Raw genomic sequence first — 43,724 nt, 5'->3', positions numbered from 1 at the left:
TCTTTAGAATCAGTGTGTGGATGTGGTGCGTAAGGGGAAACCATTCAGTGGGCCTTTAAGGCCAAGGCCGGTAACAGAGGCTTCAAGCCGCAGAGCAAACCACCAGTTCACACTGGTGGTTTTGATTATGACTTGTATAACATTTAAGAATAGTAACCATGATCGTTCGGTACCTATCGAACATGCACATACTGCACATGATCATATTCCATCTTCTCCAATTATTATGCTAGATACATGGGGTCATTTAATTTGGCTCGGAACTTCTGCAAAGGAAACCGATGATCAACTAATCACTTTCCTTAGAAAGGTTAGTAACGAGTCCGAAAAAAAGTGAAAATATAGCATGAGTATATAGCTTGGAAAACGTCGAATGTGGATGCTACTATATTGTATAATCGAAATATAAACGTATTAAAGAAAATTTTAGGTGTATCTGTCCTGAACGGTTAGAAATTGACAAGAGTTAATAGAAACTTTTTTGGAGTGTGATTATGAAAAGAGGAGTTCTGTTTGTTATTTTGTTTCTGATCATCAGTCTCGTAGGATGTCAAAATAAGAATCTCGATTTAACTGAAGAGATAATGAGTATTGAAGTATATGTATGGAAGGATAATTCCTTCGTCACCACTATTGAGGATAAAGAGTGGATTGATGAACTAATAGAGGAGCTTAACAAGGCGATAACCCATTCCACTGCAGATATGGATTATCCATCACCAGATTATAAACTAATTTTTAAAAATGCCCAGGATGAGGATGTTTTTCAAATTGGGTATTTTATTGAGGTAGTAAAATTAGGGGTTAAAGGACGATATGTGGATGTATATGAAGATGTGATGTATAAGGTTGATCTTAAACTACCTTAGTGATAATTACATATCTTTATTTAATGGTTATTGATACAAATTTAGGTTTAAATTCTTATAGAGTAGTGATGGTGAGAGTTATGCAATGGAGTAAAACAAAAACAACCTTAGAACGTTTTTTATGTGACAAATTAAAAGGAAGAATCCAAATATATGCAACAATCTATCGGAAATCCCATGATGGACCAAGCAGGGTATGGATTACCTTTGATAAGAAAGAAATATTAAGTGCTTCTGACCTTACATATGTGGTAAAGCATGAGAAACTATACCAACAAATGAAAGAAGAAAAGCAGTTAGAAGAAATTCCTTATCATCCGGATTGGAACGACATGTTTAATTCCAAAGAACGACAAGAACTAATCAAGGCATCAGAAACTGCTGAACAAATCATGATTAATCAAAACATTTTTGGCAGTTATCACCTTTATGTTCCATTTATGGAATATGGATCTCTGTCTATTGAGCAAGCAATGAATTCAGATAATGTCATTATTAGGGCATATTCGATGTTGGATAGAAGATTAGGCAAACGAAGATTAGAAAAATTAAATTTCCCTACAGATACACATCCGTTAATTGTGCACTTTTACAACTTAAGATGTGATGTGGAGAGAATAACACGTTGTGAATGAGAATTATGGCAGACCATTTCTCTTTCGTATGAAACTAGCACAGTGAGTACTACATAATCACCGTGCTAGTTTTTATTTATTAAGTTAAGACTTCAGAAGTGCATTCTAATTTTTTAGATTTTTAAATAAATCAAATTATCCTATTAGAAAATTATGCTAATATAAAAAGAGGTTAATAGTTTAACTTAATAGAGTAACGTTGTATAACGGTAACGTAAAGCACAATTTTAATAAAAACAGGTGATTGCAATGGAAACTGGTAAAAAAATATTAATTATAGAAGATGATCAAGAAATTAGTATGTTGCTACGTGTCATTTTAAGGAAAGCCAATATCGAAACAGTTCAAGCATATTCCGGTACAGAAGGCTTGTTGCAGTTACAAAATAATACGTTTGATTTAATTTTGTTAGATTTGATGTTACCAGGGAAAAGTGGGGAAGAACTCATCCGCGAAGTGAGGGAGAAGAGTTCCATACCAATCATTGTAATATCTGCAAAAAGCGATATAGAGAATAAAGTCCAAGTATTAAAAATGGGTGCAGACGATTATATAACGAAACCATTCCACCAAGAGGAAGTATTGGCTAGAGTCGAAGTACAATTACGGAAAGCTAGTTTTCTCCCTACACAGCAAACAGAACTAGAGTGGCGTGGACTGAAGAATAATATTGAAGAACGATTAGTGACCTTAAATGGGCACGAGTTGCAGTTGACTAATGCTGAGTTTGATATGATTTCATTTTTCATGCAAAACCCTGAACGGGCACTGTCTAAAAAGGAAATATACGAAAGCATTTGGAAAGGTACATATTATGGTGATGATAATACGATTAGCGTTCACGTTTCTAATCTCCGGAAGAAGTTTTCTGAATTAACATCTGAAGAATATATTAAGACAATTTGGGGTGCTGGGTTCATGCTCGTGTGACTTCTTTATGAATTCTTTATGTTTTGCTTAAAGGATATTAAAATCTTGTAAGCTAAACTGTATGTATAAGAAGTTAAGTAAAGGAGTCAAAGAGATGGATAGTATTATACAGACATATCGACTTACGAAAAAGTTTAAAGACGTTGAAGTGATTAAACCACTTAATTTCTCCTTAAGAAAAGGGGAAATCTGTGCACTAATTGGAAAAAATGGTGCTGGAAAGTCAACTATGTTAAAACTACTTGCTGGTCAACTATTGCCAACAATGGGTGAGATTCAATTATTTGGTAAATCTGGTAAAGATCTAGATTATGCGAGAAAGAGAATGGGATTTATGATTGAAACACCTACATTTTTCCCGGATTTTACAGCAATTCAAAACTTGGAGTACTTTCGTATTCAACGTGGTATTGCTGACAAAAAACGTATATACACAGTGCTAGAAATTGTTGGGCTAGCAAACGAAAAGAGAAAAAAGTTTCAAGACTATTCTATGGGGATGAAGCAACGACTAGGCATTGCACTTTGTCTGTTAAGCAGTCCTGATTGTTTAGTTCTGGATGAGCCAATTAACGGCTTAGATGTAGAAGGAATAATGGAAATCCGCAAACTATTAATGAAACTTAATGAAGAAAATCAAATAACGATCTTAATTTCCAGTCACATATTAACGGAATTAAAATTACTAGCAAAACGGTTCGTATTCATTAAAAATGGCGTTATCGTAGAAGATTTAACGCGAGAATCACTGGAACAAAAGAGTAGAAAGCAGTTATTACTAACCGTTGATGATTCTGCAAAAGCAGCTCGTTTACTGGAACAAGCATATGCAGATATCCAATTTAAAGTTCTACCAAATAACCAAATCATTATTGAAAATCATGTGGAAAAAGGTGGAAGCATTAATCATATGTTAGTTGAACATGGTGTAATGGTGAAAGAATTCCGCATGGAAGCACTGAATCTAGAAGAATATTTCTTAGGATTAGTGGAGGGGAAAAATAATGATTAATTATATGAAAAGTGAATCCTATCGTCTTCTACGTAAAAAAGGCTTATATGTAACGACTATGATTTGTTTTGGGTTGATATCTGCGGCTGGTTGGATACTATACTATTTTGATAAGACGGACGCAAATTTCCCATATGGTACGAGTGAGTTTTTCAATTCCAATGTAATTGCTTCAGGAGTAGTCATTATCATCATTGGAGTACTGTATAATTCTGCTTTAACTGGGAAAGATTTGTCCCTACTGAAACAATCTATTTCTTTTGGAATATCACGAAATACTATTTTTTGGTCTAAGTTAATCTTAAGTTTAAGTTATTTTGTACTTGTCTGTGTTGTTGGGATTATATTAACCATTGTGCTCGGGGAAACGATGCTAACAAGTAATCAAGACTCCGTCCAAAATTTTCTTATTGCATGTATAAATATGGCTCCGATTGTGCTTAGTGGATTTGTTCTAACTCATTCATTAAAGATGCTTCATGTGGGAGATGTCCTTATGGTTATCATACTCGTGTTTATGTATGGATACTCTAGCAATTTGCTACGAGTCATTTTTCGTCCATTTTCAGGATTAGATGAGTTATATCAATATGCACCGAGCTTTCTATTAAGTGATAATTTATCAAACTATGTAGATAATGCCATGCAACTAGATTTAAAATATTGGCTAGTTGGTACGATGATAACCTTAATTGCATTACTAGTTGCGACAAATAGATTTTCAAAACAAAACATCGATTGATGTGAAGGGATGTATGGAAGTGGATAGCTGGTTGATTATAGGAATTTTGATTTTCTTACTTTTTGTAGCAGGTATGAGGATTCTATTACTCCAATGGGACATCCGGAAGATGACGAAACAAGTAAAGAACATCAATGAGAACTTCGGAACAAATGAATTAGTTCGTACAAATACACAAAATAAAAACTTAGCCCGGTTTGCTTCAGAAATCAATCAGCTTATTCAATCCTATAAACAAAATCAACAGTCGATCGAACGAAAAGAGAAGGAATTAAAACAAGAAATTACGAATATCTCTCATGATTTGCGTACACCAATCACATCCATTCAAGGATTTTCAGAGTTATTAACAGATCCTTCTATTTCGGAAGCGGAACGACAAGAGTATTTAACGATCATTCAAAAAAAGATAGATAATCTTACAATGATTGTTGATTTGTTTTATGAAATTTCTCAGCTTGACTCCTCCGATAAGAAGCTATTAATGGAAAAACAACTTTTAAATCAAGTAGTTGGCGAAACGATGTTATTATTCTATGATGAAATGGAGAAAAAGCACTTAGATGTGAATCTGGAAGAAGGGCAAATGTACCCAGTACTTGCGGATCATAAAGCACTCGTTCGGATAGTAACCAACATTGTTCAGAATGCTTTACACTATGCAAAGAGTTATTTAAAGATTAGCTTTATCGAGGAAGAAGAATATATTACGTTACGGGCAGTAAATGATGTGGGGGAGTTAAATGTTTCAGAACTTCACCATATTTTTAATCGAACATTTCGATTAGACCAAAGTAGAACCGGGAACCAGCTTGGATTAGGCCTTCATATTGTTCAACAATTGATTACGATACAAGGCGGAAAAGCAGTTGCTTATGTCCGTGACAATGAGTTTATTCTTGAGGTATCGTTTAGGAAGTGGGATTAGAGTGGTAGAGTTAGGTGATTAATACAATAGAGGAACAGGAAGGAAGGGAAAGTTATATTGCATGAACTTTCTTTTTTTGTTTTTATTTAGTGTGATTAGTCAAAGTCGTCATCAAACAATGTAGTATTCAATCGAACAATTATTGCATATGTATGGTTGGAGAGTGTGAAGAAGAAAATCATACGGATATTAGTGCATAACTGGGAAAATCAACTAACTAGTAATAGCTTTGGTTGGCAAACTGGGGAATTATACATTAATGCAAATAAAAAATAGACTTATAAAGATAGTGGCACTCACGGAGTATGAAAAGTATGACCTTCTCTTGACATGATAAATTGTCAGTGACCACCAAAGTACGACAAACGCTGGGAACATTGCCCATGGATCACCTGGTGCTAATAAGATATTTAACAGTCCATAGTAAAGAATGACTATAGCACTTACAAAGGATGCGGTGAACATATTATAGTTTTTTATACCAAGTATGGAAAGAATTGGCCATAAGATAATTGGTAGGGCGGCGTAAAAGGGACTAAAGGGCTAAACCCATAAGGAGGAATATCCTTTGCAAAAGCAAATAATGAACTGGAAAAATAAAGAGGGATTGATTGATGAATCTGCCTGGCTAACTCAAGGCATACAACTATATCGTAAATTATTACAGGAATATCCGGAAAATCCAACATACAAAATAGAACTTGCTAATTTATTAGTAAAAAGTGGAACGGATCAAAAGCTAGTGGATATGAACTTAATGAATGCAGAGAAGTTATTTAAAGAAGTGTTAGAGATTTTTCCAAACCATATTGAATCTCTTTATCGATTAGGACATATTCATTATGAATTAGGTCGTCATCAAAAGTCGGTACGTTATTTTGAAAAGATAAATAAGGAAGAATTATCGAATACGAAATTAATCCGAACACATTTGTCTTTGTCTAAAGCTTACTATTATTTAGCTGATGATGGAAAGGCATATGAAAATTTCGAACGAGCTAACCAATTGGATAAAGAAAATGATTTTTCGACTGAAATAAAAGAGGCAAAAGCACTGATTACGCAAAATGGGGAATTTCGTACAATAGCTCATTATCCAGATGGAACAAGTGAATTAATGACATTTGAAACTTCTCAAGACTTCAATAATGAAGTTGATTCTAATCAAGGGAAATTAGATCTTGTCGAATTTCGAGCAACTTTCACAGGACCTGCGGATACGCTAGTGTTTCCAAGAAGAGAAGCGGAGATTTTAAGATATATTTTAGAACGAAAAACCCCAGTTACAATAGATGATATTGCCAGAAAGGTGTGGGAAGAAAAAAAGAATAACCCGAATCCGAAAACGGTAAAATCATATATATCAAACATAAATCAAAAGTTGAGGCGTTGTATAGGAGTAGAAGAAAATCCAATAATCTCCAAACGAGGGCAAGGATATATTTGGAATTCTATTAATGTCATTGTAACAACACGAATTCAGTAAGGTTGGGTGAGTCCCAACCTTTCTTTTTTATACTTAGATTATCAAAGTAAAGGAGTTGGTAATATGTTGAAGGTTTTTGTTTATGGAACATTGCGCCGTGGAGAAAGAAATGATTACTTGTTGAAAGATGCTAAATGTCTCGCGGAACAAGCATGGACGAATGGAGTTTTATTTGATACAGGAATGAGTTACCCGGCTTTAGCACCTTCCAATAGTTCTATAGTGTACGGTGAACTTTATGAAGTGAGCGATACCGACCTAGCTAGACTGGATGAACTTGAGGGCTATCAAGAAGGTGGTGTCAATAATTTATACAATCGATTGGAGCAAATTATTTATACAGATAAAGGAAAATATCGTGCTTACGTATATGTTGCTCATCTGGATAGTCTATTGAAAAAGAAAATCTCTAATGGAGATTGGAAGGAATACAACTTGCTAAAGCAAAATGATTCGTTTCTTTATTTTGCATATGGTAGCTGTATGGATAGCCTTCGATTTAAAAAAGCAGGTGTAGAGAGATACTTTAAGGAGGTCGTTGGAGTTGGGGTACTGCCTAACTATTCCTTAAAATTTACACACCGTTCAACATTTGATGGCTTAGGTCGAGCTGATATTGTGGAAGATGGTGGAGTAGTTGAAGGTAAGATTTATAAGATTGATCGTGAGGCTTTAAATTATTTGTACGGAAGAGAAGGTGCACCACATGTCTATCGTCCAACTTTTGTTAGATTTCTTCTAGATGGTCTAGAAATAGAAGCATTAACATTTACAGTCAAAAGAAAACAAGAAGAAGTTGTGCCACCTATTGCTTATGAAATGGAAATTTTAAGAGGAGCCAAAGGTTACTTGTCTGAAGACTATGTATCTAGTCTTGTTAAGTATATCAATATATTAAAAAATACTAGCAAAATAGGAGGAATGTAGTATGGGTACGTTTACTGCACAAATTTTAGTTGGTCAGAAACATTCATATGATGGAGGCATTTTGAATATATCCCATGTATTATATCTTTCTGAAAATAATCGTCCAGCTTGGGTGTTAGTACCAATGGATATATTCAGTGAGCATAAAGAAATGGTAGAAAAACGTGTCACATGGATTCCAACAGTAGAAAATATGTTGGAAGATGCGCTAGTGATGGTTGGACTGTATGTGTTGAAAGATAACAAATTGCGAGAATTAACAAATCAGTATTTGGAAACAGAGAAGGATGATTTTGTTGAGTTGTATGATATCCCGCAACATAAAAGACAAGAATTATATAATTATGTGAAAACAATTGAAGGTAGTCATAAAATCATGCTTTCAGTGTTTAGAGGTTCGACAATTGCCAATCAACTTCCAGTTTTAGAAGAGTTTAAGAATGATATAGAAGTATGCACATCAGTTTACACGAAGGAATTCTCATTGTGGAGTAAGCAGTATGAAATATCTGGGCATTTGGACAGTAAGTAGGTTAGGAATGGGGGACAGTCCAAGAAAATAGGTACTGTCCCCAATTTATTTGGGATGAGTGCCCGTTGCGGTGGAAAATTCTGTTCAACCGTCACTCATCACCGTAATGACTGCCCGTTGCGGTGAAAATTTTGGACCAACCGTCACTCATCACCTTAATGAGTGCCCGTTATGGTGGAAAATTCGGACCAATCGTCACTGATCGCCTAAACGACTGCCTGTTACAGTAATAAATTCAAAACAACCATCACTCATCCCCAATGAACGCCCATTTCAGGAAAATTTCAGATCCACCACCACTAACTGCAAAAACAAAAGATAAAAAGCTGCATTCAGATGTAGTATAAATTGTAAGCATTTTCATGATAATTCAATTTAAATAAATTTTGAAAATATATTGACGATATAGAAAAAGGGTGCTAACATTACCTAACAAACGTTAGTTAGGGGGAGAAGATGACTAAGGAAAAATTAGTACAAGCTACTATTAAAAATGTCGCAAAATTCGGTTATCAAGGTGCTTCCATGCGGAAAATAGCAGAAGAAGTTGGAATTAAGCCAGCATCAATTTATCATTTTTTCCCAAACAAACAAGAGCTTGTAATCGAAGCAATGAGGATGATTTTGAATCATCATTTTTCAAGTATGAGGGCAGTCTTTGAAAAAGAGCAGCACACTTCTATAAACGTTGTATTTTCTGAATTATTCAACAGCTTGGTGTTTCATCATCGTTCTTATCAAGATGAAACACAGGCATATGTGTTGATGGTAAATTCGGAAATTCCGGAAATTAAAGTGGAAGTACAGAAGTATCTAGAAAATTATAATGAATGGCTAGTTGAACAGTTGACAGATGAGATACGAGTTAGATATCCACATCTACATTACAAAGAAGTAAAAGAAATTATAGATCACTTTATTTTTCTTGGGAATGGGTTATTTTGGGGTGTCGTTATCTACAACGACGAAGATGTGAAAAACAATCTCACGCACGCAACAAACTTAATGAATCAATACTTACAACTAAAAATAGGGAGTGTGCAAAATGGAGGAGAACAAAAAACTTATTGAAGACTATGAATTAACGGCAGTTCCTGAGGAAAAAAGACAAGGTTGGTTCAAACAAACGATGGTGTGGATTGCTGGAATTATCGCTCTATCCGCGACTGCTCTTGGTGGAGCATTAGGTAGTGGATTAAGTTTACAAGAGGCAATTATTGTTTCATTAATTGGTACTTTTCTTTTATCAATACTTAGTGCACTTTGTGTAATTGTCGGGGCTAAAACTGGTTTATCTACAGCATTAGTTTCTTCCTTTGCACTTGGAAGATATGGTTCAATTGCAGTTTCTGTCGTCATTGCTATTTCTTTATTTGGTTGGTTTGGGGTACAACTTGATTTATTTGGTTCCAGCTTAAATAAAGTTATAGTCGATGTGTTTGGTTTAGACGTATCACCGGCATTATTAATGATAATCGGTGGCGCGTTGATGACACTTACTGCTTGTATCGGATACGCGGCAATTGAAAAATTAAGTATTGTTGCAGTACCATTACTAGCTGTCTTATTAATCGGATCAACTTACATCGTTTCAAAAAGTTTTACTTTTGATGAATTAAATGGAATGGCTTTATCAGCAGATCCATTAACAATTGGGGTTGGTATTTCTACCGTTATCGGGTCACTTGCAGTTGGTGCAATAATTGGTCCTGATATTTCCAGATATGCAAAAACAGCAAAAGATGCAGTTATTTCATCGTTTCTAAGTTATTTTATCGGTTATAGTGTTGTCCTTATCATTGCCTCGATTCTTGCAAAGGCAACAAGTGAAGTCGATGTTGTTGCAATTATGATTGGAATTGGCTGGGGAACAGGTGGAATGCTTGTGTTAATTCTTGCGCAATGGACAACGAATAATACGAATATTTATTCTTCTTCTTTAGGCTTTTCAGTTATTTTCAAAAAAGTTCCGAAGTACATTATTACGATCATTGCTGGGATAATTGGAACTGCCTTAGCAGTGGCTGGAATTTACGATCATTTTATTCCATTCTTAAGTGTTCTAAGTGTGTTAATCCCACCAATTGGAGGAGTTTATACAGCAGACTTTATTTTAAGACATCGCGTGTATCATTACAACAATATCGATAAAATTGAAAACATTAGAGTTTACAGTATGTTAACTTGGGTTGTTGCAACAATTATTGCATTTATGACAACACCAAGTCCAACAGGGTTTGGCTTATTTAGTATAACTGGTTCATCTGGAATTGATGCATTTCTAGTAGCCTTTATTTTGCAACTAGTTATTGGATATTTTTTGAAAAATAAAACAGAAACCATCAAGGAGGATGCAGCATGAGATTAATTGGAAAAGAAGAAATTGAAAATATCGCTATCGGAGCAGCGTTATTAGGTACTGGTGGTGGAGGGGATCCATTTGTTGGAAAAATGATGGCCCTGCAAGCAATTGAAGAGCATGGTCCAGTACAATTATTAGATGTCGATGAAATTGCAGATGATGATGTTATTGTTCCTTCTGCAATGATGGGTGCACCTACTGTCATGATAGAAAAGATACCAAGTGGGGAAGAAGCACTTGTAGCTTTTAAAGCATTAGAAAAAGTGTTGAATAAAAAGATTAAAGCAACGATGCCGATTGAAGCGGGTGGGGTGAACTCACTATTACCACTTGCACTAGCGGCTTCCATTGGATTACCGGTTGTAGATGCAGACGGGATGGGACGAGCTTTCCCAGAATTACAAATGGTGACATTTTACTTAAATGGAGTGAGTACAACTCCAATGGTGTTAGCAGATGAAAAAGGAAATAACATGGTCTTAAATGCAATTGATGGGAAATGGGCTGAAAAAATTGCCCGCTCTGCAACGATGGTTATGGGCGGTTCCATCATGAATGCTATTTATCCAATGAATGGAAAGCAAGTAAAAGAATCAGCTATTTATCGTTCGTTAACATTGGAAGAAAACATTGGCCGTACGATAAAAGAAGCAAAATATAATAAGCAAAATCCAATCGAAGAAGTATTGAAATTATTAGGTGGTTTTACATTATTCACTGGTAAAGTAACGGATATTGAACGAAATACGGATGGTGGTTTTGTCCGTGGAACAGCAAAAATCGAAGGATTAGGCAACGACAAAGGTGAAAATTGTTACCTAGAATTCCAAAATGAGAACCTTATTGCAAAAACAGATGACCAAGTACTTTGCATCACACCGGATTTAATCTGTGTACTAGACACAGAAACCGCATTACCAGTTACAACAGAAGGGCTACGTTATGGAGCAAGGGTAACCGTAATTGGTATACCTGCTGATGAGAAATGGCGTACAGAAAAAGGAATTGAAGTAGCAGGTCCTCGTTATTTCGGATACGATCATGACTTTACACCTGTAGAAAATCTAATGAAAGCGAGGGGTAAATAATGAATTATCGCTTAGGTATTGATGTTGGTGGTACTAATACAGATGGTGTGCTTTTAGATGAGCAAATGAATGTCATACACTCTTTAAAAACACCGACAACTGAAGATGTTGAAACAGGTATTTATAATACGATTAACCAGTTAGTGAAAGAAGCAAACATTGATGGGGAAAAAATCAAATTTGCTATGCTCGGAACGACACAATGTACGAATGCTATAGTAGAAAGAAAGAAATTGAATCGTGTGGCGATTATTAGAATAGGTGCTCCAGCCGGAACTGCTATTAAACCACTTGCCGGTGTTCCAGATGATTTAAAAAATATCCTAGGTAACTATATGTATATCGTAGAGGGTGGCCATGAATTTAATGGTGACGAAATTTCGATTTTAAACGAGGATCATATTCGTACGATTGCTAAAGAATTAGAAGGTAACGTAGACTCTATAGCTGTAACATCCATTTTTTCACCTGTTAACAAAACGCATGAATTAAGAGCCGCAGAAATTTTACGGGATGTATTAGGGGAAGACGTATCTATTTCTCTATCTAGTGAAGTTGGAAGCATTGGTTTAATAGAAAGAGAAAATGCTACGATTCTTAATGCTTCTATTATTAATGTTGCTAGAATGACAGCAGAAGGTTTTGAAAAAGCATTAGGAAATAATGGAATTGATGCAAAAGTTTTCTTCTGTCAAAACGATGGAACGTTAATGTCAAAAGAATATACATTAAAATATCCGATTCTAACGGTTGCCTGTGGTCCAACGAATAGTTTACGTGGTGCGTCTTTCTTATCTGATAACAAAGATGCTATCATCGTTGATGTCGGTGGAACAACATCTGATGTTGGGGTGTTAGTAAAAGGATTCCCAAGACAATCATCAATTGCAGTTGAGTTAGGTGGGGTGCGTACGAACTTCCGTATGCCAGATATTAACTCAATTGGATTAGGTGGAGGGACTATTATCCGTGTAGATGGGGATTCCATTACAATTGGGCCAGACAGTGTTGGTCATAGACTTTTGGAGGAAGCAATTGTATTTGGAGGTTCCACACTTACAACAACAGATGTTGCTGTAGCTTTAGGGAAAATGAATCTCGGTAATCCGGATAGGGTAGCACATCTTGATAAAGAACTGTTAGAAGCGATTTACAATCAGATGGTTGAAATGGTAGAAGAAGCAATCGACAAAGTGAAAACAAGTGGGGACGATATTCCTGTTGTATTAGTTGGTGGAGGAAGTGTACTGTTCCCAGATAAATTAAAAGGTGCTTCGAAAGTTTACCAACCAGAAAATGGTGGCGTTGCAAATGCAATTGGCTCAGCAATTTCACAAATAAGTGGTGAAATAGAAAAAATCTTTTCTATTAGTAAAGAAAATAGAGAAGAGATTCTAAACAAAGCAAAACAGTTAGCTATTACGGAAACAATTAAAGCAGGAGCTGACAGTGAAAAAGTAGAAATTGTCGATATGGAAAATGTACCGCTTGCTTATTTACCAGGAAATGCTACAAGAGTGAAAGTAAAAGCAGCTGGGGATTTGGCGATTGATTAATAGATAATAAAGGCTCTAGTAATTCTTATTAATGAATTACTAGAGCCTTCTTTTGTAAAGGGGGAGAAGCTTGTTAATTAAAATTGTAGAAGTTCTGCAACTATACAATCACTCAATTAATCCTTCATCTTCCAGAAATTCTCGAGCTACTTCACTAGCACTTTTTCCTTCCACTGCAACTTGATAGTTCATTTCACGCATTTCATCATCGGTTATTTTGCCTGCGAGTTGATTTAAAATATCCTCTAGTTCAGGGAAGGATTCTAACGTTTCCTTCCTGAGTAAAGGTGCACCTTGGTATGGAGGGAATAGCTCCAGGTCATCTTGTAATACGGTTAAATTATATCTCCTCAATTCACTATCTGTAGAATAAGCATCAAGTAAATTAATATCCCCTTGTTCAATTGCGTTGTAACGTAGTTTAGGTTCCATCGTAACGAGATCAGGGAATACTAATCCATATAAATTTTGGATTCCGATATAGCCATCTTCACGATCCGTAAATTCTAACGTAAAACCAGCCTTTACATCTTCTTCGATACCACGCAAATCAGAAATAGTTTCCACTTGATGGATTTCTGCAAATTGTGAGGAAACGGCTAATGCATATGTGTTGTTAAATTGCATCGGTTGAAGGAAAACTAAATCAAATTGTTCTAATAAACCATCGTAAGCCTGCTGGTAAACTTCTTGTCTGTCATTACTTACTGCTGTTTCATTTAGAAATTGAGAGACAGCTGTTCCTGTAAATTCAGGATAAATATCAATACTACCTGACTGTAAAGCATTAAATAGGAAAGAGGTTTTTCCAAGACTAGGCTCCAATTCAACTATTAGATTCGTTTCATCCTCAATTAATATTTTATACATATTAATGAGAATTTCTGGTTCAGAACCTAGTTTTCCAGCAATAACAATGCGGTCCTCGTCATTTTTTAACCAACTAGGTATAACCATAATGCTAACGGTTAACACAACTATGATACCAATCGTAGCTAATGACTTTTTATAGCTTAGCTTTTGCATGCTTCGTAATAAGAAATCAAAAGCAATCGCTAGTAATGCTGCAGGTATAGCACCAAGGATAATTAATGAACTATTATTGCGGTCGATTCCGAGTAAAATAATATCTCCTAAGCCTCCCGCTCCAATTAGAGCAGCAAGTGTAGCAGTACCAACTATTAATACCATAGCTGTTCGGATTCCAGCCATAATAACTGGCATGGCTAGTGGTAATTCTACCTTTATTAATCGCTTCGTTGTGTTCATCCCCATAGCTTTCGCAGCTTCTATTAATGACGGGTCTACCTCTTTAATTCCTGTATACGTATTACGTAGAATAGGGAGGAGGGCATAAACAACAAGGGCGATGATGGCGGGAATCTTCCCAATTCCAAACATTGGAATCATTAATCCTAATAACGCTAGAGAAGGAATTGTCTGTAACACAGCGGTTATCCCAATTATACTCTCGGCCAATCGTACTTTTTTTGTTAAATAGATACCTATAGGTACTGCAATAACGACCGCAAAAAATAACGCAATAAAGGAAATCTGAATATGCTCTAATAATGCTTGTATCAATTCATCTTGTCGGCGTTGAAATACTTCTATTAAGTTAGTCATTCACATTTCCTCCATTCCCTAATTCACTGAAGAAATACTGAATGAGCGATTGTCTATTCACCGTACCAACTGCAATCCCATCTTTTTCTACCAGGATTTCTTCTTGTGTCGATAATTCTTTTAAAACTTCCTCTAAAGTCGCTGAAACTGGAATAGTTGGGGTCTGATTTTTATCTTCTACAGGTGTCAAAATATCTTCTAAAAGAAAACTAGATTGTAAGGAGGTTGATTTCCCGACGAAATTTTTCACAAATTTATTGTTGGGATGATGAATAATCTCCTCAGGCGTTCCAACCTGGACAATTTTCCCGTGATTCATTAAACAAATACGATCGGCTAACTTTAATGCTTCGTTCATATCGTGTGTCACAAATACAATGGTTTTCTTGATTGCTTTTTGTAGGTGAATAATATCTTCTTGCAATTTTTCTCGACTAATAGGATCAAGCGCACTAAATGGCTCATCCATTAAAATGATATCTGGGTCAGCAGCTAGGGCGCGAACGACACCAACTCGTTGTTGTTCTCCACCAGATAGTTCTTTCGGTTTTCGATTACGGTAAACCTCTGGTTCTAAACCAACCATCTGTAATAATTCAGTTACTCGTTTTCTTGTTTTGTCTTTTTGCCAGTTTTTCAATTCCGGTACAATGGCAATGTTTTCTTCAATCGTCATATGTGGAAAAAGGGCAATTTGTTGGAGCACATACCCAATATTCCAACGCAATTCATGAATGTTATAATCACTTATTTTTTTGCCATTGATATAAATAAATCCTTCTGTAAGGGGAATGAGCTTGTTCATCATTTTTAATGTAGTTGTCTTCCCACTACCACTGGGACCAATCAAAACAAAAAATTCTCCTTTTTGGACCGTAAAACTGATGGAATCAACCGCGGCTGTTCCATCTTGGTACTTCTTACTAACATTTTCAAATGAAATCATTAAAGTAACTCCTTTTTCATTTTTAGTTAGTTGTATTATTTCATAGTGTGCTTAGATTTGAAAATATCTGAATTCAGATGGAGAAAGTTTTATTTATAACTATGTTTTTGTCTAACTATGAAAGATTATTACCACTTAGGTATTTATTGAGTAAATTTGTTCATCTAATTGAATAATAAAAAGCCTAAGAAGTAGAATAAATTCCTACAAGTTAGGCTTTATTGAATAATTAAATCGTATCCTCGTTGGAAGGGTGGGGTTATAGAAGTACTTCTTTTCTTAGCAAAATAATCCCCTTCTCTTTAAACCAATCTGTAATGACGGAAAGTAAGAGTAGCAAAACACCAAGTTCAATGGCGTGGTCAGCTATATTCAGAACACCACCTGAACGAATGATAACATCTGTCATTTCACCATACAACAGTCTATCCACGCCATCCCACTATTTTCAATATGAGTAAATTCAATACCCCATAGAGTGAATCTTTCGTTGATGTCGACGTAAAGACGAACAATATGTTTAGTCGCTTGATCCAGTATAAAGCCAAGAATGGCCAATATGTAAAACACCATATATAGTCCTCCATCTCACAGAGTCAAAATAAAAAATTGGTTTCTTTTTAAAATCTATCAATCCCTATGTTCTAAAGGTGAGTCCATATTTACTTCATACAAATCTCTAGTAAAAGTAGATTAAAAAAGAATGAAAAAGCTAGGTCATTTGACTCGAACAGAGTAATGAAGCCTAGCACAGAAGTTATAATTAACTTATTTTAGTTTGAATTTGTTCATGGTCATTCCTTATTAAAAACTCATAAACCATCTGATTAACTGTATCTTTATCCTCACCTAAACATAGTAAATGCTTGGAGCGGTCTAGTAATACGAGTTCCTTTTGCTTGGATTTAATTTCTTCATCAAAGTAATAAGCTGTTTTATAAGGAACTAATCCATCCTGAAGTCCTTGGGCGATTAAAACCGGTACTTCCACTTCTTTTAAATAGGGACGTGTATAATTCACTAGTTTCATAAATTCGAAGCTTGATTTAAAAGGTACTTGAGGTAGCTTATTTTTATAATGGTTGAAAAGTTTATTATGTTGCAAGTCACCTTTCAATCGTTCTTTGATAAACCCATGGATATCTTTATGAATCTGTTTGAAATCGAGGTATTTACCGGCTGCGGCGAGTAAGACCAATTTTTTAACATTATACTTTGCTGCTAAATAGGCAGCAATCATACCTCCCATGGAAAAACCAATGAGATATATTTGATCATACTTTGACGTTAGCTGTATTAACGATTTCTCTGCAGAATCTATCCAATCTTTATATGTCGTATCCTCCAATTGAAGCTCCGTCCCGTGACCAGCTAGAGTTGGCACTACGATATGCCAATCTGTATGCTTATCCAAATAATCTGCAAGTGGACCTAATTCATATGGACCACCTGTATACCCGTGAATTAGCAAACATGCAATCATGCAAATCTCCTCTCTCACTTGTAACTATTTCTACTATTATTATCTTATATTTTATGATTTTTTGCTTGGTTTTGCTCCGTGGGAAACACAATTAGTAATTGTTCCATTAAAAGCGTGAAACAACATTGGATAAATTCATGTATGTTAGAATAAAATTAGAACATACAACGAGTAAAGTGAGGAATCCTATGTTTAAAAAAATTATTAAACAGCTTAAATATATGGCAGGAAGTAGTAGCCGGAGACATAGACACTATTATAAGGGTAGCAGTAGTCGTAGGTTTGGCCGTTATTATGGCGGGAGTAGCAGTCGAGGGCATAAGCACAACCCTTTCAGTGGAAGTAAACGTTACAAGCGTAGACGCTGGTTTAGTTAAATTTCTGCTACTCATTTGCCTTCATTGCTTTATCAAAGTCAATCCCAATGTCTTCTATAGTAGTATAGGGTGAAGTAATTTGTAATAAACGCTTCAATAAATAGACCGTTTCTTGTTGTAAGGAAAGTTCTTCTGTCCATGGAAGGGCTTTTTTCTTTTTTGCAGGATATGTTGTATAAAGTAAGTACAATAAAATATCCCCAAAGTCATAAAAGTCCTGGAGCTTCATTTCTTTTGCTACTTCATGATCGATTACTTCTTTTGCTAGCCCAAAATCTATTACATATGGCTCGTTCTTCTGAATGATGATATTTGGAATCCTTAAATCTAGATGATATATGTTTCTTTGATGAAGGTATTCAACTAATGAAAGTAATTTAGAAACGAATTGTAAAGCTTCTTGTTCATGAAAGCTTATTTGTTTGGAAAAGATTGCCTCATCAAGATTATCACCCTCGATAAAGCTCATTACAAAGAATAGATTTCCATTTTCAGTAAAGTCTTCGTAGAACTTTGGCATATGGGGATGATCAAGTTTTTGAATAAGGCTTTTTTCCTTTTCGAATAGCTGAAGCTCTTTCTTCATTTTACGCTTACTAGGTCGAAGTTGTTTAACCACTTTGCAGTCCTGAGTCTGTAAGTCTTCACATAGATACACGATACCATAGCTACCAGCCCCAAGTAGCTCCTTTATAAGATAACGTTGGTGTATGCATTGACCATCCTTAATGGGGTGATCCATAACAAATTGGTAAGCTCTCCGAATTGGACGTAGCATAAGATCATCCTTCTGAAGGGCAAGATGTGGTAACTTGCCGATATTTGATATGATAATGGTAAATGATTAAGAATAATGTTGGCAATTATTTGCTCAGGAAGTTACTGATTGGGAGTTAAGGGAGTATAGGTTATACTAAAGAATAGTCAATTCATCTTAGACATCAATTAAGGGAGACAAATCGATGCCAGGAACTAATAGAAATAATATAACAATAGGATTAAGCGTAAAAGTTGTAAAAAAACAAGACCAACGGACAGGCAAGTTAACGAGCGGTGTCGTATCAAAAATATTAACGAATTCCAGGACACATCCACACGGAATAAAGGTCATGTTGGAAGACGGCATAGTAGGAAGAGTGAAGGAGATAGATAGCAATGAATAATTATAAATTAACGATTCAGTACGACGGTGCCAGATATAAAGGGTGGCAACGGCTTGGAAATAATGACAACACCATTCAAGGGAAAATAGAAAATGTATTAACTGAATTAGCTGGTGAAAAGATAGAAATCATCGGATCTAGTCGAACTGACGCTGGTGTCCATGCGTATGAACAAATTGCTAACTTTAAAATGAAGAAAAATAGCACGGAAGAGGAAGTAATGCAATATTTAAACCGCTATCTTCCGAATGATATTAGTGTAGTTGATGTTACGTTAGAGCATGAACGGTTTCATGCACGGTATAATGCGAAGGATAAGACGTATGTATATAAAATTTGGAACGAGCAATATCCTCATCCATTTATGCGCAAATACAGCATGCATGTGGAAGAAAAGCTTGATATCGAAAAAATGAGACAAGCATCTCAATACTTCCTAGGCAAGCATGACTTTACATCCTTTTCCAACGCGAAGTCGAAGAAAAAGTCGATGGTTCGTGAAATATATTCCTTAGAGATAAATGAGAATGAAGGATTTATTGAAATTAGAATAAGAGGAAATGGCTTCCTTTATAATATGGTTAGAAAAATTGTAGGGACATTGATCGAAGTAGGGCTAGGAGAGAAAGACGCAGCTACCATTCCAAGTATTATCGAATCAAAAGAACGAATTCAGACAGGGCGAATGGCGGATGCTCAAGGGTTGTATTTGGAGAAGGTTGGATTTTAATCTGACCTTTATTTCTTTAACATTTTATTTCCTGCCAATGTATCAAGATGCTCGTTCTCGTCTAACTCCTGAGCAATTGGAAGGAATGGATAAAGAAAATCAAAAGGAAATCCCGTTAGGTGGAAAATATGGTGATCCAGATGAGGACTTAGGTCCAGCGATGGTATTCCTTGCAAGTGACGCTTCTAAGTTTATTACTGGACAATTATTACCAGTTGATGGTCGACAGGCGACGGTTAGGTAGATAAATAGATTTAGTTAAAAAACTTTATCAAAGTAATTAAAATTGAAAAAAGTAAAACGTAATGATAAGATAAGATAGAATTCTAATAATAAAAACTTTTAATACAGCAAGGGGGAATACATAATGAAAGCAGCAGTATGGCATGGTGTTAAAAATCTTCGTGTGGAAGAAGTAGAATTACGTGAATTGAGAGAAGATGAAGTAAAAGTAAAAGTTGCATGGGCAGGTATTTGTGGAAGTGACTTGCATGAATATGAGGAAGGACCAGTGTTCGTTCCAGTAAATGAAAAAGCAGAACTAACTGGTGAAGTAGCTCCATTAACAATGGGCCATGAATTTGCAGGTGTGGTGGAAGCAGTTGGTTCCAAAGTAACTGATTATAAAGTAGGGGACCGTGTTGTCATTAACCCGACATTAACATACGGTAAAAAACATGAACTAGTTGATCGCTATGATGGTTTTAATTTTATCGGATTACATGGTAATGGTGGCTTTGCAACATATGCAAATATTCCTGTTTCCAATATTCATAGATTAGCAGATAACTTAACATTACAAGATGGTGCGTTAGTTGAACCAACAGCAGTTGCTGTACAAGCTACTATTGATAGCGGTGTATCATTAGGTGATACTGTTGCTGTATTTGGTGCAGGTCCAATTGGACTATTGCAAATTAGCGCTGCAAAAGCTGCAGGGGCAAGTACTGTTATTGCGCTAGATTTATCAGAAGGCAGATTGGAAAAAGCGAAAGAATTAGGTGCTACTCATGTGATTAACTCTGGGAAAGTGGATCCAGTGCAAGCTGTACGTGAAATCGCTCCAGATGGAGTAGATGTTTCTTTTGAAGTCGCAGGTGTTGCACCTACATTTAAACAAGCAATCGATGCTACTAAACCTGGTGGCGTCATGATGATTGTTTCCATCTTTGCAAGAGCAATCGAATGGAATCCATTACAATTAACAAATACTGGTGTAAATATTAAATCATCTATCGTATATACACCGACAACATTCCAAAAAACAATTGACGCAATGAGCTCAGGTCAATTAAAACCACAAGGTATCATAACAAGTGAAATCGAACTGGATGATATTGTAGAAAAAGGTTTTGAAACATTAACCACTGACAAAACCCAATCTAAGATTCTAGTAAAAATAAGTGGGGAAAAATAAAAGTATGTAGGGACAAGGGATAATACCTTGTCTCTTTATTTTTATAGGAAATACTGTCATTAGTATTTCTCTCGTCTCCCTTAATTTATGCATTAGATTTTGAGCACTATTATTAAAAGTTGTAAAAAGTTGAATTAGGAGAAAATGAAGCCGCTACTCAAGGCTAGTTTTTTGAGGGAAATTGGCTTTAAAACAAGAATAAAGGGACTGTACTTACTTCATAAAGTAAAAAAACTGTCCCTTTTCTTCTACAAAAAATCAGTAGGGTTATCAATTTGCTTGAATTATATCTATCATACCATGACTCTGGAGTTCTAATTCAATGAGTAAGTCAATGAACATTTCAACTAAATTACCATCAAACTGAGTCCAGGAACATCTTTTTAACTCTTCAAATGCCTCATTGTAGTTCATTTTAGCAGTAGTTTGATAATTTCGTACATCATATGTCATCGTATCAAAGGAGTCACATATACGAATTATTCGCCCTTGGAGAGAAATGTCTTCCCCGGTTAAACGGCGTAGGTATCCAGTTCCGTTCTGATTTTCATAGTGATCACGCATGAATTCAGCTGCTCGAGTCCGACCTAGTTCTTTACGAACGATTGTATTTCCAATGTGGCAATGGCTTTCAATGATTTTTTTATGGTGGATAATTTTCCTGGCTTCAGGAGGATTTCTTTTGCAATCCCCATTTTGCCAATGTCATGTAAAAAAGAAGCTACTCTAAGGTCATCATCATAACAACCTACTTTTTTTGCAAGCATGGAAGATAGATCCATAACTCGTAGGGAATGATGCTTAAATATTTGTAAGACTTCGTTATCCTGGGCGATATCCTCAAAGAGGGATTCGGGAGTACGTTTTATATTTTTAACTCCTTTGTCATTTCTTTTATCAAGTATATCAAAAATATTAATTGTAAAAACAAAGAAATTAAAAAGACAAACTTCGACAAATTTCGGGCGGTGTCAGGCACCGTTATAGAGGCACCGTTATAGGTTTGCTATACGTTCGCGATTGTTTGATGTTAGGTTAAAGTCAAAAATATCTAAATTTTGTGCTTGGCGTTCTTTATTATGAGATTTAGGGATGACAATAACATCACGCTCAATTTGGTAACGTAAGATTACTTGTGCGTATGTCTTTCCATACTGATTACCAATTTCTTCAAGTACCTGCTTAGCATTTTCATCGATACCACGTAATGGGGACCAGGCTACCGTTGCGATATCTTGACTTTTATTAATAGCAATTAGATCTTCATTCCATTTACCGATGTAAGATGGAATTTGGTTTACTGCAGGCTTAAAGTGGCCATGTTCAAGGATTAATTCCAAATGCTCTTTCTCAAAGTTCGATACACCAATCGATTTGAAAACACCACGGTTATAATAGTCTTCTAAAACGTTCCATGCCTCCACTATTTCATCATGGTTATCCCATGGAAAATGGATAAGGAATTGATCAACATAGTCGGTTTGTAATTTCTCTAAACTTTTCTTTATTTCAGCATGTGCCCAATCAGTACCACCGAAACCTTCCCGTGTATTTAGCTTCGTAGTAATAAAGAAATCTTCACGTGGGATAGAGGATTTTTTTAGTCCTTTTCCGAGAACTTCTTCATTATTATACAATTGAGCCGAATCAAAGTGACGGTAGCCATTTGCAATTGCCCAGTCAATCTCTTGGGTGTCACCTCTTAAGGCACCGGTATACTGATTACCCTCTTTACCGAATGTATTAGTACCGCTACCAACAATTGGAATTTCAATGGTATTGTTTAATGTCATATGTTTCATCCTAAAACCTCCTAGTCTATGTATTTCCCACCTTATCTTTCCTTGAGAAAAGAATCAAATATTTCACTTAAGCACTGGGCACTGAGCATATAAATTGCTTTTCTATGGATGGTTTAATTACAATTACTTTGATAACAACTATTTTACTGGAGGTAATTAAATGGCAAAAGTAGCGTTTCTTCTAGCAAATGGGTTTGAAGATTCTGAGATGAAAAACCCATATGATGCAGTAAAGGAAGCAGGACACGAGGCTGTGATCGTAGGATTAGAAAAAGGTGCCGAATGTAAAGGGAAGAAAGGAACTGTCTCTTACACAGCTGATGTTGGTGCATCGGAAGTAAAGGCAGCTGACTTTGATGCGGTTGTTATCCCTGGTGGAGCAGCTCCAGAAGCGTTACGCGTAAATGACGCCGTGGTTCGTTTTGTGAAAGAAGTCAATGAAGACGGTAAGTTAATAGCTGGTATTTGTCATGGACCACAAGTAATGATTAGTGCTGATATTCTAAAGGGGAAAGAAGCAACAAGCTTTATCGGAATTCGTGATGATGTAAAACTAGCTGGTGCAGATTATCGTGATGAAGAAGTTGTTGTTAGTGAAAATCTAGTTACATCTAGAACACCTAAAGATGAACCAGCGTTTATACGTGAAATTTTAGCAAAATTATCCTAATAATTGCATTAAAAAAAATCGGTTTCTTTCGAAGAGAGGAACCGATTTTTTTCATGTTTAGCTATTTATTTATAGAATCTTCAATTAGATCCACTCTATTACTGTTCTCTTTCCTTATTACATCTCCATTGGAAGATATGTCTGGAGAAAACAGGTCTTTATAAAGATGAAAAAGTATCCAAAGGGTGTAGGCCAAACTATTTAACTGAATTTATTTCCATGGAAGTTAACAAACGACAAAAGAATTAATTGCCTTTGAAACTTTATCAACGAATTGGGAAAAATAACCTTTGATACTAAATCAAAGGAGAGTAAAATGAAACTATATCCAATTATATCGATTATATTCGGATTATTATTCACATTTTCAGTTAGCACCTATGGGAACGATGCACCTGAAAATGAGAAAACAGATAGTTCTCATCCAAAACAAAGTTTAACTTTAAAGGAAGCGGCTGCACTAGCACATAAAGAGGCTCAAAAGTGGAATAAAGACGCCAAATTATATATCGGACTAAGTGTTGATAAAGATGAAAGCCAAACTGGGTTGGATGGGAAAAGAAAATATTGGAACATCCAATTCGGTATTCCAGGAAAGAGAGATTGGTATTTGGTCACTATTCAAAATGGTAAAGTAGGGGAAACAGCTCATGTGCCTGATGAATTAGATGCCATGTCTGAAAGTTACTTTATTTCAAATGTGGAGGATATACAGTACGATACACCTGAGTTACTAACGAAAGCTCAGAAGTTAGCAGAAATTTATCCTGGAGATATTTTTGCGAAAGGATTCAACTTCGGTTTTACGAAAGATCCACATAAAAACATTCCACTTGTATTAGTAATTGGTTGGGATAAGAGTAGGAAGAATATGATTTACCTATCGTTTCATGCAAAAACAGGAAAGCTAGAAAATAGATTGGTAAGAGAGCAATATAGAAACTGAACAGGTAAATGAAAAATGGGAAATCAAAGGGGACAACATAAATCATGGGTTGGATTATTTTATTTATTGAGTTATTATTTTTTTGCAAAGAGCAAATCACCTATAAAGGAAAAGATATGTTCAATCGTATCACTACTTATGGCAGCACTGATTATTATCCTAATTATTAGTGATTCCTTTTCCTTTGTTTTAAATAAAAGTCTGTACTTACCCTTTATATTTGGTGCAATAGGTATTATTTTTGGCTGGTTTGGGATAAAAGGTGATGTACGAAAATGTTTAATTGGGGTAAATACCCTAGCATTAGGCTTCTACCTTATCGTGTTTTTAATGGCAATGGTTGGTTTTCAAGAACCATAAGGTGAAGAATACTATTCTATGTAATTATTAGAGTGAGGTTGTAGGAAGAAATGGCGAAAAAATTAACAAAAACAAATGCGGTTCGATTAATAGAAAAAAATAAAGTAGTTTATGAATTAATATCGTATGAGATAGAGGATGGCCAAGCGGTAGATGGTATCTCTGTTTCTGAAAAAATAGGCTATCCTTCTGAGCATGTGTATAAAACGTTGGTGGCAACAGCAGGAGCAAATCAGTATTTCGTTTTTGTATTACCTGTAACGGAAGAATTAGATTTAAAAAAGGCAGCAAAGGTAGTTGGGGAGAAGAAAGTGGAAATGATTCCAGTGAAAGAACTACTTGGCTTAACAGGTTATATACGAGGTGGATGTTCTCCGATTGGGATGAAAAAGTTATTCCCTACATATATCGATACATCTGCTGAAAAACTTGACTATATGATTGTTAGTGCAGGGAAAATCGGTCTGCAAGTAAAATTAGCACCACAAGATTTATATAATTTATGTCGGGGGAAATTTGCAGACCTTGTGAATTCATAAAATAAAATAAGATAAGTGCCTTTGGTATTACAATTCATGAATTGGTAAAATGTGAAACGTGCGATCTAATAAAAAGGATCGCATTTTTTTGTTTGTAAAAATATTAATGAAGTTAGAATAACAGAAACTTAATTTAATTTAGTTAAATTTACCATACATATTATTTTATATAGTATTAATAGATTAAAATCTTAGTTCTAAACACTTGTCTCACAAGGAATTGGAGCGCTTTCATACTAAACCGTTTTCATATAGGTAAATGTGTCTAAATTGTGAACGCGCTGGAACATTCCTAGTCAAAAAAGCTTTGACTTTCTGAAAAAATAATTGGTATTCTTAGATTCATACCGATTGGTAGGGGAGGATTACTAAGGAATGAAACATATTAGAGATGGTGGAAGTGTTTGAAGACAACGAATTAAAATATAAAACCATTCTACATATTGAAGTAATTCGTTAGAAATCACCCCTACCACGGATTGCTTCTATAAGTCTACCAGTTAGAAATGCATGTACAAACGATATTAGTTCCAAATGAAATCAGAAATATACTAGATTTTATCGCTTTAAAATGGACTGCATCTACCGGAGAGTGGAGTGAGGATTCATTCTAACAAAATATAAGCAAGCCACGACAATATCATTTAATACAATAAGAAAAAACTTGAAGGAGATGTACAAATTACATGAGCAATACAGCAGTAAACGTTAACAATCCAAAGATGATGGCATTTATACTAATGTTCGGTACATTTATTGGATTATTCGGAGAAACAGCATTAAATATGGCATTATCCAATATTATGGAGCAATTTTCAATCTATGCTTCCACGGCGCAATGGTTAACAACAGGGTATTTATTAGTATTAGCAATTTTAGTTCCTGTTTCTGCACTGTTAATGAAATGGTTCAGTACGAGACAATTAGTAATCGGAGGACTTATTCTTTCTTTACTTGGAACGATCTTAGCGGCATTGGCTTTAGACTTTATAATGTTGTTAATGGGACGTGTTGTTCAAGCGATAGGCACTGGCATTTTAATCCCAGTCATGACTAGTGTTCTACTAATTATCTTCCCAGTCCATAAACGTGGAGTAGTTATGGGAATTATGGGACTTGTCATCACGTTAGGACCTGCATTAGGACCGACACTTTCTGGAGTTATTATTAGTACGCTCGGTTGGCCTTACATTTTCTGGATTAGCGCAATTTTATATATACTATTAACCATTTCCGCGATTATAAAAATCGAAAATGTCTCAGAGATTACTAAACCAAAAATTGATTTTACATCGGTTGGTTTGTCTACAGTTGGTTTTGGTGGGTTAATCTATGCATTGGCAACAATGGCAGCAGCACCGATCACATCACCTCAAGTATGGGGACCATTATTAATAGGGATCATTTCACTTTTATTATTCGGTCTTCGCCAAACGAGAATGGATCAACCAATGGTCAATTTGAGTGTTTTTAAATATCCAATGTTTACATTAGGGACTGTCATGATGTTTTTAGGTATTTTAATGATTTTATCTACGGGAATATTATTGCCATTATACTTAAAAGGTGCGTTATTATTAACGGCAATGATGGCTGGGTTAGTATTACTTCCTGGTAATGCGGTGAACTTTGTTTTATCTCCAATTGTTGGAGCTTTATTCGATAAATTCGGACCGCGTTTCTTCGTTATTACTGGATCAGTTATTATTGTGATTGGAAATATCATGTTTATTACTGTCATTTCAGCATCTACACCAGTATGGCAAATTTTAGTTGCTTTTATGATTCTATTCTTCGGATTAACGATGGTCATGATGCCTTCCCAAACGAATGCATTGAACCAATTACCGCGTGAACTGTATTCTGATGGTTCGGCTGCAATGAATACATTAAATCAAGTAGCTGGTGCAGCAGGTACAGCAATAGCCATTACACTATTCACAGCTGGCCAAAACAGTTTATTAGCTAGCACACCTACAGCATCTGAACCAGAAATTCTAGCTGCAGGTATCCAATATGCCTTTTACTTTGTTGGTGGAATTTCCGTACTTGTATTATTATTCTCTTTATTTGTAAAATCTAAAGTTGAAGTAAAGGAATCATCAAAAGTTACTGTGAAAGTAGCAGAATCGGTTCGAAAGTAAACAGCTTAATAAAAACTAACTAAAGAAGAAACTATTCGCAACAGGTATCTGGAGCGAATAGTTTTTTTTAAGAAGAAATGATTTTTTCAGAAATATTACTGATGATATCTCCTCTGCTTAAAACACCAATTACACGACCGGCTCCATTCACAACGGGCAGTTTTTTGAAATGATGCCTGGATATTAAACGAAGTGTTTTTTCAAATTCTTCATCAGGTGCTACGTAGATTGGATTCCTTTTCGTCATAATTTCTTTCACTTCTGTTCCTAGCTTTTCTTGAATGACATCCTCAATTTCTCCGTCTTCAATCATATAAACAAGTCCAGCGAAACCTACAGGCTTTGGCGCGAGATATCGTAGAACATCTCCATCAGAAACCATACCGATTAAACGGCCTAGTTCATCGACTACAGGAACACCACCAATACGATTCGAATATAAAATTTGTAACAATTCCTTAATGGTATTGGTTGGTTTTACGGTATACACTTTCGTAATCATAAAGTCTCTTACTTGCATTAAGGATCCCTCATTTCTAGTTGAGAACGTATATATTGATAATATAATTATAGTTTATCATACGAAATTATTGATATACCTTATATAAAAGTGACTTTTCTATGAAGTTAGTAGGAAGGGGAAGTGTGCATTGCTTGGTCAAGTATGAAATGGATGTTATTGGATTATGAATTAGTCTACATCGTATATTCAAAACTGATATTAGGGAGAAAGAACTATTGTTTAACTTTTCTGAATTTATTACAATTAAATTACATTCAGAGCCTTTATTCCAAAGTGAACAAAGGCTTTTATTTTTTGTTTGTGTAAATATAGCTTGGTATTCTTGTTCTTTATAACGGACGAAGTGAGGGGTTTAATTAAAAAACTAATTGTTTTTATGATGCTGTTTTTTCTTCTTGTTGCATGTAATTCAACAGATGATACCGAAAACATGGAAAATCAAGAGAATGGCGAAAAAAATACGAGCCAAAATGACGAGGACCAACAAAATAACGAACCAAATGAGGAAGAAGATAATTCAGAGGATGATAATACGGAAGTAGAAGATCAGGCAGGAACAAACGATACAGATGGAATTGGTGGTGATTATCCGAGCTGTGAGGGGATTATATTTGAAGCAGGTAAAGAAATAGATGGAAGTACATTAGCAGATTGTGTGGTAGAAGCAATGATCAGTCAGCAATCCGGAAGCCACATAGTAAGAGATGATACAGGATTTTCTTCTACCGTTGATTTTAAATGGGATCCTAACTTTTCACTCAGTCTTCATTCTAATGAATTTAGTGTTGTACTGAAAGAAGATACAGGCTGGGTGAACACGGGGACTGGTTGGATTCAAGCCGATTCAAATTCGACAGAACCAGAAGTGATGATGGCAACTTCACTCATTGATCTATATCGTGTATTTTCTGATCCTCGCTTTATTGCCGAATATTTAGGTGCTGTTCCTACATGGACAGTTGTAGGGGAGGAATCGACTCCAGATAGTGAAGCTTTTGTAGATATTGCGTGGAAACTGACTTCGGATGATGTGGTAGATATGGGCCTTTCAGTATTGACAGATTGGGAGTACTGGATTACATCCGATTATCTTGGGGCATATTTTGCAGCAACTGGAACGAGCGGAGATTTCACGGTAAGAACTTCCAATACGTTTATACAATGGGGTGGAGAAGTAGAAATCCCAGATCCAGAATAAAATAAGCTAGGGTGAAGAGAGCATGAAGTTTAGACAGATTTTTTATATAATAAGCTTAGGATTCTTGTTATTCGGTTGTTCCAATGATAATTCGGACGATATCGAGACTGTAGATGGAAACAATACTGAACCTGGACAAATAGAAGAAAATGAATCACCTGCCGAAGATAACTCGGAAAACGACGTGAATGATGAACTGGACACAGAACGATTTCAAACAGAAGACGCCCAGGAAATTATGCAACTAGAACCTGGAATATATGGGGAAGACAATTACGACGAAGATAAAGTTAAAGAAATTCTTGCTAAACTAGATAGTAATTTAACTGGAGAAGAGTATTACTTACAAATATTAGCTTTAGCCGCAGATGATTATCGAGACCTTTACGAACAAATCAACCAGTTCGACACATCATTTGATGGTCCGACTGAAGCTCCAGATGGGAGTGGATCAGAAGGAACGAATGCTTCAATAGAGAAAGAAGTCAACGTTGCGATATTATTGGATGCTAGTGGAAGTATGGAAGAAACATTAGATGGTAAAACGAAAATGGAGCTTGCCAAAGAAGCAATCGAATCATTTGTATCTATTCTTCCCGAACAAGTAAATGTTTCTTTGCAAATTTATGGGAATGAAGGGGATGGGCAAGCTGGTGATAAGGAAAAATCTTGTAATAGTACTGAAGTGGTCTATGAACTAGCACCATATGATGAGTCAAAATTTGGAGAAGTGCTAGAAGGAGTTAAACCAGGTGGTCAAACCCCGTTAGCTGCATCTATTTCTAAAGCGTATGACGATATACAAAACAAGGCAGAAGAAGGTGCTGAGAACATCGTATATATTGTTAGTGACGGGTTAGAGACATGTGGTGGAAATCCTGTAGAGGAAGCGGAGAAATTAAATCAATCCGATATGCAAGCAGTCGTTAATATTATTGGCTTTGATGTAGATGATGAAGGACAAAATGAACTAAAGAAGATAGCGGATGCTGGTGCAGGAAAGTACTTGACGGTTAAGTCCCAAAAAGAGATAGAAGAATTTTTTAATCAAGAAAAAAGAGAACTCGATAAGGCATGGTTATCATGGCAATCTGATAATGTTGATGATTACTACGCAAAGGAGCGAGAAAAGCTAAACCAAGTCCATGATTTGAAAAATAAAATCTATGAAAAATCAGATCTTGAGAGGGAAAAATTCTTCATATTATCAAACTATTTATTGGAAGAGCTAGCATTTGATAAACAGATTGAGCTTCATATTAATCAAGAAATAAGGAAACGATATAACGCAATTCAAACTTTTACACGTAGTAAAATGTCTGAACTAAATACCGAAATACGGGATAAAGCCAAGGAATTAAGAATAGAGGTAAGAGATAGAGGGGAGGAAGGGAGAGAATAGCTGAGGTTCTAATGGAGAGTTAAGTAACGGTGATTATAGTTTAAATGTAGTGTTAACCACATCGTGGATAGCACTACATTTTTTGTGCTTTGAAATTTTATTTTATTTGAAACATTTTTTGAATTATTTCGTATGTAACGAATGAAGAGTGGGTTTTTCTCGTACGTCGAAAAAGTGATAAACATACAGCAGGAAATATTGCATTCTAGTATGAAAAACTTGAAATCCGAGAGGTGATAAAATGAAAATAAAACATGTGAAAATAACTCTTTTTTTAATTTCCATTTTTGTTTTTGGCTACCATATTCTTAATTTATTTAATTTATGGGTAGATATTCCGGAAAAAATCGCGGTACATTTTACAAATGATACACCAGATAATTGGGGTCCAAAATACATGTTGTTTATTATGCCTATTTTAAGTATTGGCATTTGGGCGTTTATTGGATTATTAGTGAAAAAACCTGAAAAGTTGAACTATGTGAATTTAACGGAGGCAAATAAAGAAATTCAGTTTTCCAATGCGGAAAAAGTATTAGTCTTGATTCAATATTTAAGTTTAAATACCTTTATTCTAGCAAACGAAGCCTTGCTCAGATATTCAGTCGGAATGGATTCTAGCATTCCTTTAATGATAGCAGTCATTCTTTTAGTTATCTGTTTTATAGCTCCTATCTTTTTATTAATTTGGGCTGCTACATTGAAGTATTAGAAATTCAGTTACAAAAGCTGGAGTGAAGCGGAGAGGTGATTAATTATAATCGCCATTTTCTTAAGAACAACTCGTCAACATTATTATTCTTTTACATATGCGAGCAAGTATGGGAAAGAGGAATTTGCAAGCTCATTCGATTTGCAATATAACAGTGTAGTGCACATTAATTTTTATGTGGGTTGTATTCTAGGGGGAAGAACTTAAATTAAGGTTAGGTTGGGAGAAAATAATAATGCTCATCTTTATAGCTATCATATTAATCGTGTTTCTATTCGATTTTACAGGAATTAGAAGGCAACATAATAAGATTATCGAACAGAATGACAAGATTATTTCTTTATTGGAGGAGATTAAAAATAAGTAGGGAGTGGGATTGGAAAGAGAAATTAATTTATTCACCAACTCACGAATCTTTACAAATAAATAATCGTTATGGGTTTTTGATGTCTTTCTATCTTTTAGATAATCAATCAAATTAGCAATTTTTCGTAATACTTCATCTATCAATACTTAATAATGTATTGCAATTTATCACTTTCTAAAAGTTTATAAAAGAGCGTATGATTTAGCTGGGTATATTCGTTATATAAGTAGGAGGTGCTTACTATGACAAATTTACAAGCAATAGGTGAAGAGACGAAGGATATATGGATAAAGTATTGGAAAATTGTTCAGCCATATCGAAATCAATTATGGCATTATTGTTTGCGTTTAACAGGAACACCATGGGATGCAGAGGACTTACTACAAGATACTTTATTGAAGTCATTTGCATCTTTATCTGCTTTATCTCATCGGCAACAGAAATTGCAAACAAAATCGTATCTATTTCGGGTAGCTTCTAATCACTGGATTGATCAATGTAGGAAAAGTGGAAGGTTTTCTAGTCAAGAGATTGAAGAGAATGATATAAAAGAAGATTTCATTGACCCCCTTGATGCAAATGAAGCAATATTATCGTTAGTAAAAAACCTTACCCCAAAACAAGCAGTTGTATTTGTACTTATGGAATCATTTCAATTCAAGGCAAAAGAAGTAGCGCAATTATTAGCCAGTACGGAAGGTGCCATTAATGGAATTCTCAATCGTGCAAGAAAAAAGCTTACTGAGATTCGAGAGTTTGATCGGGGGAAAATGAAGAATGCAAATGTCATCGCTCAATCAGAAAATGTAAAAGAATTTATTGCAGCATATAATCGAATGGATTTCAACGGACTTGCGAATATGCTTCAAGAAAATGCTACATTTAGTTTTGTTGAGATGAACAGTAAGGAATATGGAAAAGAAACAATCCTAAAATACTCTCTAAATCCAAACCATTTAGAGGAAATACAGGATGTACATGCAATTCATCAATATTTATTTGGAAAAGAAACTATCATATTTATTAAAAAGACAGAACATGAACCAATGTTATATGATGTCAACACTATTGACTGGCAAGATGGAAAAATTGCAAATTGGGACTGCTATTATTTTTGTAGAGAATTTATGCGATATATGGCTGAGTACTTAGAATTATCTCTTGCTCCAGTTGATACAGTGTGGTATTGAAAGATAGGTTGGTTCGTTATGACAAAAAGTGACTAATTATTCTAAACAAAAAAGATATATCATTTTACCAAAAAAGTGCTAATTCATTTTTAGCACTTTTTTTAATTGATCTAAGTATCTCCTTCTAGGAGTAAATTAGTAGATAGTGAAACTTTATACTTTAATTGTTCGTAGTTAGGATTAAGGCAATACAAAAGGAGTGTACACAATGAAGAAATATATTATTTTTGCGATTAGTTTTATTGTATTATTTTCATTATTTCACATTCTATTTGGAATGATCCTTACCTTTATATATACACCAGATGTATCTGATGTCCGAAATGCAGGTGAATTGTCTCAAGAAGGAGTTATTTTAGGGAATAACAGTAATTATTTACCAAATTTAATTATTGCTTTTCTTTCTGCTTCTATTGCTTATGTGATCCCGAAAAAAATTAATAAGTAATTAGATAAAACTTTTGGTCCATCCTCAATTGGGTATGCTACAGCGAATATGACGTATAATTTAACCGACGGTGCAATGATTGTTTTAACTGTGGCAAATATGAAAACTATGAATGGACAAATTTTTGGCGATAGTCCAATTCCTGCGGATGTAAAAACTACATATTTGAAAGCAGAGGTAGAGGCAATAAAGTGGTTAGAGGGAAATAGTAATTAATAGGAAATTATTTTTATTAACCTTTAAGTTAACGGGATAAATTACTGAATAATAATTGGAGTGGAAACGTTGAAAGAAACTAATGATGTAAAGGAATATGAGGATACTCTTGATGCTGTTAATCATCTTTATGAGGAGGATGCTAAATCATTGTTAAGGCTAATTTATGGCTTTATTAACACTGCAAATTCAGGTAATGGTGGAGATAAAGTGAAATTGGAAATTGTAGATAAAATATCGGATATATATAAACAAATTCCTGAATTAAACGAAATAAGGAAAAATAAACTTAAATAGAATTTAGAATATGTTTAGATGTTTTATTGGAAGAGTTATTTATAATAATTCGATTAATACAGTTCATGTTAAGTAATGGATTATGTGCTTTACATAAATAAAATGAAGCTACACGCAAGATAACAAATGGGCAGATTACCTGAATAAGTGAAAAATAAAACTCGATTCCTCAACATCGTAAGGAACGAGTTTTCTGTATTTCTGACACTACTTGTTAGTTTTGTCTCTTTATATAAGAAGGATTAATCGTAAATTACATTTTTACCTTCTTCCGTTATTTTTTGTAAAGATGCTAGCATTTGATTAATTTGCTCATCCGTATGTCTTTCCCATGAGCCTAATTCTGCTATTATTTTCAAAGGTGATTTAGACCTGTAGGAACGTGTTGGGTTTCCTGGGAATCTTTTGTCGGTTAAGTTTGGATCATTTTCAAAATCACCTAATGGTTCTACAATATATATTCTTTCCTTCGATTCAGATTTGGCTAATTCAGCACCCCATTTTGCAGCTTCTAATGTCGCTGTAAAATAGATATAGTTCGATTTTTTGTTTTGATAATTGGATAAGTGTTGCGGTTCTAAAAGATCGCCAATTTTTAGAGCTGCTTTTGTACCATGAAAGAAGGGACCTAGATCTAATACATCTTTTTTGTCATTCATATGGATACACCTCATGTTTCATTAGATTTGTATATAACAGTATAGTATCCGAACTACAAAAAGAATAGTCTATAAATTAACCATAGAAAGTAGTATAATGGAAGTAGAAGGTATAAAGGTGATAAATATCTATAAGTGGGCGCACTCATTAACAAAATGAAGTGTCCTTTTTTATATAGTTTTCTTTCTTAAATTATTCTGACTAACTACTAATCTCCGCGGATGAAGACGTAGTGTAAGATTGACAATAGAGTTGCCAAAAAAGTCATTGTTGAAAGGGGTAAATTTTCGATTTACTTCTATAACTCTAATTTTATTTTTCGGAATATTACGTTAGCATTTGTGATAAACGACAATAAGCGGGATTAATTGAAGCAGAAATGTACTGTAATATTCTATTAGTTATGGAATGGAGTGACTTGTAACATGGATATTAGAAAACCAGATGAGATAGAAATGGAACAGATTTTTGAACTTTCTCCACAGGCGATAATTGAAGGCACTTTAGGTGAAGTAGAACCAACGATTGAAAAGGCGAGAAAATTGGTGGAACCTATTATAAAGAAGGGAGGTTATTACTTAATTGCAACAGAAAACGGTAAGTTAATGGGTTGGATACTTTTAGGAGGAAGCAAGGATCATTTTTTAGATAAGCAAGTTGGATTTATTTATGAACTATTTGTGTTAGAGGATTATAGAGGGAAAGGTATTGCTAAACAATTAATAAAAACAGGTATTGAACAGTTGAAAGAAGATGGGTATTCCGAAGTGCGTTTAACTGTATTTGATGGGAATCCTGCGATTCATATATATGAAAGCCTAGGTTTTAAAAACAGGACCATATCGATGAGTATTACATAGAACATAAACTCGCTTACATTGTATTATGTGTAAGGCAAAAAAGAGTAGCAAAGTGGTAATTTTGCTACCTAGATCAAGATTGTATTTGTTTTTTGAAAAACCAACTGTGATATAGATGAGATAAATAATAGGTGAACCAAATTGTAGATAGACTCCAGTACCAAGTCCATTTTTTGTACTTAATAAGTTTCGTATATTTGAGCATTAGTAATTCGAACGCTGTAATAAGACCAGAGTGGAAAAAGTAATAAAGCAGCTTGATTAAATTATTTTTCTTTTCTGGGTAGTACAAGTTAAATATGGTACATAGCGCGGGATACACAAAATATTCAAAAGTAAAACTAGATTTATTCGTTTTACTAAAAAATAAACGTTTAGGATACGAAATTAGATTTTTTTCTACGACGATTAATCCAAAAAGCCATGTAATGACCTGTTTAAATAAAAAAATAACCTGTGCTTCTCGGATTCTATGTTTAGGAACAAATTTAATTAGTAAAAGTACAGTACCAATCCATGCGGTAATTTCGATTATTTTCTCTACCTTCTTAAACATCATGTTCACCTCAATTATTAAGGTTTGCTAAAAATCTGGTACTTATGTATTAGATTGAATGTCTGGTGAGCGAATTGTAATGTTGTTACAAAAGTTTACGAGTTAACAGAGGGGACAGTAATTGATCCTTTTTCTTATGGAAAAACTTATAACAGTGTCGGAATATTGTGTTAGTATGAAAACGTACTAATAATTTAGAAATTGGAAGCATAAGAGAATTCTTTAGGTGGTGAAATATAGTGATTTTAATTTCAATATTAATTGCCTTATTTTCTATCGTAATGAGCCTTTATGTATTTAAAGTAGTAAAGGATAAAAAATACTTATGGTCTTCTTTAACATTCTCAGGAATGAACCTTCTCGGTGGTTGGGTCTTTGTGATTTATAATCTTTATATAGTAGGTTTAATTTCATTTATTATTCCATGTTTCTTCTTTTATTATCATTATAAGGAATCTATTAAATCATTGTTTGTGAGTAAGTGAAATAGGTGATAAGAAAAGATGCTAGATTAGGAGTATTTCTACGTAATGGGGTGTGAAGATGAACATAAGAAGAGCGGATTTACATGATGCACCAAGTATTGCAAAGGTTCATGTTGATAGTTGGAGAACGACTTATAAAGGCATTATCCCAGATGACTTCTTAAATAAATTATCTTATGAACGGCGAACAGAATTGTGGAGGAACAATATTAAACGTGAAGATAATTATGTTATTGTAGCTGAGAATAATGACGGCCAAATTGTTGGCTTTGCAGATGGCTGGAAGAGAGAAACGAATAAAGAGGAAAATGCTAGTGATTTAACTTCGATTTATTTACTAGAAGAATATCAAGGACAAGGAATTGGAAAGATGCTGTTTAAAGAACTATTTCGGCATTTTAAGCAATGTGGTTATGAGAAGATCTTTGTAGAAGTTTTAGAGGATAATAAGAGTCGTTACTTTTATGAAAATTATGGTGCGAAATTAGTAGAAAAAGTACCGATCAATATTGGTGGAAAAACAGTAAATGAATTAATTTATGTATGGGATAATGTGGACGAAGTTTATAAGAGATAATTGTTCAAATTTATCCTTAAAAGAAGGGAAGCCGGAGATATTTTGGAAATCATTATTTTATTAGGGATAATTGTACTCATTATTACTGGAATATCCATCGAAGTGACTCTAAAAAAAATGAGCGAACAAAATTCAGAAATAATAGATTTGCTAAAACAGTTAAAAGAGAAATAAGCTCTCATATTCCTAGGGGGTGTTGTATTGAAATATAAAGCAACGACCAATAGATGGCTACAAGTTACTAGTTTATTGTTAATATTGTTCATTATGTTTACTGTTACTGAAATTTGGATGCTCTATTACCTTATTCCACTTGCGATATTTGTATTTTTAACTATTTTTATGGTATTTACAGTAGTAATTACAGATGGATTTTTAACATTTCAAATACAAGTACTTACGCTAACTATATATAAGAAGACTGTTAGTCATGAACAAATTGAGATGTTAAAATATAAACGAGTTGGTTGATGGCATCGATGTGTGATAGTGAAAAATTATAAAGGGTTTAATTTTCGTATCGTAAATTTCAACTCCCATAGATAGAATTTGCTAGTAGGCATGATATACCAATTGAAAAAACGAAAGAGTATATACTATTGGAAAGATAAACTTTGGTGCCTGACACCACCCGAATATTGCCAGAGTTCGACAAATTTCGGGAGGTGTCAGGCACCAATTTTTTTAAAATCTATGAAATTGTTCGATTGGTAAGACGAATACGGTTGCTCCTCCTACTAGTGCGCGATAACCTGGTAGAAAGTCTTCTGTGCTTCCTCCTAATGGGGAGATTGGTGGGATTTCTTTCTCACGTTGTTTTCCTGTTTTTTCTATTAATCGTAATACCTCGAGTACCCGATTATCTTCTGTTCCAATTAAAAACGTGGTGTTCCCGGTACGTAAAAATCCACCTGTACTAGATAATTTAGTTGCACGGACATTATGTTTGTTAAGAACTTTCATCAATGCTTGGCTATCTTGATCTTGAACAATGGCGACAACTAGTTTCATGTGAATTCTCCTTTTTCCTCTTATAAGTTAAGTTTAGCATATATTATTCTACTAAGTATGAAAATAGACCTGACCTTTTCCATCATTTTACAAACTATTAATACTTCCTTAATATTCCAACAGTATGATTGATGGTGTCACAATCATTACATAAGGAGGAATACGAATTGAAAAAAGTATTATTGTCACTAGTAATGGTATTATTTATTGTCGCTTTGGCAGCTTGTGGTGATTCTAGCGATGACAAGGAATCGAAGGAAAAGAATGAAAATAATTCTACTGAAACAGCTGCAAATAATAATAACGATAATAATTCGGAATCTAGCAATCAAGTAATTGAATCATTATCTATTGGCTTCGTTCCATCAAGAGAGCCAGATGAGATTATTACAGCTACAGAACCTTTGAAAGAATTGCTAACAGATGAATTAGCAACATTAGGATATGATGTGGAAGAAGTAGATATTACAGTAGGTACAAACTATGAAGCAGTTGGAGAAGGGCTTTCAGCAGGGACGATTGATATTGGGCTTATCCCAGGTGGTACATACGTATTATATGATGACGGTGCAGAAGTTGTGTTAACAGCGACTCGTGCAGGTTTAAGCAATGATTCTGACGATGCAAAATATTGGAATGATAATAAGCCAACAGAAGCATCCGATAATCAAGTGACTTATTATCGTGCATTAGTAATTGCTGGTCCATCTGAAATAGGACAAGCATTAGCGGATAAAGTTAACAATGGGGAAGAATTAACGTGGGATGATGTAAATAGTGCATCATGGGCTGTAATGTCGTCCTCTTCTCCGGCAGGATATATTTATCCAGCAATTTGGCTAAGTGATAATTTTGATAAAACAATTACAGATCTTGATAACGTTGTTCAAACCGATTCATATGGGAGTGCTTTTGCTCGCTTAGCTGTTGGTCAAATTGATGTATTAGTTACATATGCAGATGCTCGTCGTGATAATGCAGATGCTTGGAACGGTGATGGGACGATTTGGGAGGATACGAATGTCATTGGCGTGACTCCTGGCATTTATAACGACACGATCAGTGTAAGTAAAAACTCTAAGATAATGGACGAAGATTTAAAATCCGCTATCCAAACTGCATTTATGAATATTGCAGAAACAGATGCTGGAAAAGAAGTCATTTCTATTTACAATCATGAAGGCTACCAACCAGCTTCATCGGAGGATTATGATAATGAACGCAAAGCGCAAGAAATTGTAAAAAGTCTACAATAGACTGTTTGAATCAAACAAATATATGAGGCTGTCTCAAGAAAAGGGTTTGGCCCCTTCCATTAGGGAGGCATCCTTTTGAGATTAGCCTCATTTTTAATAAGGTTGGGATGATAGATGATTGAGTTTATCCATGTAGAAAAAATTTATTCAAATAAAGTAAAAGCATTACAAGATGTGAATGTTAAGATTGACAAGGGCGAATTTGTGGCGGTTATTGGTTTATCTGGAGCAGGTAAATCGACATTAATTCGTTGTATTAATCGGATGCATGATATAACAAGTGGAAAACTAATCGTAGATGGCGTTGAAGTTAATACATTAAAAGGGAAGCAGATTCGAACATTCAGGAAACGAATTGGGATGATTTTTCAGTCGTTTAACCTTGTTACACGGACCTCAGTTTTAAAAAATGTCCTTGTTTCCTTCGTACCAGATCTTCCTTTTTGGAGGAAAGTAACGGGGATTTTCTCTAAAGAACATAAAATAGAGGCGCTAACTGCATTAGACCAAGTAGGGATTTTAGATAAAGCTTATGTCCGTGTCGATCAATTATCTGGTGGTCAACAACAGCGGGTCGCCTTAGCGCGAACTCTAGCACAACAGCCAGATATTATTTTGGCAGATGAGCCAATTGCGTCTCTTGATCCGGTAACGGCCAAGCAGGTAATGGATGATTTTCAACGGATTAACGAAGAATTAAAAATCTCCGTTATTATGAATATTCACCATGTAGAGATGGCTTTACAATATGCAGAGAGAATTATTGGTGTACGAGATGGGAAAATCGTTTTTGATGGAAAGACGGAGGCAGTGACACAAGAGGTACTGGATTACATTTATAAGGGTGAAAGAGAAGTACAGCAGGCAGTCGAAGGGGAACAAGCTTATGTATGATAAAATCTTCCCTCCTAAACGTATTGCTTTACCAAATGGAAAAGTAGTCGAACAGAAAAGGTCACGTATGCCAATTGTGTTGGTTTTACTTTTTCTTGCATTATATTATTCCATCCAATTTACGGATTTCGAATTATCCGTTCTACTGGACAGATGGAAGGAATTTTTCTTTATAGTTTTTGAAATGATTCCGCCACAGTGGGATTATTTTCCGCATATTTGGCAACCGTTAATTGACACGATAAAAATGTCATTGCTCGGGTCTGTGCTTGGTTCCGTCGTTGCGATTCCTGTCGCTTACCTAGCTTCTTCCAATGTAGTGAAAAATAGAGCACTGGTTTCCGGTACTAAAGTTTTTCTTAGTCTATTACGAACGTTGCCAACTTTAGTCACAGCACTAATTGCGACGTTTATTTTTGGGTTAGGTACATTGGCAGGTACTGTCGCAATCTTTATTTTTACATTAGCTTATGTTGGAAAACTGTTATATGAACAAATAGAAAATGTGGAGATGGGTTCGTTTGAAGCGATGGAATCACTTGGTATGAACCGCATGCAAGCATTCCGCTATGCTATTTTTCCACAAGTATCACCGAATTTCTTATCGACAGCTCTATTCTGTTTTGAAGGAAATGTTCGTTATGCTGCTATATTAGGGTATGTTGGTGCAGGTGGAATAGGGTTGTTGTTAAATGAAGGGTTAGGCTGGCGAGACTATCCGAGTGTTGGCATGATTCTCTTCATGTTAGTTATTACCGTATTTTTTATTGAACGAATCAGTGAACATTTTAGAAAAAGGTTGATTTAAAGGGGAAAGGTGAACATGGGTACAATCGAAAGACAATTATATGCATCACCTAATCATAAACGCTATTTCACTTTCATCACGATCATTTTGTTACTATTATTTATCTGGTCGTTTACAGCGGTAAATTTACAAAATGTAGAGAGTAGCGGCTGGGAAATAGCTAGCACGATTATTGCTGGAATTTTCACACCGGATTTGGAATTGTTATTGACATTTACAACTCAAGGGGTTCCGTATTTATTGCTAGAAACGATTGCTATTGCGATATTAGGTACAGTAATTGGTGCAATTTTAGCTGTACCATTAGCATTTTTATCCGCATCCAATGTAGTACCATCTCCGATAGCATGGCTAACTAGATTGTTGTTAATATTTATCCGAACAGTGCCTGCGTTAGTATATGGGCTAATGTTCATTCGCGTGACAGGTCAGGGGCCATTTGCTGGGGTATTAACGATTGCTTTAATATCTATTGGGATGTTAGCGAAACTATTCGTTGATGCGATTGAAGATTTGGATACTAGTATATTAGAATCGATGACCTCTATAGGTTGTACGACGTTTGAAAAAATTAGATATGGCATCATTCCACAGTTGTTTTCAATGTTTCTTTCGATTATTATTTACCGCTTCGATATGAATTTACGAGAAGCATCCGTGCTTGGGTTAGTTGGAGCCGGTGGAATTGGAGCACCTCTTATCTTCGCAATGAGTGCTTACCGTTGGAATGAAGTTGGCGCAATTTTAATCGGATTAGTAGTTCTTATTTTAGTTGTGGAGTTAGGATCTAATCGGATTAGGGGGAAATTGGTGAGAGGGTAAAAGATTAATAATATTTTAAAACCCAGAGGATACTTTTGGGTTTTAGTTTTTTATCGAGTTAGTAAGAAGAAAGTGGAGCTCTTTCTTGTGCTTACAGGCTTAAGGTAAGTAAGATTGGAATATACTACTTATGTAAATTATTCTAATGTTTGGAGTGTTATTTTATGGGGGAAAGAGCACCATTTAATCTTAAGGATTTAGTTCTAAGGGTCTTTATCGTGTTAATAGCTGGCGTAGCTATTTTGAGATTTGTTTTATTTCTAACCGATTTATTTTGGGAGGATGAACATAGCCAATTTAGTCATTTGTTAATTGCGGTAATTACGAGCGTTTTGACGTTTATACTTTTATTCGCAATGCTTAAGTATGATAGGTTCAGCTGGAATCAACTTGGGCAAGGAACACTTAAACAGAATGTAAAATCGTTTCTTCTTGGACTCTTTCTATGGATAGTTCCAGCGGCTATTGGTTTAGTAATTTGTATTTCGTTAGGTTGGGTAGACTTAAAACTGAATTCTAATATCGATACTTTGTTATGGAGCATCTTATTATTGTTTGTTACGGTATTTTTTATGGAAGCTTTACCAGAAGAATTTATTTTTAGAGGGTATATTTATCAATACTTAAATGTCGTATTTCCACATTGGGCTACCATTATCATACAGACATTGCTCTTTTCTTTATTTGCTTACTTGATCGGAGCAATGTATTCGATGGAACAGATTCAATTCATACCTGGTTTTGCGATTATTTTAGGTATATTTCGAGCGATTTCAGGAAGTGTGTGGACATCGATTGGGTTTCATGTTGCGATTATGACCGCTACACAAATTCTGGGGCCTGTTCATGGTCTGTTTGAAGTAAGTAATATGTTCACATTACAATTTATTGCATTTATTTTACTACCAAGTACTATTGGAGCGATTGTGTTGTCGTTTATGTTTACGAATTTTAAGTGGGGAAATAAAGAGGCGTTATAAAAATAAGTTTCAGACGGTTCTGGTGCGTTTAGCATTCGAGTCGTCTTTTTTTGATTGGGTTTTTAGCAGGATATTACAATTATTTCAACTAATAGCCGGAATATTACTCTATCATTACAAATTTCGACGATTACCTCTATTAATCTAGCTTCTATGATATAATGGACTCAAATTTTGTTATAAAAGAGGTAATTATGATGAAACTTTCTACTAGATTGGTAATGTTTAGTGCAGTAGTTACTGTAGCTATCATTTTAGTATTTTCTTTTACTGGAAAAGAAATTCTTTCAAAAGAGGAAATACTAGTTTCCCAGCATAGTTTGAAAGATTTACAACAACAGGAATGGGATAAAGACACGAAAGACTTGAAAGTGTTACAAGATATAGAAGAGCAAAAAAGAAAAGAAAAAAAAGAGCGACAAAGACTAGAGGAAGAAAAGCGGGAACAGGAAAGGATCGCTAAGGAAAAAGAAGAGCAAGAGCGATTAGCGAAAGAAGCGGAGAAACGTAGGATTGCGGAAGCTGAAGCTGAAGCTGAAGCAAAGGTGAAAGAAGAAGAACAAAAGACGGTTGTACAAAAGAAGCAAGAGAATAATAGTAAACCTAAGGCTTCCGTGACTGAGGATAAGAAGGAAAAAGTAGCGACAAAGCCGAAACAAAATGCTAAAGGCTATCCAGGTGTTAGTGCCTATGAACGGGAAGTTGTTCGGTTAACGAATATCGAGAGAGTAAATAACGGGTTACCAGAACTAAAGATTGATGCAAAATTAAGCGAAGTGGCATGGTATAAGTCGAAGGATATGGTCGATGTTGGTTATTTTGATCACCAAAGCCCAACTTATGGTTCACCATTCGATATGATGTCGCAGTTTGGAGTAAGTTATACTGCTGCAGGTGAGAATATTGCGTATGGATATTCGACACCAGAAGCGGTAGTGAATGGTTGGATGAACAGCCCAGGGCACCGAGCGAATATATTAAATGAAAAGTTCACACATATTGGCGTAGGACATGTATCACAAGGTCATTACGCAACACAAATGTTTATAAAGAAATAATATTATGGGTGCCTAGTATAGTAAATAGTCATTAAATACAAAAAAACCATCGTTTCTAGTAAAATGGAAATACCTATCACAGAACTTCCATTTACTTATCCCAAAGGAGAGATGAAAACGATGGTTTCTAATTT

The 43,724-nt window shown here is 35.0% G+C and carries 55 protein-coding genes and 1 pseudogene; 43 read left to right on the top strand and 13 right to left on the bottom strand.

Features of this window, described 5'->3' with window-relative positions:
* The first annotated feature begins 127 nt into the window (after positions 1-127).
* The 14 genes from IEV35_RS18205 to IEV35_RS18140 all read left to right on the top strand — a co-directional run bounded on the left by IEV35_RS18205 (position 128) and on the right by IEV35_RS18140 (position 13,067).
* Complete coding sequence (locus tag IEV35_RS18205; protein WP_188386084.1) at positions 128-337, top strand: alpha/beta fold hydrolase family protein; 210 nt, start codon at positions 128-130, stop codon at positions 335-337.
* Between the two features lie 157 nt (positions 338-494).
* Positions 495-869 (top strand): hypothetical protein, encoded by a 375-nt coding sequence (locus IEV35_RS18200; protein WP_188386083.1) that lies wholly within the window; start codon positions 495-497, stop codon positions 867-869.
* 80 nt (positions 870-949) lie between these two features.
* Positions 950-1,504 (top strand): SF0329 family protein, encoded by a 555-nt coding sequence (locus IEV35_RS18195; protein WP_188386087.1) that lies wholly within the window; start codon positions 950-952, stop codon positions 1,502-1,504.
* A 249-nt stretch (positions 1,505-1,753) separates the two neighbouring features.
* Positions 1,754-2,434: a response regulator transcription factor gene (locus IEV35_RS18190; RefSeq protein WP_188386082.1), complete on the top strand. Its 681-nt coding sequence runs from the start codon at positions 1,754-1,756 to the stop codon at positions 2,432-2,434.
* A gap of 94 nt (positions 2,435-2,528) precedes the next feature.
* Entirely contained in the window at positions 2,529-3,446 is a 918-nt protein-coding gene (locus tag IEV35_RS18185; RefSeq protein WP_188386081.1) for an ATP-binding cassette domain-containing protein, read from the top strand.
* Positions 3,439-4,188, top strand: a complete 750-nt coding sequence (locus IEV35_RS18180) for an ABC transporter permease (RefSeq protein ID WP_188386080.1) — start codon at positions 3,439-3,441, stop codon at positions 4,186-4,188. Before IEV35_RS18185 ends, IEV35_RS18180 begins: the two co-directional genes overlap by 8 nt.
* A gap of 109 nt (positions 4,189-4,297) precedes the next feature.
* Entirely contained in the window at positions 4,298-5,116 is an 819-nt protein-coding gene (locus IEV35_RS18175) for a sensor histidine kinase (RefSeq protein ID WP_229740800.1), read from the top strand.
* Between the two features lie 568 nt (positions 5,117-5,684).
* Complete coding sequence (locus IEV35_RS18170) at positions 5,685-6,602, top strand: winged helix-turn-helix domain-containing protein (RefSeq protein ID WP_188386078.1); 918 nt, start codon at positions 5,685-5,687, stop codon at positions 6,600-6,602.
* Between the two features lie 63 nt (positions 6,603-6,665).
* Positions 6,666-7,529 carry a gamma-glutamylcyclotransferase family protein gene (locus IEV35_RS18165; RefSeq protein WP_188386077.1) on the top strand — a complete coding sequence of 288 codons (864 nt, stop codon included), beginning with the start codon at positions 6,666-6,668 and terminating at the stop codon, positions 7,527-7,529.
* A 1-nt stretch (position 7,530) separates the two neighbouring features.
* On the top strand, positions 7,531-8,061 hold the full coding sequence (locus IEV35_RS18160) for a hypothetical protein (protein ID WP_188386076.1): 531 nt from the start codon (positions 7,531-7,533) through the stop codon (positions 8,059-8,061).
* Positions 8,062-8,517: 456 nt separating this feature from the next.
* A complete protein-coding gene (locus IEV35_RS18155) occupies positions 8,518-9,132 on the top strand; it encodes a TetR/AcrR family transcriptional regulator (RefSeq protein WP_188386075.1) in 615 nt (204 codons plus the stop codon).
* Positions 9,107-10,423, top strand: coding sequence for a purine-cytosine permease family protein (locus tag IEV35_RS18150; protein WP_188386074.1), 1,317 nt, complete (start codon positions 9,107-9,109; stop codon positions 10,421-10,423). Before IEV35_RS18155 ends, IEV35_RS18150 begins: the two co-directional genes overlap by 26 nt.
* Positions 10,420-11,511, top strand: a complete 1,092-nt coding sequence (locus tag IEV35_RS18145) for an S-methyl thiohydantoin desulfurase family protein (RefSeq protein ID WP_188386073.1) — start codon at positions 10,420-10,422, stop codon at positions 11,509-11,511. The genes IEV35_RS18150 and IEV35_RS18145 overlap by 4 nt, the downstream gene beginning before the upstream one ends.
* Positions 11,511-13,067 carry an ROK family protein gene (locus IEV35_RS18140; protein ID WP_188386072.1) on the top strand — a complete coding sequence of 519 codons (1,557 nt, stop codon included), beginning with the start codon at positions 11,511-11,513 and terminating at the stop codon, positions 13,065-13,067. Before IEV35_RS18145 ends, IEV35_RS18140 begins: the two co-directional genes overlap by 1 nt.
* A gap of 108 nt (positions 13,068-13,175) precedes the next feature.
* Here the strand turns inward: IEV35_RS18140 and opuFB are convergent, their stop codons facing one another.
* The 6 genes from opuFB to IEV35_RS18110 all read right to left on the bottom strand — a co-directional run bounded on the left by opuFB (position 13,176) and on the right by IEV35_RS18110 (position 18,277).
* A complete protein-coding gene (gene opuFB, locus IEV35_RS18135; RefSeq protein ID WP_188386071.1) occupies positions 13,176-14,693 on the bottom strand; it encodes an osmoprotectant update ABC transporter permease/substrate-binding subunit OpuFB in 1,518 nt (505 codons plus the stop codon).
* Positions 14,686-15,639 (bottom strand): ABC transporter ATP-binding protein, encoded by a 954-nt coding sequence (locus tag IEV35_RS18130; protein ID WP_188386070.1) that lies wholly within the window; start codon positions 15,637-15,639, stop codon positions 14,686-14,688. Before IEV35_RS18130 ends, opuFB begins: the two co-directional genes overlap by 8 nt.
* 259 nt (positions 15,640-15,898) lie before the next feature.
* Positions 15,899-16,072: a hypothetical protein gene (locus IEV35_RS18125; RefSeq protein WP_188386069.1), complete on the bottom strand. Its 174-nt coding sequence runs from the start codon at positions 16,070-16,072 to the stop codon at positions 15,899-15,901.
* Positions 16,045-16,212, bottom strand: coding sequence for a signal peptidase II (locus IEV35_RS18120; RefSeq protein WP_188386068.1), 168 nt, complete (start codon positions 16,210-16,212; stop codon positions 16,045-16,047). The genes IEV35_RS18125 and IEV35_RS18120 overlap by 28 nt, the downstream gene beginning before the upstream one ends.
* 190 nt (positions 16,213-16,402) lie before the next feature.
* Entirely contained in the window at positions 16,403-17,122 is a 720-nt protein-coding gene (locus IEV35_RS18115; RefSeq protein ID WP_188386067.1) for an alpha/beta hydrolase, read from the bottom strand.
* 384 nt (positions 17,123-17,506) lie between these two features.
* Entirely contained in the window at positions 17,507-18,277 is a 771-nt protein-coding gene (locus tag IEV35_RS18110) for a serine/threonine protein kinase (protein WP_188386066.1), read from the bottom strand.
* A 184-nt stretch (positions 18,278-18,461) separates the two neighbouring features.
* On the opposite strand from IEV35_RS18110, the gene IEV35_RS18105 reads away from it, so the two are divergent.
* The 4 genes from IEV35_RS18105 to IEV35_RS18090 all read left to right on the top strand — a co-directional run bounded on the left by IEV35_RS18105 (position 18,462) and on the right by IEV35_RS18090 (position 20,809).
* On the top strand, positions 18,462-18,662 hold the full coding sequence (locus tag IEV35_RS18105; RefSeq protein ID WP_188386065.1) for a YwbE family protein: 201 nt from the start codon (positions 18,462-18,464) through the stop codon (positions 18,660-18,662).
* Positions 18,655-19,392, top strand: coding sequence for a tRNA pseudouridine(38-40) synthase TruA (truA, locus tag IEV35_RS18100; protein ID WP_188386064.1), 738 nt, complete (start codon positions 18,655-18,657; stop codon positions 19,390-19,392). The genes IEV35_RS18105 and truA overlap by 8 nt, the downstream gene beginning before the upstream one ends.
* A complete protein-coding gene (locus IEV35_RS20245; protein ID WP_373284786.1) occupies positions 19,382-19,636 on the top strand; it encodes an SDR family oxidoreductase in 255 nt (84 codons plus the stop codon). Before truA ends, IEV35_RS20245 begins: the two co-directional genes overlap by 11 nt.
* Positions 19,637-19,759: 123 nt before the next feature.
* Positions 19,760-20,809 (top strand): 2,3-butanediol dehydrogenase, encoded by a 1,050-nt coding sequence (locus tag IEV35_RS18090; RefSeq protein ID WP_188386062.1) that lies wholly within the window; start codon positions 19,760-19,762, stop codon positions 20,807-20,809.
* A 270-nt stretch (positions 20,810-21,079) separates the two neighbouring features.
* Here IEV35_RS18090 and IEV35_RS18085 read toward each other — a convergent pair whose 3' ends face one another.
* From IEV35_RS18085 to IEV35_RS18080, 3 genes are all read right to left on the bottom strand, one after another.
* Entirely contained in the window at positions 21,080-21,415 is a 336-nt protein-coding gene (locus IEV35_RS18085) for an HD-GYP domain-containing protein (RefSeq protein ID WP_268237940.1), read from the bottom strand.
* Entirely contained in the window at positions 21,397-21,576 is a 180-nt protein-coding gene (locus tag IEV35_RS20355; RefSeq protein ID WP_268237939.1) for a hypothetical protein, read from the bottom strand. Before IEV35_RS20355 ends, IEV35_RS18085 begins: the two co-directional genes overlap by 19 nt.
* A gap of 228 nt (positions 21,577-21,804) precedes the next feature.
* Complete coding sequence (locus tag IEV35_RS18080) at positions 21,805-22,611, bottom strand: aldo/keto reductase family protein (RefSeq protein WP_188386061.1); 807 nt, start codon at positions 22,609-22,611, stop codon at positions 21,805-21,807.
* A 160-nt stretch (positions 22,612-22,771) separates the two neighbouring features.
* Between IEV35_RS18080 and IEV35_RS18075 the strand changes: the two genes are divergently transcribed.
* The 6 genes and pseudogenes from IEV35_RS18075 (at position 22,772) to IEV35_RS18055 (ending at position 27,270) form a co-directional block, all read left to right on the top strand.
* The gene (locus tag IEV35_RS18075) at positions 22,772-23,281 is read left to right on the top strand and encodes a type 1 glutamine amidotransferase domain-containing protein (protein ID WP_188386060.1); all 510 of its coding nucleotides are present in this window, start codon (positions 22,772-22,774) and stop codon (positions 23,279-23,281) included.
* Positions 23,282-23,425: 144 nt separating this feature from the next.
* A pseudogene (locus IEV35_RS20240) lies at positions 23,426-23,530 on the top strand (DNA alkylation repair protein); the annotation flags it as partial.
* A 67-nt stretch (positions 23,531-23,597) separates the two neighbouring features.
* Complete coding sequence (locus IEV35_RS18070; protein WP_188386059.1) at positions 23,598-24,227, top strand: hypothetical protein; 630 nt, start codon at positions 23,598-23,600, stop codon at positions 24,225-24,227.
* A 138-nt stretch (positions 24,228-24,365) separates the two neighbouring features.
* Positions 24,366-24,587 carry a hypothetical protein gene (locus tag IEV35_RS18065; RefSeq protein ID WP_188386058.1) on the top strand — a complete coding sequence of 74 codons (222 nt, stop codon included), beginning with the start codon at positions 24,366-24,368 and terminating at the stop codon, positions 24,585-24,587.
* A gap of 50 nt (positions 24,588-24,637) precedes the next feature.
* Positions 24,638-25,126 (top strand): Cys-tRNA(Pro) deacylase, encoded by a 489-nt coding sequence (ybaK, locus tag IEV35_RS18060; RefSeq protein WP_188386057.1) that lies wholly within the window; start codon positions 24,638-24,640, stop codon positions 25,124-25,126.
* A 686-nt stretch (positions 25,127-25,812) separates the two neighbouring features.
* On the top strand, positions 25,813-27,270 hold the full coding sequence (locus IEV35_RS18055) for a DHA2 family efflux MFS transporter permease subunit (protein WP_188386056.1): 1,458 nt from the start codon (positions 25,813-25,815) through the stop codon (positions 27,268-27,270).
* Positions 27,271-27,337: 67 nt separating this feature from the next.
* Here IEV35_RS18055 and IEV35_RS18050 read toward each other — a convergent pair whose 3' ends face one another.
* Positions 27,338-27,790: a CBS domain-containing protein gene (locus tag IEV35_RS18050; protein ID WP_188386055.1), complete on the bottom strand. Its 453-nt coding sequence runs from the start codon at positions 27,788-27,790 to the stop codon at positions 27,338-27,340.
* Between the two features lie 382 nt (positions 27,791-28,172).
* Here IEV35_RS18050 and IEV35_RS18045 point away from each other — a divergent pair, with 382 nt between their 5' ends.
* The 8 genes from IEV35_RS18045 (at position 28,173) to IEV35_RS18015 (ending at position 33,623) form a co-directional block, all read left to right on the top strand.
* Positions 28,173-28,991, top strand: coding sequence for a hypothetical protein (locus IEV35_RS18045; RefSeq protein WP_229740799.1), 819 nt, complete (start codon positions 28,173-28,175; stop codon positions 28,989-28,991).
* A gap of 22 nt (positions 28,992-29,013) precedes the next feature.
* Positions 29,014-30,393: a vWA domain-containing protein gene (locus IEV35_RS18040; RefSeq protein ID WP_188386053.1), complete on the top strand. Its 1,380-nt coding sequence runs from the start codon at positions 29,014-29,016 to the stop codon at positions 30,391-30,393.
* Between the two features lie 241 nt (positions 30,394-30,634).
* A complete protein-coding gene (locus tag IEV35_RS18035; RefSeq protein ID WP_188386052.1) occupies positions 30,635-31,105 on the top strand; it encodes a DUF1648 domain-containing protein in 471 nt (156 codons plus the stop codon).
* A 235-nt stretch (positions 31,106-31,340) separates the two neighbouring features.
* Positions 31,341-31,472: a hypothetical protein gene (locus IEV35_RS20350; protein WP_268237938.1), complete on the top strand. Its 132-nt coding sequence runs from the start codon at positions 31,341-31,343 to the stop codon at positions 31,470-31,472.
* 242 nt (positions 31,473-31,714) lie between these two features.
* The gene (locus IEV35_RS18030; protein WP_188386051.1) at positions 31,715-32,662 is read left to right on the top strand and encodes an RNA polymerase sigma factor; all 948 of its coding nucleotides are present in this window, start codon (positions 31,715-31,717) and stop codon (positions 32,660-32,662) included.
* A gap of 208 nt (positions 32,663-32,870) precedes the next feature.
* A complete protein-coding gene (locus IEV35_RS18025; RefSeq protein WP_188386050.1) occupies positions 32,871-33,110 on the top strand; it encodes a hypothetical protein in 240 nt (79 codons plus the stop codon).
* A 48-nt stretch (positions 33,111-33,158) separates the two neighbouring features.
* Entirely contained in the window at positions 33,159-33,326 is a 168-nt protein-coding gene (locus tag IEV35_RS18020) for a hypothetical protein (RefSeq protein WP_188386049.1), read from the top strand.
* 69 nt (positions 33,327-33,395) lie between these two features.
* Positions 33,396-33,623, top strand: coding sequence for a hypothetical protein (locus IEV35_RS18015; RefSeq protein WP_188386048.1), 228 nt, complete (start codon positions 33,396-33,398; stop codon positions 33,621-33,623).
* A 242-nt stretch (positions 33,624-33,865) separates the two neighbouring features.
* Here the strand turns inward: IEV35_RS18015 and arr are convergent, their stop codons facing one another.
* Positions 33,866-34,282 (bottom strand): NAD(+)--rifampin ADP-ribosyltransferase, encoded by a 417-nt coding sequence (gene arr / locus IEV35_RS18010; protein ID WP_188386047.1) that lies wholly within the window; start codon positions 34,280-34,282, stop codon positions 33,866-33,868.
* 426 nt (positions 34,283-34,708) lie between these two features.
* Between arr and IEV35_RS18005 the strand changes: the two genes are divergently transcribed.
* Complete coding sequence (locus IEV35_RS18005; protein ID WP_188386046.1) at positions 34,709-35,143, top strand: GNAT family N-acetyltransferase; 435 nt, start codon at positions 34,709-34,711, stop codon at positions 35,141-35,143.
* Between the two features lie 73 nt (positions 35,144-35,216).
* Here the strand turns inward: IEV35_RS18005 and IEV35_RS18000 are convergent, their stop codons facing one another.
* Positions 35,217-35,699 (bottom strand): CBO0543 family protein, encoded by a 483-nt coding sequence (locus tag IEV35_RS18000; RefSeq protein WP_188386045.1) that lies wholly within the window; start codon positions 35,697-35,699, stop codon positions 35,217-35,219.
* Between the two features lie 239 nt (positions 35,700-35,938).
* Between IEV35_RS18000 and IEV35_RS17995 the strand changes: the two genes are divergently transcribed.
* The 4 genes from IEV35_RS17995 to IEV35_RS17980 are packed head-to-tail and all read left to right on the top strand — an operon-like array spanning position 35,939 to position 37,232.
* Positions 35,939-36,184, top strand: a complete 246-nt coding sequence (locus IEV35_RS17995; RefSeq protein WP_188386044.1) for a hypothetical protein — start codon at positions 35,939-35,941, stop codon at positions 36,182-36,184.
* 58 nt (positions 36,185-36,242) lie between these two features.
* Complete coding sequence (locus tag IEV35_RS17990; RefSeq protein WP_188386043.1) at positions 36,243-36,761, top strand: GNAT family N-acetyltransferase; 519 nt, start codon at positions 36,243-36,245, stop codon at positions 36,759-36,761.
* Positions 36,762-36,935: a hypothetical protein gene (locus IEV35_RS17985; RefSeq protein WP_188386042.1), complete on the top strand. Its 174-nt coding sequence runs from the start codon at positions 36,762-36,764 to the stop codon at positions 36,933-36,935.
* A gap of 27 nt (positions 36,936-36,962) precedes the next feature.
* Complete coding sequence (locus tag IEV35_RS17980) at positions 36,963-37,232, top strand: hypothetical protein (RefSeq protein ID WP_188386041.1); 270 nt, start codon at positions 36,963-36,965, stop codon at positions 37,230-37,232.
* A gap of 213 nt (positions 37,233-37,445) precedes the next feature.
* Here IEV35_RS17980 and darA read toward each other — a convergent pair whose 3' ends face one another.
* Positions 37,446-37,772, bottom strand: a complete 327-nt coding sequence (darA, locus tag IEV35_RS17975) for a cyclic di-AMP receptor DarA (protein WP_188386040.1) — start codon at positions 37,770-37,772, stop codon at positions 37,446-37,448.
* A gap of 167 nt (positions 37,773-37,939) precedes the next feature.
* Between darA and IEV35_RS17970 the strand changes: the two genes are divergently transcribed.
* From IEV35_RS17970 to IEV35_RS17945, 6 genes are all read left to right on the top strand, one after another.
* Positions 37,940-39,028 carry a PhnD/SsuA/transferrin family substrate-binding protein gene (locus IEV35_RS17970; protein WP_229740798.1) on the top strand — a complete coding sequence of 363 codons (1,089 nt, stop codon included), beginning with the start codon at positions 37,940-37,942 and terminating at the stop codon, positions 39,026-39,028.
* A gap of 114 nt (positions 39,029-39,142) precedes the next feature.
* Complete coding sequence (gene phnC / locus IEV35_RS17965; RefSeq protein WP_188386039.1) at positions 39,143-39,922, top strand: phosphonate ABC transporter ATP-binding protein; 780 nt, start codon at positions 39,143-39,145, stop codon at positions 39,920-39,922.
* Positions 39,915-40,730 carry a phosphonate ABC transporter, permease protein PhnE gene (gene phnE, locus IEV35_RS17960; protein WP_188386038.1) on the top strand — a complete coding sequence of 272 codons (816 nt, stop codon included), beginning with the start codon at positions 39,915-39,917 and terminating at the stop codon, positions 40,728-40,730. Before phnC ends, phnE (IEV35_RS17960) begins: the two co-directional genes overlap by 8 nt.
* Positions 40,731-40,745: 15 nt before the next feature.
* Positions 40,746-41,552: a phosphonate ABC transporter, permease protein PhnE gene (gene phnE / locus IEV35_RS17955; protein ID WP_188386037.1), complete on the top strand. Its 807-nt coding sequence runs from the start codon at positions 40,746-40,748 to the stop codon at positions 41,550-41,552.
* 164 nt (positions 41,553-41,716) lie between these two features.
* Positions 41,717-42,532 (top strand): CPBP family intramembrane glutamic endopeptidase, encoded by an 816-nt coding sequence (locus tag IEV35_RS17950; protein ID WP_188386036.1) that lies wholly within the window; start codon positions 41,717-41,719, stop codon positions 42,530-42,532.
* A 197-nt stretch (positions 42,533-42,729) separates the two neighbouring features.
* Positions 42,730-43,590 (top strand): CAP domain-containing protein, encoded by an 861-nt coding sequence (locus tag IEV35_RS17945; protein ID WP_229740797.1) that lies wholly within the window; start codon positions 42,730-42,732, stop codon positions 43,588-43,590.
* The last annotated feature ends 134 nt before the right edge of the window (positions 43,591-43,724 follow it).

Source organism: Ornithinibacillus halotolerans, assembly GCF_014637405.1.
Lineage (GTDB): Bacteria > Bacillota > Bacilli > Bacillales > Amphibacillaceae > Ornithinibacillus > Ornithinibacillus halotolerans.
The sequence above is the reverse complement of the archived record's forward strand: the minus strand, read 5'-3'. Positions and strand labels throughout refer to the sequence as shown.

Excerpts from the sequence above, each read along its gene's own strand:
- IEV35_RS18020 (WP_188386049.1), top strand. The coding sequence starts at position 33,159 with ATGACGTATAATTTAACCGACGGTGCAATGATTGTTTTAACTGTGGCA.
- IEV35_RS18090 (WP_188386062.1), top strand. The coding sequence starts at position 19,760 with ATGAAAGCAGCAGTATGGCATGGTGTTAAAAATCTTCGTGTGGAAGAA.
- IEV35_RS20350 (WP_268237938.1), top strand. The coding sequence starts at position 31,341 with ATGCTCATCTTTATAGCTATCATATTAATCGTGTTTCTATTCGATTTT.
- IEV35_RS18180 (WP_188386080.1), top strand. The coding sequence starts at position 3,439 with ATGATTAATTATATGAAAAGTGAATCCTATCGTCTTCTACGTAAAAAA.
- phnE (WP_188386038.1), top strand. The coding sequence starts at position 39,915 with ATGTATGATAAAATCTTCCCTCCTAAACGTATTGCTTTACCAAATGGA.
- IEV35_RS18055 (WP_188386056.1), top strand. The coding sequence starts at position 25,813 with ATGAGCAATACAGCAGTAAACGTTAACAATCCAAAGATGATGGCATTT.
- opuFB (WP_188386071.1), bottom strand. The coding sequence starts at position 14,693 with ATGACTAACTTAATAGAAGTATTTCAACGCCGACAAGATGAATTGATA.
- IEV35_RS18120 (WP_188386068.1), bottom strand. The coding sequence starts at position 16,212 with ATGGTGTTTTACATATTGGCCATTCTTGGCTTTATACTGGATCAAGCG.
- IEV35_RS18130 (WP_188386070.1), bottom strand. The coding sequence starts at position 15,639 with ATGATTTCATTTGAAAATGTTAGTAAGAAGTACCAAGATGGAACAGCC.
- IEV35_RS18050 (WP_188386055.1), bottom strand. The coding sequence starts at position 27,790 with ATGCAAGTAAGAGACTTTATGATTACGAAAGTGTATACCGTAAAACCA.
- IEV35_RS18195 (WP_188386087.1), top strand. The coding sequence starts at position 950 with ATGCAATGGAGTAAAACAAAAACAACCTTAGAACGTTTTTTATGTGAC.
- IEV35_RS18145 (WP_188386073.1), top strand. The coding sequence starts at position 10,420 with ATGAGATTAATTGGAAAAGAAGAAATTGAAAATATCGCTATCGGAGCA.
- IEV35_RS18080 (WP_188386061.1), bottom strand. The coding sequence starts at position 22,611 with ATGAAACATATGACATTAAACAATACCATTGAAATTCCAATTGTTGGT.
- IEV35_RS18005 (WP_188386046.1), top strand. The coding sequence starts at position 34,709 with ATGGATATTAGAAAACCAGATGAGATAGAAATGGAACAGATTTTTGAA.
- IEV35_RS18155 (WP_188386075.1), top strand. The coding sequence starts at position 8,518 with ATGACTAAGGAAAAATTAGTACAAGCTACTATTAAAAATGTCGCAAAA.
- arr (WP_188386047.1), bottom strand. The coding sequence starts at position 34,282 with ATGAATGACAAAAAAGATGTATTAGATCTAGGTCCCTTCTTTCATGGT.
- IEV35_RS18000 (WP_188386045.1), bottom strand. The coding sequence starts at position 35,699 with ATGTTTAAGAAGGTAGAGAAAATAATCGAAATTACCGCATGGATTGGT.
- IEV35_RS18185 (WP_188386081.1), top strand. The coding sequence starts at position 2,529 with ATGGATAGTATTATACAGACATATCGACTTACGAAAAAGTTTAAAGAC.
- IEV35_RS18110 (WP_188386066.1), bottom strand. The coding sequence starts at position 18,277 with ATGCTACGTCCAATTCGGAGAGCTTACCAATTTGTTATGGATCACCCC.
- IEV35_RS18035 (WP_188386052.1), top strand. The coding sequence starts at position 30,635 with ATGAAAATAAAACATGTGAAAATAACTCTTTTTTTAATTTCCATTTTT.
- ybaK (WP_188386057.1), top strand. The coding sequence starts at position 24,638 with ATGGCGAAAAAATTAACAAAAACAAATGCGGTTCGATTAATAGAAAAA.
- IEV35_RS18030 (WP_188386051.1), top strand. The coding sequence starts at position 31,715 with ATGACAAATTTACAAGCAATAGGTGAAGAGACGAAGGATATATGGATA.
- IEV35_RS18140 (WP_188386072.1), top strand. The coding sequence starts at position 11,511 with ATGAATTATCGCTTAGGTATTGATGTTGGTGGTACTAATACAGATGGT.
- IEV35_RS18190 (WP_188386082.1), top strand. The coding sequence starts at position 1,754 with ATGGAAACTGGTAAAAAAATATTAATTATAGAAGATGATCAAGAAATT.
- IEV35_RS18165 (WP_188386077.1), top strand. The coding sequence starts at position 6,666 with ATGTTGAAGGTTTTTGTTTATGGAACATTGCGCCGTGGAGAAAGAAAT.
- IEV35_RS18105 (WP_188386065.1), top strand. The coding sequence starts at position 18,462 with ATGCCAGGAACTAATAGAAATAATATAACAATAGGATTAAGCGTAAAA.
- IEV35_RS20355 (WP_268237939.1), bottom strand. The coding sequence starts at position 21,576 with ATGCTTGCAAAAAAAGTAGGTTGTTATGATGATGACCTTAGAGTAGCT.
- phnC (WP_188386039.1), top strand. The coding sequence starts at position 39,143 with ATGATTGAGTTTATCCATGTAGAAAAAATTTATTCAAATAAAGTAAAA.
- IEV35_RS17990 (WP_188386043.1), top strand. The coding sequence starts at position 36,243 with ATGAACATAAGAAGAGCGGATTTACATGATGCACCAAGTATTGCAAAG.
- truA (WP_188386064.1), top strand. The coding sequence starts at position 18,655 with ATGAATAATTATAAATTAACGATTCAGTACGACGGTGCCAGATATAAA.
- IEV35_RS17945 (WP_229740797.1), top strand. The coding sequence starts at position 42,730 with ATGAAACTTTCTACTAGATTGGTAATGTTTAGTGCAGTAGTTACTGTA.
- IEV35_RS17950 (WP_188386036.1), top strand. The coding sequence starts at position 41,717 with ATGGGGGAAAGAGCACCATTTAATCTTAAGGATTTAGTTCTAAGGGTC.
- IEV35_RS18160 (WP_188386076.1), top strand. The coding sequence starts at position 7,531 with ATGGGTACGTTTACTGCACAAATTTTAGTTGGTCAGAAACATTCATAT.
- IEV35_RS18200 (WP_188386083.1), top strand. The coding sequence starts at position 495 with ATGAAAAGAGGAGTTCTGTTTGTTATTTTGTTTCTGATCATCAGTCTC.
- IEV35_RS18065 (WP_188386058.1), top strand. The coding sequence starts at position 24,366 with ATGGCAGCACTGATTATTATCCTAATTATTAGTGATTCCTTTTCCTTT.
- IEV35_RS18070 (WP_188386059.1), top strand. The coding sequence starts at position 23,598 with ATGAAACTATATCCAATTATATCGATTATATTCGGATTATTATTCACA.
- IEV35_RS18075 (WP_188386060.1), top strand. The coding sequence starts at position 22,772 with ATGGCAAAAGTAGCGTTTCTTCTAGCAAATGGGTTTGAAGATTCTGAG.
- IEV35_RS18040 (WP_188386053.1), top strand. The coding sequence starts at position 29,014 with ATGAAGTTTAGACAGATTTTTTATATAATAAGCTTAGGATTCTTGTTA.
- IEV35_RS18175 (WP_229740800.1), top strand. The coding sequence starts at position 4,298 with ATGACGAAACAAGTAAAGAACATCAATGAGAACTTCGGAACAAATGAA.
- IEV35_RS18150 (WP_188386074.1), top strand. The coding sequence starts at position 9,107 with ATGGAGGAGAACAAAAAACTTATTGAAGACTATGAATTAACGGCAGTT.
- darA (WP_188386040.1), bottom strand. The coding sequence starts at position 37,772 with ATGAAACTAGTTGTCGCCATTGTTCAAGATCAAGATAGCCAAGCATTG.
- IEV35_RS18045 (WP_229740799.1), top strand. The coding sequence starts at position 28,173 with ATGCTGTTTTTTCTTCTTGTTGCATGTAATTCAACAGATGATACCGAA.
- IEV35_RS18025 (WP_188386050.1), top strand. The coding sequence starts at position 32,871 with ATGAAGAAATATATTATTTTTGCGATTAGTTTTATTGTATTATTTTCA.
- phnE (WP_188386037.1), top strand. The coding sequence starts at position 40,746 with ATGGGTACAATCGAAAGACAATTATATGCATCACCTAATCATAAACGC.
- IEV35_RS18115 (WP_188386067.1), bottom strand. The coding sequence starts at position 17,122 with ATGATTGCATGTTTGCTAATTCACGGGTATACAGGTGGTCCATATGAA.
- IEV35_RS18205 (WP_188386084.1), top strand. The coding sequence starts at position 128 with ATGACTTGTATAACATTTAAGAATAGTAACCATGATCGTTCGGTACCT.